This is a genomic window from Quadrisphaera setariae (genome assembly GCF_008041935.1).
In the GTDB taxonomy this organism is placed as follows: Bacteria; Actinomycetota; Actinomycetes; order Actinomycetales; family Quadrisphaeraceae; genus Quadrisphaera; species Quadrisphaera setariae.
This window is the reverse complement of record NZ_VKAC01000007.1, coordinates 1-56939: the sequence shown is the minus strand read 5'-3', so window position 1 is coordinate 56939 and position 56939 is coordinate 1. Positions and strand designations below refer to the sequence as shown.

Sequence of the window (56939 nt, the reverse complement as noted above, 5' to 3'; positions counted from 1 at the left end):
CCAGTGGTGGCGCGGACCACGGGGTGCTCTACCGCGAGATCATGCTCAGCCCGCCCGGTCATCCGGGTGTGCCGTACCGGACGATCCTCGACGGCGTCATCGCGGGGATGCGTGACGCGCGTGCGGACGCCGGCGTCGAGGCGAACCTCGTCGTCGCCATCAACCGCAACGACACCGCGGCCGCCGGCGTCGAGCTGGTCGAGCAGGTCATCGCCGACCGCCGTGACGAGGTGCTCGGCATCGGGCTCGACTACGACGAGACCGTCGGCCCGCCGGAGCGGTTCTGGAAGGCGTTCCGCCTGGCGGGAGAGGCGGGCCTGCGTCGCACCGCGCACTCCGAGAGCGGCCCGCCGCACCACGTGGAGACCATCCTCGACCTGCTCGGCGGGGAGCGGATCGACCACGGCTACCACGTGGTGGACGACCCCGCGATCACCGCGCGCTGCGCCGAGGAGCGGATCCCCTTCACGTGCACACCTGTCAGCTCCGACATCGGCAGGTACTCCGGGTCGGGAGACGGCTCGCACCGCCGCATCCGGGAGATGGTCGACGCGGGGCTGTGCGTGACGATCGACTCCGACGACCCGCCGATGTTCGGCACCGACCCCACCCACGACTACAGCGCCGTGGCCAGCGCCCTCGGGTACGGCCTGGACGAGCTGGCGGGGTTCACCCTCAACGCCGTCGAGGGCTGCTGGCTGGACGAGACCGACAAGGCCGCGCTGCGCGCCCGCGTGGTGGCCGCCGTCGAGGCGCTGCGTGCGCAGGTGCAGGGGGAGCGGGCATGACCAAGCAGCTGGTGCTCGGGGCGTTCGAGGTGGTGGCGCCGACGTTCCTGGCGAACTCGTGGCGCCACCGGCTGGCGCAGCCCGAGGGGTACGCCGGCCTGGCCCACTGGCAGCAGCTGGCCCGCCAGCTCGACGCGGGCGGCTTCGACTTCCTCTTCTTCGCCGAGGCCCTCGCCTACCCGATGACCGCTGACGGCGACGTGCCCGAGGTGGTGGTGCGCGAGGCGGTCCAGTTCCCCGTGCACGACGCACCGCTGCTGCTGTCGGGGCTGGCGGCCACCGTCGACCGGCTCGGCTTCGTGGTGACGTCGTCGACGACGGCGGAGCGCCCGTACCTGCTGGCGCGGCGGTTCTCCACGCTGGACCACCTCACGGGCGGCAGGGTCGGCTGGAACATCGTCACCTCCGACATGCAGGACGCGCTCGTGCGCCTGCTCGGTGAGCCCGCGGTGACAGCCCACGACGTGCGCTACGCCCGCGCCGACGACTTCGTCTCCCTGTGCCTGGCCCTGTGGGAGGAGGGGTGGGACGACGACGCGCAGCCCATGGACCGCCAGACCGGCGTCTTCAACGACCCCGCCAAGGTGCACCGGCTGCAGCACCGCGGCCCGTTCTTCAGCCTCGACGGCTACTACCCGGTCTCGCCGTCGCCACAGCGCACGCCCACCCTGTTCCAGGCGGGAGCCTCCCGGGCGGGCAAGGACTTCGCCGCGACCTACGCCGAGTGCATCTTCACGCAGGAGCGCTCGACGGAGGCGCTGGCGCGGCTCGTCGTCGACCTGCGAGACCGCGCCGAGGCCCGCGGGCGCCCGCGCGACGCGGTCAAGGTGGTCAACGGGCTGTCCGTCATCGTCGGAGCCACCGAGGCGGAGGCGCGTCAGCTGCGCGCCGAGCTCACCGCGGCTCCTTCCCGGGAGGCGATGGCGGCGCTGTTCCTCGGCTGGACCGGGGTCGACCTCACGCGGCTGGACCCGCGCGCCACCCTCGCGGAGGTCTCCACCGAGGTGGGCCAGAGCCTGCTGGCCCAGCACTCCGACCCGGGGACCACGGTCGGCGATGTGCTCGACGGGCTGCGGGAGACCATGGGCGGCTTCAAGGTGACGGGCACTGCGGAGCAGGCGGCGGACGAGATCGAGGCCATCGTCGAGGCGACCGACGTCGACGGCTTCCTCGTGGAGTTCACGTTCGGGGGCACCGAGTCCTACCGGGACTTCATCGCCGACGTCATGCCGCTGCTGCGAGCGCGAGGACTGCTGCCGCAGCAGCCTCGCCGGGGCACGCTGCGCGAGATGCTCACTGGCGCGGCGTCGCCGCACCTCCCGTCGACGCATCCAGGCCGCCGGGGGAGCTCATGATGGCCGCCGAGGACGACGTCGGAGAGTGCTCCGGAAGTCCATGATCACGGCCGGTCCAGTGCGCAGCGCCCATGATCACGGAGGGGGTGTGCGGGCGAGGCGGGCGGCCGCTGCGGCGACGAGCAGGGCGGCGTGGGCCTCGGGAGCGTCCAGGCGGTGGCCCAGCAGCTCCTCGACGCGCGCCAGGCGCTGGTAGACGGCCTGCCGCCCGACCTGCAGCTCCTCCGCGGTCCTTGACGGCGAGCCGCCGAGCCGCAGGTGCGTCTCGACGGTGCGCACCAGGTCGCTCCCGTGCCGGGCGTCCCAGCGGCGCAGGCCCTGCAGCGTGGAGTCGGCGAGGTCGGCCAGCGGGGCGCCGGCGTCGTGGAGGAGCAGCTCCAGCGCCCAGGCGCGCGCCGTGGTCACCGGGCCGGCGGTGCCCGGCGGGGGAGGGGCGCTGCTCAGCAGGGAGGACGCCGCCCGCGCCCGCGAGAGCGTCCACCGCCACCCCGCCGCGCCGCGGTCAGCGGTCACCGCGTCGCCCGCAGCGGCGCGCACGGGCGGTTCTCCGGCCCGGCGCCAGGCGGCGGTCACGGCGTCCGCGACCACGCGCACCGGGTCGGGCCGGTCGAGGGCGAACAGCCCGAGGACCTCCGCCCCGACGCGTCCCCGGAGCACCGTGCCGCCGGTGGTGCGGGCCGCGGCCTGCAGCAGCGACAGGCCGGACCGGCTCTCCGGGGCGTCCACGGCCACGCCGACGACGACGTCTCCCGCACCCGGGTGGAACCCCGCTGCGCCGGCTCGCACGAGGACGTCGGTGTCCGGCGACTCACCCTCCACGAGGTCGGCGAGCAGGCGCGCGGCGAGCTGGTCGGGGCGGCTGGGAGCGCCCCGACCGTGCAGCAGCTCCAGCCCCAGGGCGGGTGCCAGGCGCCGGAGGGCGACGTCGACGTCGTCGTCCGACGCACCGGTCGCTGCTGGAGCAGCGCCCGCCACGACGGCACCCCACCGGCGGCCTCGCACCACCACGTCCACCTGCTGCGCCGTCGGTGCGTCGACCACCTGCCACGCCGTGCGGTCGTCGGTGGTCCCCGCGGCGGAGACCAGCGCTCCTCCCGCCGAGACCAGCACCAGCGGGCGGTCCAGCAGCCGGCCCACCGCGGCGAGCAGGCCCGCGAGCCCGCGCTCCTCGGACTGCGCGTTCTCGACGGCCGCGGTGACCCGCTCGGAGAAGCGCAGCCGGGTGGTGCTGCCGTCGACGATGAGGGTGTTGAGCACCTCGGAGATGCGGATGAAGGGCACGACCTCCCGCAGCACCACCAGCGGCAGCCCGCGCCGGGCGGCCTCGTCGGCCATCTCCACGGGGAGAGCGGGCAGAGAGCGCCCCACCTCGACGGCGAGCGCCGCCAGACCGCGGGCGGCGAGGTCGCGCACGTAGTGCCTGCGGGCGCCCGCGTCGGCCCCGACGACCCCCAGGCCCGTGGTCAGCAGCAGCTCCCCGCCGGTGAGCAGCGGGCCGATCTCGTAGATCTCGCTGGAGTGCACCCACCGCACCGGCACGTCCAGGTCGACCCCGGGGGTGAGCAGCTCGGGCGCAGCAGCGCTGACCACCGGGTGCTCCAGCGCGCCGCGCAGAGTGAGAGCCACGAGACCAGCGTACGCAGCGTCGCAGATCAGCGGCCCCGTAGATGACGCTGCGTCCATGACGCCACGCGCGGGTGCTCTGGTGGGGTGACCGCCATGAGCACCACCGCTGCCCCGTCAGCCCTCACGGGCTCCGCCGGGCTCCCCCTCGACGTCGCCGCCCTCCTCGACGTCGCCGTCGCCCAGGCCCGGAAGGGCGCGGGCGAGGGCGGCGTGCCCATCGGCGCCGCCCTCTTCACCCTCGACGGACAGCTGCTGGGCGCCGGCCACAACCGTCGCGTCCAGGACGACGACCCCTCGGTCCACGCCGAGACCGACGCCTTCCGCAACGCCGGTCGCCGCGCCGGCTACCGCGACACGGTCATGGTCACCACACTCTCCCCGTGCTGGTACTGCAGCGGCCTGGTCCGCCAGTTCGGCATCGGCCACGTGGTGGTGGGAGAGAGCGCCACCTTCACCGGCGGTCACGACTGGCTGGCCGAGCACGGGGTCTCGGTGACCGTGCTCGACGACGAGCGCTGCAAGGAGCTCATGCAGCGCTTCATCTCCGAGCGCCCCGACGTGTGGTTCGAAGACATCGGAGAGGACCTCCCGTGACCGCTGCGCCCGCCACCGACACCTCCACCCGCCCGCCGGCCGCCGCCACCGAGGCGCTGGAGAAGCGCTCCACGGAGACCATCCCGCTCGCGGAGCGGCGCGGACGCCCGCTCAACCTCGCGTGGACGTGGAGCGCCCCCAACCTCGAGTTCGCCACGATCTTCGTGGGCGTCCTGTCGACCCTCGTCTTCGGGCTGACCTTCTGGCAGGCCGCCGCCGCGATCGTCCTGGGCAACGCGCTCGCGGCCCTCTCCCACGGCGTGCTGTCCGCCCGGGGACCGAGGGTCGGCGTGCCCCAGATGGTGCTCGGCCGGATCGCCTTCGGGTACCGCGGCAACATCGTCCCCGCCACCCTCATGTCGGTGATGGCGGGCTTCGGCTGGTTCGCCGTCAACAGCGTCTCGGCCGCGTTCGCGCTGGCGGCGCTGACAGGCCTGGCGCCGGTGGTCTGCCTGGTCGGGGTGGTGCTCGTGCAGATCGGCGTCGCCGCCCTCGGCCACGACCTCGTGCACCTCTTCGAGCGGTACGCCGTCATCGTGCTGGCGGTCGTCTTCGCCGTCGTCGCGGTGATGACGTTCGCCGCGGCCGACTACTCCGCGGCGCCCGCGACGCCGGGCGGGCTGGCCGGCTTCATCCTCGCCACGGCCACGGCGTGGGGCTACAGCGCCGGGTGGAACCCCTACGCCACCGACTACACGCGGTACCTGCCGCTGGGCGCCGGGCGCGCGGCCGGCTGGGCCGCCGCGGTGGGCCTGTTCGTCTCCACGACCGTGCTCATGCTCGCCGGTGCGGCCTCCGTCTCGATCCCCGGCGCGACCAGCGACAACCCCACGGAGGCGTTCACCTCGCACCTGCCCGGCGCGGTCGCCCAGGTCACGCTCCTGGCGATCGCGCTCGGAGCGATCTGCGCGAACATCCTCAACGTCTACTCCGGCTCGATGTCCTTCCTCGCCATGGGGTTCACCTCGCTGGCCGAGCGCCGCGCCGTGGTGCCGCTGGCCTTCGGGGTGGTCGGGTTCTTCCTGGCGTGGGCGGGGCTGGCCGACGCCGGGCACGCCTACGAGTCGTTCCTGCTGGTCATCTCCTACTGGATCGCGCCGTGGCTGGCGGTGGTGCTGGTCGACCAGTGGGTGCGGCGCGGCCAGGACGTCTCTCCCGCCCTCCACGACCGGGGGTGGAAGAACGCCTCGGGCGTGGTGGCGCTGTCCGTCGGCACGGTGGTGTCCGTGCTCCTGTTCGCCAACCAGGAGGCCTACGCCGGTCCGGTCGCCACCGCGCTGCCCCAGCTGGGAGACCTCACGGCGCTGGTCGGCTTCGTCATCGCCGGGGTGCTCTACCTGGTGCTGCCGCGCCGCCCCCTCCGGACGGTGTGACCGGAGGGGCACCTCCCGCGCCCGCGGTGGGCACACCCCCCGCGGGCGCGTCGTGACGGAGGGTGTGCGCCGGAGGAGTTGTGTTCGTTGTGTCCACGCCTCGGGGTGCGATCCGGGATGACGCGGGGATGATCGCCATCGGCAACTGTCGGCGATCTGGGAGACACCCGTGGGAGACACCGCCACTTCTTCGTCGACGACAGCGGGCCTGCAGCTCCTGCAGGACCCCCTGCTCAACCGCGGCACCGCCTTCACCGAGGCCGAGCGAGACGAGCTCGGCCTGCGCGGTCTGCTGCCGCCGCAGGTGGAGACCATCGAGCAGCAGGCGGACCGCGCCTGGCGGTCCGTGGAGGCCGTCGAGGGCACCTCGGCCACCTCCCGCCAGCTGGCGCAGCACATCACCCTGCGCCAGCTGCAGGACACCAACGAGGTCCTCTTCTACGAGGTGCTCTCGCGCCACGTCGAGGAGGCGCTGCCGCTGGTCTACACGCCCACGGTCGGAGCGGCGTGCCAGCGCTTCAGCCAGATCTACCGCCGTCCGCGCGGGCTGTTCGTCTCCTACCCCGACCGCCACCGCCTGCGCGAGGTGCTGCGCAACCGTCCCCGGGCCGAGGTCGACGTCATCGTCGTCACCGACGGCCAGCGCATCCTCGGGCTGGGCGACCAGGGCGTGGGCGGGATGGGCATCCCGATCGGCAAGCTGTCCCTCTACACCGCCATCGGCGGCATCGACCCCGCCCGGACGCTGCCGATCGTCCTCGACGTCGGCTGCGACGACGACGACCTGCGCGACGACCCCTTCTACCTGGGCTGGCGCCACCCCCGCGTCACGGGTGAGGAGTACGAGGAGTTCGTCGACGCCTTCGTCGCCGCGGTGCGCGAGGAGCTGCCCGGCGTCCTGCTGCAGTGGGAGGACTTCGCCAGCAAGAACGCGCTGCCGATCCTCGACCGGTACCGCGACCAGCTGCTCACCTTCAACGACGACATCCAGGGGACCGCCGCGGTGGTCGCCGGAGCCATGACGGGCGCGGCCTCGGTGAGCGGCACCTCGTTGCGGGAGCAGCGCGTCGTCATGGTCGGCGCCGGGTCGGCCGGCATCGGCGTGTGCGACCGCCTGGTGCAGGCGATGGTGGCCGACGGCGCGACCGAGGACGACGCCGTCGCCGCCGTGCACGTCCTCGACGTCGGCGGACTGCTGGTGGAGGGCCAGGCGGGGCTGACGCCGGCGCAGGCCCGCTACGCCAAGAGCGCCGAGCAGCTGGCCGGGTGGGGGGTGGACGTCGAGCGCCGCAGCGAGCTGGACCTGCTCACCGTGGTGCGGAACGTGGAGCCGACGGCCCTCATCGGCCTGTCCTCGGCGCACGGGATCTTCACGCGCGAGGTGATCACGGAGATGGCCTCCCACGTCGAGCGGCCGATCGTCTTCCCGCTGTCCAACCCCACCTCCCACGCCGAGGCCGAGCCGCAGGACCTGTCCGACTGGACCGACGGGCGCGCCCTGGTGGCCACCGGCTCCCCGTTCCCGCCGGTCGAGCAGGACGGCGCCAGGCGGCGCGTGGCCCAGTGCAACAACGTCTACGTCTTCCCGGCGGTGGGTCTGGGCGTGGTCGCTAGCCGCGCCACCCGCGTCACCGACGCGATGCTCCTGCAGGCCGCCCTCGCGCTGGGGGAGCAGTCACCGGTGCGCCACGACCCGGGCGGTGCGCTGCTGCCCGAGGTCGCCGACATGCCGACCGCAGCGGTCGCCATCGCCGAGGCCGTGGCGCGCCAGGCCGTCGCCGACGGCGTCGCCCCGGAGGCCACCGACGAGGAGGTGGCCGCCGCCGTGCGCGCTGCGCGCTGGACCCCCGCCTACCGCTGACCCGACCCTCCTCCGGCTTCCCCGGCAGTCCCGTCCCCACCCCCACCCCCACCCACCGACAGAGAGGCCCCATGTCCCACACCGCAGCCGACCAGCTCGTCGACCTCCTCCTGCACGCCGGGGTGCAGAGGGTCTACGGCATCGTCGGAGACTCCCTCAACGCCTTCTCCGACGCCGTCCGCCGGCGCGGGGGCGCCGCCGAGGGCGGCATCGACTGGGTGCACGTCCACAACGAGGAGGCCGCGGCCTTCGCCGCGTCCGCCGAGGCGCAGCTCACCGGCCGCCTCGCCGTCTGCGCCGGCAGCTGCGGGCCGGGCAACACCCACCTCATCCAGGGCGTCATGGACGCCCACCGCTCGGGGGCCCCGGTGCTGGCCATCGCCTCGCACATCCCCTCCAGCCAGGTGGGCACCGGCTTCTTCCAGGAGACCGACCCCAAGACGCTGTTCGCGCAGGCGGCCCACTACTGCGAGGAGGTCGCCCACCCCGAGCAGCTGGAGCGCCTGGTGCGCCTGGCCGCGCAGAACGCGCTCGGCAGGGGCGGCGCGTCGGTGCTCGTGGTCTCCGGGGACGTCCTGTCCGCCCCGGCGGCGCCGGCGAAGGGGCTGGGCGCGCTGGTCACGGGCCGCCCCTTGGCGGTGCCGCGTCCCGAGGAGGTCGAGGAGCTGGCCGGGCACGTCCAGCGGTCCGACAAGGTGGCGATCTTCGCGGGCATCGGCGCCGCCGAGGCCCGCGACGACGTCATCCGGCTGGCCGGACTGCTGCAGGCCCCGATCGGGCACAGCCTGCGCGGCAAGGACGCGTTCGGCTACGACAACCCCCACGACGTCGGCATGAACGGCCTGCTCGGGTACGGCGGCTGCTACAAGGCCCTGCACGACGCCGACCTCGTGCTGCTGCTGGGCACCGACTTCCCCTACGAGGACTTCCTGCCCGGGGCCCGGACCATCCAGGTCGACCTCGACCCCGCGCGCCTGGGGCGCCGCACGCCCCTGGTGCAGGGTATCGCCGCCGACGTCGGCGCCACGGTGCGGGCGCTGCTCGAGCGCGTTCCGCAGCGTGCGCAGCGGAGCTTCCTCGACGAGGCCCTGCACCGCACCGAGAGCGCTGTCGACGGGCGGCTGGCCGCCTACACCTCCGAGGACCAGCGCGGCGGACCGCTGCACCCCGAGCTGGTGGCCACCGTGCTCGACGAGCTCATGGCCGAGGACGCCGTGGTGACCGCTGACACCGGCATGTGCTGCACGTGGACGGCGCGCTACCTCACCCCCAACGGCTCACGCCGGTTCATCGGCTCGTGGGTGCACGGGTCGATGGCCAACGCGCTGCCGATGGCCATCGGCGCGCAGGTCAGCCACCCGGGGCGCCAGGTCGTCTCCTTCAGCGGTGACGGCGGCCTCGCCATGCTGCTCGGGGAGCTGCTCACGGTGAAGCTGCACCAGCTGCCGGTCAAGACGGTGGTCTTCAACAACTCCAGCCTGGGCATGGTGCGCCTGGAGATGCTCGCCGCCGGGGACCCGCCGTTCGAGACCGACCACGACGCCGTCGACTACGCCGCCATCGCCGCGGGGGCGGGAGTGTTCTCCCGTCGGGTCGAGCGCGCCGAGGACCTGCGCTCCGCCGTCGCGGAGGTGCTGGCCCACCCCGGTCCGGCGCTGCTGGACGTGGTGACCACCGCCGACGCGATGTCGATGCCCTCGCACACGACCGTGGGACAGGCCAAGGGCTTCGCGCTGTCGCTGGGGAAGATGGTGCTCGCCGGCGGCATCAGCGACGCCGTGCGGGTGGCCCGCACCAACGTCCGGCTGGCGCGCCCCTGACCTCCTGGCAGTCCGCCCGCCCCTCCTGCAGCACGCCGAGGAGGGGCGGGCGGTCAGAAGGCGTACCGGACGGTGAGCCAGGGGGTGCGCTCGGCGATGAGGTCCAGCAGGCGCTGCACCCACACCGCCTTCCAGCGCGCCCGGTACCTCACGTTCTCCATGCCGTTGTGGGAGCGCTTCGACTCCTGCACGTCGGGGCGCCACAGGGCCTCCTCGCCCTTCGGGTGCCAGCCGAGGTTCACCTCGTGCAGGCCGGCGTTGTGCGTGAGGAAGATGACCTCCGCCGCGCACTGCGCCTTCGACCGCGGCGACAGCGCGTCGTCGAGCTGGGCCAGCAGCTCCGCCCACTCCTGCAGCCACCCCTCGTGGACGATGACGGGGGAGAGGTTGAGGTGCACCTCGTACCCGGCCTCCACGAAGTCGTCGACGGCGGCGATGCGCTCGCGCACCGGGTCGGTGCGGACGTCGACGAGCTTGGCCATCCGCTCCGGCATCACCGAGAAGCGCACCCTGGTCCGACCGCGCGGGTCGTAGGTGAGCAGGTCGCGGTTGACGTGCTTGGTCGCGAAGCTCGCCTTGGCCGTGGGCATCTGCGCGAACGCGGCCACGAGGTCGCGCACGTTGTCGGACACCACCGCGTCGACCGAGGCGTCGGAGTTCTCCCCGATGTCGTAGACCCAGGCGACCGGGTCGCACTGGTCCGGTCCCGGCTTCGCGCCCTGCCGGGCGACGTGGCGCTGCAGGTAGCCGACCACGTCGTCGCTGTTGGCGTAGACGGTGATGGGGTTGGCGTACCCCTTGTGCCGGGGCACGTAGCAGTAGGCGCACGCCATGGCGCAGCCGTTGGACAGCGACGGCGCGATCCAGTTGGCCGACCTGTCGTTCTTGCGCGCGGTCATGCTCTTGCGCACTCCGAGGGCGAGCACCTCGGTCTTGGTGCGGACCCACCGCTCCACGCTGGCGTCGTCGCCGTGGACGGCGGGGACCCGCAGCGCGGAGGCGACCTCCACCACCTCCGCCTCGGGCCAGCGCGCCACCACCTGCTGCCCGCGGGGCAGCTCCAGCGCGGCCGGCTCGGCGTAGACCGTGCGGACGTCGAGGAGGCGCCGCGGCCGGGCGACCGGCGCCGGCCCGGTCGGCGTCGCGGGCCGTGCGGACGTCGTCACAGCAGCGTGAGCGCGGCGACGAGCAGCAGCGTCACCACGAGGCTGATGACCAGCGACCCCAGGCAGCCCGCCCGGTTGCTGAAGAAGAGGAACACCGCTCCAGCATCGGCGCCACCTCCGACACCCGCCCGGCGACGGCCTTCCCGGTGTCGGACCCGCGTGCCACGGTGCCTGCATGACCGTGCCGTCCCGCATCTCCATCGTCACGCTGGGCGTGGCCGACCTCGCCCGCGCCACCGCCTTCTACGAGGCGCTCGGGTGGAGGCGCCGCCCCGAGTCGCAGCCGACCATCAGCTTCTTCGACAACGCCGGCTCGATGCTCGCGCTCTTCGAGCAGGGCGCGCTCGCGGAGGACGCCCGCCTGCGGCCGCCGTCGGAGCCCGCGCAGCCCGGGGCCTTCCGAGGCGCCACGTACGCCATCAACTGCGACTCCGACGACGACGTCCTCGCCGTCCTCGCCGCTGCGGAGGCCGCCGGCGCGACCACCAGCAAGCCGGCCGAGCGCAGTCCGTTCTTCGACGGCCTCGACGGGTACTTCCTCGACCCGGACGGCCACGCGTGGGAGGTCGCGCACAACCCCGACCTGCACGGCCTCCCTCGCTGAGGGACCCGGCGAGGGGTCATCTCGAGGGTGGCGTCGGCGTCGTCGTCCAGCCAGAGCCGCGCTGCTGAGCCCGCCTCGCGCGTGAGGTGGGAAGGGGTACCGCTGGTACGAGAAGAGCCCCAACCGGGGGGAACGGCTGAGGCTCTCGTCGACGACGGTAGGGCTCGAGGCTGTGCTCCTCCTGGGTGGACCGTGCGGCTGGGCTGGGCGGTGCTGGCGGGGGCTTCATCCCACCCCCAGGTGCGCGCGGAACTGCTCCAGGCGCGCCACTGCGCGGTCGTCCACGCCCGGGAGGGAGATCGTGGAGCCGTCCGGTGTGCGGACCGTCGGCCAGCTGGCCCACGCGGCGCGCGGGTAGACCTCCATCACCTGGTCCCAGGGCAGGTAGCGGTCCCAGTCGAGCCCGTGGACGAGCAGGCCGTCGCCGCTCACCGCCGTCGACGCCACCTGATGAGCCTGCCGCCGCCGTCGGCGGTTCAGGGTGCTGATGGACCCCACGCCGAGGTAGGCCAGCGCGAGGGCCCAGTTCCTGGCGACGAGGAACGCCCCGACGCACACGACCCAGAGGCCGACGTGCAGCCAGGAGGCGCGCACGGGCGACAGGCGCGGCGGGGCGGCGTGCACGCGCAGGACGTCGTCCCACGCCCCAGCGCTGCCGTCAGCCTCCACTGCAGCAGCCCTCAGTGCTCGCGGGCGGTCTTGAGGGCGCGGGTCAGTCCCTCCACGTCGGCGACGTCGTACAGCCCGAAGGCGGGCTGGCCCTGCCAGCCGAAGAAGTCCATGCCCGTGTTCGCGTACAGAGCGGCGGGGGACCAGGCGCCGCCCCCGCCGACGGTCACGGTGACGTGGCGCCGGTCCCGCCCGCAGCGGACCGACACCGAGGCCTGCTGCAGGTCGGCGTCGGAGACCTCGGTGGCCCCGGTCAGCGCGAGCGCACGCTGGTCGGTGACGGCGTAGCGCGTGCGCCGCTTGGTCCACCGCTTGACGAAGAACCTGCCCACGAGCATGTAGAGCCCGATCAGGGCGAACACGCCGCCGAAGGCGACCAGACCCATCGGAGCGCCACTGCTGACCACGCCGTGGATCCAGAACGCGATGAAGCCGAACCAGAAGAGGCTGAACGGCACGAGGAAGGCGTCGGCCCGGGTGAACAGCACCGACGGGTCGGGCTCGCCCGTCCACAGCAGGGTCTCGCCGCGGTGCAGCTGCTCGGCCAGCGGTCCCTCGGTCGCAGGACCTTGCTCACGTCCTGGATCCACGGATGGTGACCCTAGGCACATCCTGATCACCGGCAACCCGAGCGACCGCCTACCGTGCGGACCGTGCTGCCCGCCGGTCTGTCCATGCTCTGGGAACCGGTCGACGCGCCGACCGCGCTGCGGGAGCGGTTCGGCTTCGCCGGCTTCGCCGACCTCACCCGCTGGACGACGACGACGCTCGCGGCCACGTGGGGCCTGACCGTGACCGCCGTCCCGCGGGTGGTCATCAGCGACCGCAACGCCATCGCCTGGGCCGCCAGCAGCTCCGGTGACCTCGTGGTCAAGTGGTCGTCCGCGCGCTCGACCTTCGACAGGCTCCAGGCCCTCGCGCGGGTGCTCCGCCTGCTCGCCGCACGCGGCGTCCCCGTGGCGGAGCCGGTGCCCGCGCTGGACGGACGGGCCCGCGTCGTCGTCCCTGGACCGCTCGGAGCGCTGTCGGTGGCCGTGCTGCCGCACGTGGAAGGTGACTGGCTCGACGTCACCGAGCTCGACGCCGTCCGCGCAGCGGGCGCCGCCCTGGCGCACCTGCACTCCGCGCTCGCGGACGCTCCGGCCGAGGTGGTGGCTGACCTCCCGTCGGTCCCGGGCCGGTGAGCGGCGGGTCCGCTGGGCCAGCACGTCGGCTCCTGGCTCGCCCACCGCGACCGGGGCCTGGTGCCGGAGGCGTCGCGCCGGTTGGCTGCGCTGGTCACTGAGCTGCCCGAGCTCGACGACGCCCCGCAGCTGGTGCACGGGGACTTCCGCGCCGCCAACGTCCTGGTGCGGGGGAGCGAGGTGGTCGCCGTCCTCGACCTCGACGAGGCCTCCGTGAGGCACCGCGTCGACGACCTCGCCCAGGCGTGCACCTACCTCGGCACCCGCTTCACCGGGTGGGCGCCGACGCCGCCGGTGGCGCAGCGGGCGCTCGTCGAGGGCTACTCCGCGGTGCGGCCCCTCGACGGCCTGGAGCGCCGCTGGTTCGAGGCGCTGCTCCTGGGGCACGGGATCACGGCCGTCTCCGAGCCGGGCGACCCCGCCGGGTGGGCCGCAGCCGTCACCGCCGGGTGATCAGCGGCGCTCCCGCCTCGACGTTGCGCGGTCGGCGGAGGGGGCTGGCCCACGCGGCCGTCACCTCTGGGCTGGGCCTGGTGTTCCTCGTGGTGGGTGTCGCCGGTCTCGTCGGCGCGCTGGTGAGCTGGTCGTGCTGTGGACGTCCGGGGTGGTGTCCGCTGCGGAAGGAGACGGTCGGGGAGCCTCGGAGGATGCGTCCCGTGGCGGTGAACGAGGCACTACCGAGTGTGAGGTCGTCGCAGAGACGGGAACCTCGACTTCCGTGGACCATGCCCCTGTGCAGGGGTGTTGCACGCCCGTTCGACTGTCGGCGCTCACTCCTAGCGTCCTTCCCGTGACCTGGACGGCCGCCGAGACGCCCCACGAGGGCGACCCCGGCGCCGTGGCGGGCGGTGGGGCCCCCAGCTCGGAGTGGGTCGTGCCGCCGCTGCCCCCGGGGGCCCTCGGCGCCGACCCCGCGGCCCGTCAGGACGGCGCCGGGCCGGTCCCCGGTCCCGCGCCCCTGCCGCTGACGTGTCCGCTGGCCGAGGCGCTGGCGGCCACCCGTGCCGGAGCACCACGGCATCCTGCTGTGCGGCCGCCACCACATCCTGGTCACCCTGGGCGTGTGGGAGGTGCGGATGATCCACGGAGCGCCGCAGGTGCGGCCTCCCGCCAGCAGCGACCCGCTGCAGCGGTGGCTGCTCAGTCCCCGCCGGGCCGTGGAACACACCACCGCGCGGCGTGCTGAGCAGCTGCTGCTCATGACCACCACGCCCACCGACCGAGCGCACCCCCACCACCTGAGCCGTCAGCGCCGGCAGCACGGGTGGAGCGGCCACGCGCCACCGCCTGGTCACGCTCAGCCACCAGAGCGTGACGAGGGTCCACCCCCCCCGGCATCCCCTCGGCACGCAGCACCTGCGACTGCTGACCGAGCCGGCCCAGCAGACCCAGGTCGTCGCGTCGCTCTCCGCCCGCCTCACCCCGCGGGCTGCGCCACCGTGCCCCCGAACCGCGCCTCGGACAGCCAGCAGCGCTGGCCCCGCACCACCACGGCGCCGTCCCCGGTGCACGGGTCCCACCCGTCCGGACCCACGTGGCCGGGCACCCACCCGCCCAGGGGCGAGCCGCTGTCGCCGCCGAGGGCCGCCGGCAGGCCGTGGGCCTCGCAGGTGGCGGACCCGGTGCACGCCGCGCACAGGGCGTGCGGGTAGCGAGAGGCCTGCACGGCCGGCCTCCCGCACGTCGGGAAGGTGCCGAGGTAGCCGCCGGGCAGGAAGGCGGTGGTCGCCACCCGCGGGTCGCCGTCGTCCACGGGCTGAGCGTGCGACGGACGGGCGCGCAGCGCCAGAGGACCTGCCGGGGCGGCCGGCCCGACTCCTCGAGAGGGACGGGCTTGAGGAGCGGCCTCCGGCGGTCGATGAGGACAGGAAGACCACCCAGTGCGGAGTCCAGCAGGAGGCCCCCTTGTCCCGCGTCGTCGTCCCCGCCCTCGTCGGCTCCCTCGCCTGCCTCGGGACCGCAGGGACGGTCGCCCTCGACCTCCCGACGACGGTCGGGCTGGCCACGGCCGTGGCGGGAGCTGCGGCGACGGCGGTGCTCGGGGCCCGCGCCCACCGCGCGGAGCAGCGCCAGGCGGCCACCGTCCGCGAGGGTCTGGCAGCCCTCCACCGCGGAGACCTGAGCCGCTCCAGCGCCGACGACGTGGTGGGTTCTGCGCTCGCGTCCCTCGTCGAGCGGCTCCGGCCCGTCGCCGGGTCGGTCGAGCTGCTCGGCATCGCCGGCCAGGAGATGGGTCTGACGGGACGCACCATCTCCGACGGCGCCCGTGACACGGCCGCCTCGGCGGTGGACCTCGCGACGGCGAGCGACGACGTCTCCGAGAAGGTCGCCGCGCTCGCCGCGGCCGGCGAGCAGATGCAGGCGGCCATCTCCGAGATCGCGCGCAGCGCCTCCCTCGCCGTCGGCTCGGCGGCTGAGGGGGTGGACGCCGTGGTGGTCGCCGAGGAGACGATGGGAGCGCTGGAGCGGTCCAGCGACCGCGTCGGCCACGTCGCGCGGGCCATCACCGACATCGCCGAGCAGACCAACCTGCTGGCCCTCAACGCCACCGACGAGGTCGCCGAGACCGTCGCGCAGATCCAGGGCGACACCGCCTCCGCCATCGCAGCCATCCGCACCGTGCGGGGCCTCATCGACGCCATCAGCGAGTTCCAGCACTCGATCGCGGCGGCCGTGGAGGAGCAGACGCTCTCCACCCAGTCCATGACCGCCACCACCACCGACCTGGCGCGCCAGGCCTCGACCATCGCCTCCTCCACCGCGACGGTGGCCGAGCTCGCCAGCCGCACCTCGAGGGCGGCCCTGCGCAGTCACCGCGTGGTCGACGAGCTCACCCGGATCACCACCGGCCTGCGCAGCAGCACCGGACAGGTGCACCTGCCCGCCCCGGAGGAGGTGCCGGGCGGCTTCGAGATCGCCTGGGACCGCGCCGCCAACCGCCTGCAGTTCACCGAGTGGGGCGACTGGGACCTCGAGGTGGCGAAGGCCTTCTCCCGCGACCTCACCGCGGCGATCGGCGAGCACCGCCCCGGACGGACGGTGCTGTGCGACATGTCCCGCATGGGGCCGACCACCCCTGACGTGCAGGAGCTCATCGAGGGGACGATGGGCGTCGCCGCCCGAGCGCAGATGGCGTTCGCCGTCATCGTGCTGCAGGACCCGCTGGTGGCGATGCAGATGCAGCGCTCCTCGGAGGCCCAGGGCGCCCCCATCGCGTACGCCAGCTCCCGCTCCGAGGCCGAGGCGCTCCTCGCGGCGCGCTGAGAGCTTCCTGCGCCCTGCAGGGGAGGGCTTCCCTCGGGTGGGACGCCGTTGTGACAGTGCACGGGTGACTGGCGCTGACCGTCGACGTCCCCCCGCCGCACTGGCCGCGCCGCCGTTCGCGCTGACGGCGGTGACCGAAGAGGACTGGCCCGTCGAGGTGGCGCTGTCCGCGACGCCGGACGTCGCGGCGTGGACCTACTACCCCGCCGGGCTGGACGAGGCGGCCGCGCGCGCCCGGCTGCTCCGCCAGCAGGCGCGGGCCGCCGAGGGGCTCGTGCAGCGCTACGTGGTGCGCGACGGGGCCGGGACGGCGCTGGGCACCTGCGGGATCACCGGGCTGCCCGCCGACGAGCCCGAGGTCTTCTACGCGCTGCTGCCCGCCGCGCGAGGGCGCGGAGCAGTCACCGCGGCGGTGCTCGCCCTGGTCGCGTGGGCGGAGGGCGCCGGGTACGGGTCGGTGGCGCTGATGACGGTCGAGGGCAACGCCGCCAGCGAGCGGGTGGCGCAGCGCGCCGGGTTCACCGAGCGCGGGACGAGCACGGGGGAGCAGCGCGGCCGGCAGGTGGTGCTGCGGCGCTGGGCGCGGCCCACCTCGCCGGCTTCTTGAGCGTCGCCGGTCAGGACGGTGGGGTGCGGTCCAGGGTCGTGCTCACGCTGTACCGGTCAGCGCGGAACCACGACGTGGTGCGCTCGACCACCACGTCGCCGGCCCTCGTCGTCCTCGTGAAGACCAGCAGCGGCGAACCGGCGGAGGTGTGCAGCAGCTCGGCCTGCGCGCGCGTGGTGACCTCCGCCGTGAGCAGCTGGTCGCCCGTGGTCGGTGACAGGCCGTACTCGCTGCCGAGGACGGTGTAGAGCGAGCCCGCCAGGTCGTGCTCGAGGAACCCGGGCAGCAGGTGCGCGGGGAACCAGCTCTCCTCCAGCGCCAGGGGGGAGCCGTCGGCGAGGCGCAGGCGCTCCACGCGCCAGGCGCCGGGGCGGCCGGCCGGGCGAGCGGACAGCCGCAGCGCGGTGGCCACCTCCTCCGGCGGGTCCGCGGCGTCCGCGCGCAGCACGCGCGTCGACGGGACGAGGCCGCGCCGGCGCACGTCCTCGGTGAACGACGCCAGGTGCAGCTGGGTCTGCAGCTGGCCGGCCGCCACGTACGTGCCCTTGCCGTGCACGCGGTAGAGGACGCCTTCGTGCACGAGGTGCCCGATGGCCTCGCGCACGGTCTGCCGGCTGACGCGGTGGCGCTCCACCAGCTCGCGCTCGGACGGCACCGGCTGGTCGGGCCGCAGGTCCTCGCGGGCCGTGCGGCGCAGGATGGCGATGAGCTGGTCGCGCTTGGGCACCGGCCCGTCGACGACGACGGCAGCGGTGGCTCGGGTGCTGGCGTCTGCCTCCACCGGTCCTCCTCGAGGTGCTGTGACTGACTGGTCCGCACTGGTACGGTCCAGTTGACCCGACCCTGACGCCGACACGTCCCCGCGTCAAGCGCACCCCGGAGGATCCCCGTGACGCTCTCATCCCCGTCCGAGAACCGCGCCGGCCAGCGCGGAGATGGGGCCCAGCGCGGGCGCCTGGTCCTCGCGGAGATCGCCGAGCAGCCCGCCGTCGCCGAGCGCCTCGTCAGCGCGGCCCAGCAGCCCGCCAGCGCCGGCGGCGAGCTCCAGCGCGTCGCCGCCGCCGTCCGCGCGGCCGCCCCCCGGATGGTGCTGCTCACCGCCCGCGGGACCAGCGACCACGCCGCGCTGTACGCCAAGTACCTCGTGGAGGTGCAGCTCGGTCTGCCCGCGGGGCTGACCTCCACCTCCACGCTCACCGTCTACGGCGCCCAGCCGGACCTGCGCGGCGTGCTGTGGATCTCCGTCAGCCAGTCGGGCGGGTCCCCCGACCTCGTGGAGTCGACGGCCGCCGCTCGCCGCGCCGGCGCTCTGACGCTGGCGGTCACCAACAACGCCGCCTCCCCGCTGGCCCAGGCCGCGGAGCTCCACCTCGACGTGCTCGCCGGCCCGGAGCTGGCCGTGGCCGCCACCAAGAGCTACACCGCGCAGCTGCTCACCCTCTGGCTGCTCGTGCAGGCGTGGCGGGGTGCGTCCCTGGAGCCCGCGGCGGCGCTGCCGTCGCTGCTGGCCACCGCGGTGGCCGAGGACGACGTCGACGCCGTGGCCGCCCGCTACCGCTTCGTGGACCGGCTCGTGCTCACGGGCCGCGGCTTCAGCTACCCCACCGCCCGCGAGGCGGCGCTGAAGCTCATGGAGACCTCCTACCTGTCGGCGATGGCCTTCTCCGCCGCGGACCTCATGCACGGGCCCCTGGCCATGGTCGACGCCGACCGCCCCGTCGTCGTCGTCGTCCCCGAGGGGCCGGGCGGTCAGGCGCTCGTCCCGGTGCTCGACGCCCTGCACGAGCGCGGCGCCGACGTGTGCGCCGTCGCGCCCAGCGGGCTGGCGCCGCACGCCACCGTGAGGCTCGCCCTGCCCTCGGGCATGCCCGAGGACCTCGCGCCGGTGGTGCAGATCGTGCCGCTGCAGCGGCTCGCTGCGCACATGGCGCTGGCCCGCGGCCTCGACCCCGACTCCCCGCGCGGCCTGCGCAAGGTCACCGAGACGCGCTGACCCTCCCGGACGAGCGATGATGACGGCGACGGCCCCGGCGTCCGTGCTGCTGCGCGGCGAGGTCCACACCGGCCGGCGCGTCTTCACCGACGGTTGGGTGCACCTCGCCGGAGGTCGGGTCACGGCCGTCGGTGCGGGCTCCCAGCCCGCGCCACCCGCTGAGCGCGAGGTGCGGGGGCACCGGGTGGTGCCGGGGTTCGTCGACGTGCACTGCCACGGCGGGGGAGGGGCCGCCTTCGGCGCGGACGGTGGTGACCCCGAGCGCGAGGTGGAGGCGGCGCGGACGGTCGCGCGCACCCACCGCGAGCACGGCACCACCACGCTCGTCGCCTCCCTCGTCACGCGGCCGGTGGCCGAGCTGGTGGCGGTGGCGACGGCGCTCCAGCCGCTCGTGCGCTCCGGAGAGCTGGCCGGCGTGCACCTCGAGGGACCGTGGCTCGACCCGGCCCACCGGGGCGCTCACGCGCCGTCGCTGCTGCGGGTCCCGACCGAGGACGACGTCGACGCGCTGCTCGCCACCGACGTCGTCGTGATGGCCACGGTGGCTCCCGAGCTGCCCGGGGGCCTGGCGCTCGTGAGCCGGCTCGCCGGTGCCGGCGTGCTGGCGGCCGTCGGGCACACCGGCGCCGACGCGGGGGTGGCGCGCGCCGCCGTCGACGCGGGCGCGCGCGTGGCCACCCACCTCTTCAACGCGATGCCGCCCGTCCACCACCGCGACCCGGGCCCCGTGGTCGCACTGCTGGAGGACGAGCGCGTGGTGGTGGAGCTCATCGCCGACGGCGTGCACCTGCACCCCCTCGTGCTCGCCCACGCCGCGCGGGCCGCCGGTCGCGGGCGGTGGGTGCTCGTCACCGACGCCATGGCAGCCGCCGGCAGCGGCGACGGCCGCTACGACCTGGGTGGCCTGGCGGTGTCCGTGGTGGACGGGGTCGCGCGGCTGGCTCCTGAGGAGGGTGAGGCCGGGGGACCGGGGGCGATCGCCGGCAGCACGCTCACGCTCGACGCCGCGCTGCGGTGTGCGGTGGGTGCCGGGCTGCCGTTCGCCGACGCGCTCGCGGCGGTGACGTCCACGCCGGCCTCGCTGCTGGGTCGGGACGACCGCGGTCACCTCGAGCCCGGCGCCACCGGTGGTGCCGTGCTGCTGGACGCCGACCTGCACGTGGAGTCGGTCCACCTCTGAACCCCGCACCCGCCGTGATCATGGGCGCCGCGTCCATGATCACGGGGTGGTCCGTGGGCAACATCCATGATCACGGATGGGCTCGGGGTCGCGAGCAGCCAGTCACCTGTCGTTAGATGTCTGACATCAGATGACAAGGGAGTTGATCTGGATGGCCGCCGCAGCCACCCCCACCTCGCCCGAACAGCTCACGGGCGACCTGCCGCCGCACGCCGTCGAGGCCGCCGACGTCGCCACGCGCGTCGCCGCCGCGGGCCGCGTGCTCGTCGTCCTCGACGACGACCCGACGGGCACCCAGTCCGTCCACGGCGTGCCTGTCCTCACCAGCTGGACCGAGGACGACCTCGCCTGGGGCCTGCAGCAGGGGGCGCCCTGCGTCTACGTCCTCACCAACACCCGCGCCCTGGGCCCCGACGACGCCGCCCGCACCAACCGCGAGGTCGTCGGCGCCGGGGTGGCTGCGGCCCGCCGCCTCGGGGTGGACGTCAGCTTCGTCTCCCGCGGCGACAGCACGCTGCGCGGCCACTTCCCCCTCGAGACCGACGTCATCACCGCGACCCTGCGCGAGCTCGGGGAGCCCGTGCCCGACGCGGTGCTCGTCGTCCCCGCCTTCCCCGACGCCGGCCGCATCACCGTCGACGCCGTCCACTACTGGTGCACCGGTGGCGCTGACGGCACCGGGGGCACCTGCACCCCGGTGGGGGAGACGGAGTTCGCCCGCGACGCCACCTTCGGCTACACCGCCTCCGACCTGCGCGACTGGGTGGCGGAGAAGAGCGCCGCGACCAGCAGCGCCACGCCCGTCACAGCCGCCGACGTGCTCGCCCTGACCCTGGCCGAGCTGCGCCGGGGACCCGAGGCCGCTGCCGACGTGCTGCGCGGGGCCCGCGACGGGCGCGTCGTGGTGGTCGACGCCGCCGACGAGCACGACCTGCGCGTGCTCGCCCTCGCCGAGGAGCTGCTGGCAGGAGAAGGGCGACGCTTCCTCCACCGCGTGGGGCCACCGTTCGTGCGGGCCCGCGTGGGCATGGAGCCCCGCGAGCCCCTGGCGCGCGAGGAGGTCCCGGTCGGGGACGCCCGCGGCGGGCTCGTCGTCGTCGGGTCCCACGTGGGGCTGACCACCCGCCAGCTCGAGCAGCTGCGCGGCGGGCACCCCCTGGCCGACCAGGTCGAGCTCGACGTGGCCTCCGTGCTCGACGGCTCCCGGCGAGAGGGGCACCTCGCCGCCGTGGTCGACAGGCTCGTCGCCGCCCTCGCCGACGGCGACGCCGTGGTGAGCACCTCCCGCGTGCTCACCACCGGAGGCGACGCCGCCGCCAGCCTCGACATCGCGATCGCCGTCTCGCGCGCCGTCGTCGAGGTGGTGCAGCGGGTGGTCGCCCGCACCGCACCGCGCTTCGTCGTGGCCAAGGGCGGCATCACCTCCAGCGACGTCGCCCGGTACGGGCTCGGCATCCGCCGCGCCGTGGTCCGCGGGCCGCTGCTGCCCGGTCTGGTGTCGCTGTGGGAGCCCGTCGAGGGCCCCGCCGCGGGCGTCCCGTACGTGGTGTTCGCGGGCAACGTCGGCGACGACGCTTCCCTGCTGGCCGTGGTCCGCACCCTCTCGGCCGCTCCCTGACGCACCTCACCTGTCTGCACCCCCTGACCCGGAGGACTCGACGATGAGCACCAGCACCCCCACCACCGCCGTCATCGGCCTGGGCGCCATGGGCCTGCCCATGGCCACCCGCCTGGCCAGCGCCCTGCCCGTGCGCGGCTACGACATCTCCGCCGCCCGCCTCGAGCTGGCCGCGCGGGCCGGCGTCACGACCGCCGGCTCCGCCGCCGACGCCGTCCGCGGCGCCCAGGTGGTGCTCGTGGCGGTCCGCAACGCCGCGCAGCTCGACGCCCTCCTCTTCGGTGGAGCCGACGACGACGGCGGCATCGCCGACCACCTCGACGCCGGCTCCGCCGTCGTCCTCACCAGCACGGTCGGCACCGACGGCATCGCGGAGCTCGCCGCTCGCCTGGCCGAGCGCGACGTCGACCTCGTCGACGCGCCCCTGTCCGGCGGTCCCGCCCGCGCGGGCGCCGGCGACCTGCTCGTCGTCGTCGGCGCCACCGAGCGCGCCCGGGCGACCGCGGCGCCCGTGCTCGACCTGCTCGCGTCCACGCTCACCGTGGTCGGTGACGCCCCCGGCGACGGCCAGGCCCTGAAGACCGTGAACCAGCTGCTGTGCGGCGTGCACATCGCCGCGGCGGCGGAGGCGCTCGCGCTGGCCGACGCCCTCGGGCTCGACCGGGAGCGCACCCTCGAGGCGCTGAACGCCGGCGCGGCCGGCTCGTTCATGCTCGGCAACCGCGGGCCGCGCATGCTGCAGGCCCACGACGACGGCGGCGCCGAGGTGCTCAGCCGCCTGGACATCTTCGTCAAGGACCTCGGCATCGTCGGGGACGCCGCCCGCCGCGCCCACCTGGCTGCGCCCGTGGCCGCCGCCGCCGAGCAGCTGTTCCTCCTCGGGGAGGCCGCCGGCCTGGGGGAGTCCGACGACTCCGCCGTCATCCGCGTGCTCACCCCGCAGCGCCGCTCCTGACCCGGAGCCTCTGACCCGCCGGCACCTGAGCCGGCACCCGCCCCTGCGCCACCCCGCCCGCAGGCGATGACGCCTGCCCGCCCCCAGGAGACCTCCGTGCTGCTCGCCGCAGACCCCGTCGCGCCCGAGGTGGCGCTGTCCACGCCGCTGCTGCTCGGCATCGCCGCCGCCGGCATCGCCGCGCTGCTCGTCCTCATCATCAGGTTCAAGGTCCCCGCGTTCCTCGCGCTGCTCGTGGTGAGCGTGCTCGTGGCGATCTCGGCACGGCTGCCGCTGGCGGACGTCTTCACGGTGGTGGCCACCGGTGTCGGCGCCACCATGGGCAAGGTCGCGCTGCTCATCGCCCTCGGCGCAGTGCTCGGCCGCCTCATCGAGACCTCCGGCGGCGTGCAGAGCCTCGCCGACAGGCTCACCTCCGCCCTCGGGCCGCAGCGCACGGCCATCGCGCTGACAGCGGTGGCGTTCCTCGTGGCGGTGCCGGTGTTCTTCGAGGTCGCCGTGATCGTGCTGGTCCCGGTGGTCTACGCCTTCGCCAAGGTGCTCGGCTTCCAGCCGATCCGCTTCGGGCTGCCGATGGCGGGCATCGCGCTCTCGGTGCACGTCGTCGTGCCGCCGCACCCGGGCATCGTCGCGGGCGCCGGCGTCTTCGGCGCCGACATCGGCCTCGTGCTGCTCATCAGCCTCCTCGCCTGCCTGCCGCTGGCGGTCATCGCGCACCTCCTGGGCCGCCGCATGACCCGCCACCCCCTGGCGGTGAGCGAGGCCGTGGCGCGCCAGGTGGAGGAGTTCGGCCGCGACGGCCTCGACGGGGGCTCCGCCGGTGCGCCGGGCGGCTCGGGCGGGGGTGGCGCGGGGACGACGACGGCGGTCGCCGAGCGCGTCCAGGCGCCGCCGAGCGCGGGCCTCATCGCCTTCCTCGTGGCGGCGCCCATCGCGCAGATCCTGCTGGGCACCGCCCTCACGCTCACCCTCGGCGAGGACCACCCCCTCTACGGGGCCGCCGCCTTCGTCGGCACGCCCGTCTTCGCGCTGCTCGTCGCCGTCGGCATCGCCTACTTCGCCATCCCGGTGCGCCGGCGATGGTCGCTGGAGCGCACCGGTGACGTGATGGAGGGAGCGCTGCCGCCGATCGCGGCGATCCTCCTCGTCGTGGCGGCCGGAGGCGTGTTCGGCGAGGTGCTGCGCGCCACCGGCATCGGCGCGGCGCTCTCCGGGGTGCTCGACACCCTCGGCCTGCCGGTCATCGTGCTGGCCTTCGTCATCACCCTCGCGCTGCGCGCCGCGCAGGGCTCCGCGACCGTCGCCATCGTCACCACCACGGGGCTCCTGGTCGAGTCCGTCACCGCCGGCGGGTACTCGCCGCTGCAGGTCGCGCTGCTCACCGTGGCCGTCGGGTTCGGCTCGCTGGGCCTGAGCCACGTCACCGACGCCGGCTTCTGGACGGTGACCCGGTACTTCGGCCTGTCCGTGGCCGACGGGCTGCGCACCTGGACCGTGCTCACCACCGTGCTGGGGCTGGCCGGCTTCGCGCTGGTCTGGGCCGGGTGGGAGCTCACGGGCGCCTGACGCCGCTCGGTCCTCTCCTGGTCGCCGTCGGCGCCCGGCCGCTGCGGCGGCGGGGCGCTGGCGGCGACCGTCGTCGTCGTTAGTGTGGCGACGTCCGCCCATCACGCTCGGAGGTCCCGGTTGGCGCGCGAGTCCCTGGTCGACGTCGTGGTCGCCGCCCTCCTCGAGCGCATCGCCGACGGGCGCACGCCCCCCGGTGAGCTTCTCCCGCCCGAGGCGGAGCTCGCCGAGGAGAACGAGGTCAGCCGCCTCACCCTCCGCGAGGCGCTCAAGGTGCTGCAGACGCAGGGCGTGGTGGAGGTGGAGCGGGGCCGCGGCACCCGCGTGCTCCCGGCGGCGCAGTGGACGTCCATCCGCGCCGTCGCCCACGTGCACGACCGCAGCGGCGGTGCCGACGCCCCGCTGCACCTGCTGCAGCTGCGCCGCATGGTCGAGACGGGGGCGGCCGAGCTCGCCGCGGCCCACCGCACCGAGGCCGACCTCGCCGACCTCGCGCGGCACCTCGACGCCATGCGGGCCGCGCACGAGCGCGGCGACGTCGCGGCGTTCGTCGCCGCCGACATCGCCTTCCACGACGTCGTGCTCCACGCCTCGGGCAACCCGTTCGTCGCCGTGCTGCTCGGCCCGCTCTCAGCGGTGCTGCGCGCCCGGCGCCACGAGACGTCGCGGCACGAGCCGGTGCAGGCCCACGCCATCGCCGAGCACGCGGGGGTGCTGGACGCGCTGCGCAGCGGCGACCCGGCGGCGTCGAGGGCGGCGATGGAGTCGCACATGGACCAGACGCTGAGGGACCTGCAGCACTACGTGCTCAGCTGAGGCCTGACCGGCGCACCTCGCCCTGGCACTGCGCAGGCGTGGGCGTGACGCCCATGTTCACGGTGGGGTGTGTCTGCAACTCCCATGATCACGGGCGGAGGAGGGGGAGGGTCACGAGCGCGTCGGTGAGCCAGGGCGCCACGAGCACCACCGGGGGGAGCACGAGCACCCCGGCGGCCAGCGCCAGCACGCCGGCCGAGCGCCACCGCCTCGGCAGCGGCCGCTGCAGCCGGTCGAGGCGCTGAGCGCGCTGCGCGGCGACGGCGCGGTCGTCGGCGGTCCGCTCGGCCTCGGTGCCGGCGGCGGCCAGCGCCCCGACACCCGGGTCGACCGCGGTCCCCAGCAGCTCCAGCGCCGAGCGCAGGGGGGCGTCGCCGCAGCGGCGACGGGCGGCGTCGTCGGCGGCGGCCTCCAGCAGCAGCTCCACCGCGCCGAGCGCGCGCTCGTTGCGCAGGGGCCGCGGCACCGCGCGGTGGAACGCCGCGAACGACTCCAGCACCACGTCGTGGCGGGCGTCGAGGTGGGCCTGCTCGTGCGCGAGCACCGCCCGCAGCTGCGCGGTGTCGAGCAGCCGCAGCGCGCCGTCGCTCACCACCACGCGGGGGCTGCGACCGGGCAGCCCGTACGCCAGCGGCAGGGGGGCGCCCAGCACGCGCAGCTGGCCGCGCACGGCCGCCGCGCGCTGGCCGTCGTCATCGGGGTCGTCACCGGCGAGGTCGCCGGCCAGGGCGGCGCTGCGCTCGGCGTCGTCGAGGAGGTCCAGCAGCTCGCGGTGCCGCGCGCGCCGCGCCGCGGAGCGCCGCATGACCCCCACCAGGCTCACCACCAGCCGCGCGACGATGAGCAGCGCCACCGCCAGCGCGCCGAACAGCCCCCACGCCGCGGCGGTGGGGCCGGCGCTGAGCGCCCCGCTGATCTCCTCCGGGGCGATGAGGACGACGGCGACCGCGCTCAGCACCGACGCCGCCACCACCGCCTGCCACAGCACCACCGAGGCCGTGGGGGTGGCCGCCGTCCACCGGGCCCTCGCCAGCGGCGCCGGCACCACGAGGGACAGCACCAGGCCGAGCAGGCCCAGTGCGAAGGCGGTCATGGCCCCGAGCCTGCCAGGGGCGCGGTCAGGTGGCGGGCGCGCCCGGCGCGGCGGTCACCGGGCGGCGTCGTCGCAGGGTGGCAGGGGTGCGGCCGGAAGGCCGTCAGCCGGCGGCGTCGAGGGCGGCGCGCAGCGCGGCGACCCCCTGCGGGCCGACGCGCCCCACGAAGTGCACCAGCGCAGCGTCGCGCGCGGAGGGGTCGGGGGCGGAGCCGAGCGCCTCGAGCATGAGGGCGGCGGTCAGCTCCTCGCGGCTCTGGGCGGGGGAGTAGCGGAAGGCGCGGCCGTCGCGCTCCTGGCGCACCACGCCCTTCTTGGCGAGCCTGTCGAGCACCGTCATGACGGTCGTGTAGGCGAGGTCGTCACCGCTGGTGCGCAGCTCCTCGTGCACCTGCCGGACCGTCAGCGGCTCGGTCGACGCCCACAGCCGGGCCATGACGTCGCGCTCGAGCGCGCCGCCCACGGGGCCACCGACCTTGCCGGCTCCCGCCGTCCCTGCTGCTGCCACGCCGCCGATGGTAACCGCATCCTGTGACGAGTACGACACGCGACGTACTACAGATCTGAGTACTACGAGTCGTAGTATTGATCCGTGGACGTCGTGGACATCACCCGCCTCCAGTTCGCCGTCGTGACGATCTACCACTACCTGTTCGTACCGCTGTCGATCAGCCTGGCGAGCCTCACCGCCGGGCTGCAGACCGCCTCGGTGCTCACCAGGGACCCCGAGCGCGCCCAGCGCCTTCGCCGCTCCACCCTGCTGGTGGGCAAGCTGCTGCTCGTCACCTTCGCCGTGGGCGTGGTGACCGGCCTGGTGCAGGAGTTCCAGTTCGGCATGGGCTGGAGCGCCTTCGCCCGGTTCTACGGCGACGTCTTCGGCCCCACCCTCGCCATCGAGGGCATGCTCGCCTTCTTCCTGGAGGCGACCTTCCTGGGCCTGTGGTTCTTCGGGTGGGACCGCCTGCCCCGCCTCGTGCACCTGGCGACCATCTGGGTGGTCGCGATCGGCACGCTCATCAGCGCCTACGTCATCCTCGGCGCCAACTCCTTCATGCAGCACCCGGTGGCCTACCAGCTCGACCCGTCCACGGGCCGCGCCCACCTGTCGAGCTTCACCGAGCTCATGACCAACCCGGTGCTCTTCGCGACCTTCCCCCACACCATCGCCGGCGCGGCGATGCTCGGCGGCGCGCTGCTGCTGTCCGTCGGCTCGTGGCGCCGCTGGATCGGTCCCGCCCCCGCCGGTGCGGCCGGGTCTCCCGAGGCCCGTGCCGTCGACCCCGACCAGCGCGCCTTCGCCGGCATCGCCCGCCTCGGCGCCTGGACCACCGTGGCGGGCGGCCTGGCCACCGCCCTCACCGGCGACACCCTCGGCAAGGTCATGACGTCGGTGCAGCCCATGAAGATGGCCGCCGCCGAGGCGCTGTACACGACGACGACGGGCGCACCCTTCAGCCTGCTCACCATCGGCAACCTCGACGGCTCCCGCCCGATCTTCAGCCTCGACCTGCCGTACCTGCTGTCGTTCCTGGCCACCGGTGAGTTCCACTCCACCGTCCAGGGCATCGACGACCTGCAGGCCCAGTACTCCCAGCAGTTCGGCCCCGGCGACTACGCGCCGGTCATCCCGCTGGCCTACTGGTCCTTCAGGGCGATGATCACCATCGGGCTGCTCGCCGCGCTCGTCGCCGGCGTCTACCTGTGGCTGACCCGCAAGGGCCTCGACCCCCGCGAGCCCAGGGCCAGCGCCCTGCCGTTCATGAGCCAGCGCCTCTTCCCGCGCCCGCTCGTGCAGCTGTCGCTGCGCATGCTGCCCACGCTGCCGCTGCTGCCCGCCGCCGCCGGCACCGCCGGCTGGGTGTTCACCGAGACCGCTCGCCAGCCCTGGCTCGCGTTCGGGCTGACCCTCACCAAGGACGGGGTCTCCCCGGGCCTCACCGCCGGCGAGGCGTGGCTGAGCCTCGCGGCGTTCACCGCGGTCTACGGCGTGCTCGCCGTCGTGTGGCTGCGGCTGGTGAAGCACCTGGTCGCCCAGGACCTCACCGACCCGCCCGTGCGCCCGGCCCCGCCGGCTTCCACGGGCGACGACGACGAGGGCGCGTCCGAGGCCTCCCCGGCTGCGCCGCGCGCCGCCGTGCCCAGCTACTGACCCGCTGACCCGCTGACTGGAGAGCAGAGACCGTGGACCTCGTCACCGTCTGGTTCGCCGTCGTCGTCCTGTGCTGGGTGCTGTTCTTCACCCTCGAGGGCTTCGACTTCGGCGTCGGCGTGCTCGCGCCCCTCGTGGGCCGCGACGAGCACGAGCGCGGCGCAGCCCTGAAGACCATCGGCCCGTTCTGGGACGGCAACGAGGTCTGGCTGGTCGCGGCGATCGGCGTCACCTACGCCGCCTTCCCCGCCTGGTACAGCGCGCTGCTGAGCGGCACCTACCTGCCGATGGTCGGCGTGCTGCTGCTCCTGGCCGGGCGCGGCGTGGCGCTGGAGTTCCGCGGCAAGCACGCCGACCCGCGCTGGCGGCGCCGCTGCGAGGTGGTCCTGGCGCTGTGCTCCGCCGGCGTCGTCGCGCTGTGGGGTGCGCTGCTGTCGGTGTTCGTGCGGGGCCTGGCCCTCGGCGCCGACGGCGAGGTGGTCGCCCAGCCCGGCCTGGCCGCTGGCCTGTCGCGGACCGTGGCCCCCCTGCTCACCGCCCAGGCCGCCCTGGGGGCGGTGGCCGCTCTCGCGTTCTCGCTGCTGCTGGGCGCCTGCTTCCTCGCTCTGCGGACCACCGGCCCGGTGCGGGTGCGCGCCCACCGCGTCGCCGCCCTCGCCGCGACGGTCGTGGCAGCGCTGGGGGCCGTCGTGGCCGTCGCCGGCCTGGCCGGCACGGAGCCGCTCGACGTCGGGCTCGTGGTGACCGGCGCGCTCGTGGCGGCCACCGCCGTCGCGGTGGCGGCGGCGGTGCGGCTGCGCCGCGAGGGCGTGGCGTTCACCCTGGCGTCGCTGCTCGTGGCCGGTGTCGTGGCCGCGGTCATGCTCGCCAACGGCGACGTGGTGCTGCCGAGCACGCTCGACCCCGCGTGGGCGCTGACCAGGGAGTCCGCGGCGGCCACGCCCGCCGCGCTGGGTCTCGTCACGGCCTTCGGCGCGGTGGTCGTGCCGGGTGTGGTGGTCTACCAGGTGTGGTCGTACTGGGTGTTCCGCCGTCGCGTCTCCAGCGAGCGCGTCGCCACCGCCTGATCCCCGTCCCTCCCAGCCGCCGTGATCATGGGCGCTAGCCACCCTGCGCGCGCCAGCCGCGGTCCCGTCGACCCGCGACTGCTGCGCCACGCACGCGCCGCCCGCCGCCCCGTGGCAGGTCTCGTGGTGGTCGGGGCGGCCCAGGTGCTCGTGACGCTGCTCGTGGCGGCGGCGGCCACCGGCGTCGTCGTCTCCCTCGTGGTGGCGGCGCGCGGCGGAGCCGTGACGTCACCTGCCGGGTACGGCCTGCCCGGTTGGGCGGGCGGCGGCGGTGGCCTGTCGCTGTCGCTGGCGGTGCTCGGGGCGGCCTTCGCCGCCCGGTCGCTGCTCGCGCGGGCCGAGTCGGTGCTGTCCGCCCGTGCCGGGTCGCTGGCCGTGGAGGAGCTGCGCACGCGGGTGCTCGAGGCCGCGCTGCAGCGCGGTCCCGCCTGGGTCGCCTCCCACGGGGCGGGCCGGCTGCGCGCACTGGTGGCGGCGACCACCGGTCCCGGCGCGAGCTCCGGCGGGGGAGCGTCCGGCCTGGACGCCCTGCGCCCGTGGTTCTCCGGGTACCTGCCCTCGCTCGTGGTCGGCGTGCTCATGCCGCCCGTGGTGGTGCTGGTGCTGCTGGCGGTCGACTGGCGCTCGGCCCTCATCGTGCTGGTCACGCTGCCGCTCGTGCCGCTCTTCGCCATCCTCATCGGCTGGGCCACGCAGCGCCGCGCCGCCGAGCGCGTCGAGGAGGGGGCGCGGCTGGCGGGGCACTTCCTCGACGTGGTGCGCGGTCTGGCGCTGCTGCGGGTGCACGGTCGGGCGCAGCGCCAGGTCGGCGAGGTGGCCGCCACCACCGAGCGCCACCGCGAGGCGACCCTGCGGGTGCTGCGCGTGGCGTTCCTGTCCTCCACCGCCCTCGACCTCGTCGGCACGCTGTCGGTGGGGCTGGTCGCTGTGGAGACCGGCCTGCGGGTGGCCGACGGGTCGATGCCGCTGGCCCCCGCGCTGCTGGTGATCCTCCTCGCGCCGGAGGCGTACCGGCCGCTGCGCGAGGTGGGCGCCCGCTTCCACGCCTCCGCCGACGCCGCCGCCGTGGTGGCCGAGGTCGACGCCGTCCTCACGTCCCCCCTTCCCACCCCCGATCGTGATCATGTGCTTCCCGTCGGTGGAGCCAGCGAGCAGGCACCCTCGGTGAGCGGCTCTGGGCTGCGCGTGCGGCACGCCGGGCGGTCCGTCGACGCCCTGGTCCTCGACGCGGTCGCCGTGCGCGGCGGCGAGCTCGTCGCGCTGCAGGGACCGTCCGGGGCGGGCAAGACGACGCTGCTGCGGGCGCTGGCCGGGGTGCAGCCGCTGACCTCCGGGTCGGTCGACCTGTCCGGCCAGGCGCTGCTGCTCACGCAGGACCCGCTGCTGCCCCACGCCCGCACCGTCCGCGACGCACTCCTCCTCGACGAGGAGCTGGCCGGGGTCCTGGAGGACGACGACGGGGTCGGCGCCTCGGGCGCCCCGCCTGACGCCGAGCTGCTGGCCTCCCTCGAGCTGGTCGGCCTGCGCGCCGAGGTGGAGGCGCTGCCCGCCGGTCTGGCCACTCCGATCGGTGAGCGCGCCGCGGGCCTGTCCACCGGGCAGCGCCAGCGCCTGGCGCTGACCCGGGTGCTGCGCGCTGCGGGGCGTCGCCCCGTGGTGCTGCTCCTCGACGAGCCGACCGCCCACCTCGACACCGCCTCCGAGGCCCGCGTGGTCTCCGCGCTGCGGGCCGCCGCCGACGCCGGCAGCGCCGTGCTCGTGGCCGCGCACCGTCCGGCGCTGCTGGCCGCCGTCGACAGGACGGTCGCCGTGACGCCGCCCCTCGCGGCAGCCACCCCCTCCGTGACCATGGTCCCCCGCAAGCGGGAGGTGCCCCCGTTCCGCAACAGTGCCTCAGGACGTGTTCCGGCGGCCCAGGAGCACGAGGGGGTTGTGCGCGACGCCGATGACCACGAGGGGCCGGGGGAGCAGCGGGGCGGCTGGTGGGCGCGGCTCGCGCGCGCGGCGGGGCGTCGGCCCGGCGCCGCCGTCGCGCTCGGCGCCGCCTCCTGGCTCGCGGGGGCCGCGCTGACCGCCGCCGCCACCTGGCTGCTCGTGCGTGCCTCCACCCTGCCGCCCGTGCTGACGCTGTCGGCCGCCGTCGTCACGGTCCGCGGCAGTGCCGTCGCTCGACCGCTGCTGCGCTACCTGGAACGACTCGCCTCCCACGAGGTCGCCTTCCGCCGCCTCGCTGGCTGGCGCTCCCAGGTGCTCGCCGACCTCGTCCCGCGCGTGCCCGGCCCGGGGGTGCTGCGCCGCGGCGACCTGCTCACCCGCCTCGTCGGGGACGTCGACGCCCGCCTCGACGGGCTCCTGCGCGGGCGGCTCCCCGCGGCCGCGGCGCTGGCGGCCGTCGTCGTCGTCCTCGGGGTGCTGGCCGTGCTGGACCCGCTGGCGGCGCTCGGCGCCGCCGTCGGGTTCGCCGTCGCAGCCGTCGCCGCACCGGCCGTGGCCGCGCGCGCCGCGCGCCGCACCGACGCCGCACTCGCCGCGGAGCGGTCAGCCCTCGCCGACGCCGCGGTGGAGACCGTCGACGCCGTCGACGAGCTCTCCGCCCGCGCCGCCACGGCCGGAGCCACCACCGCGCTGGCCGTGCCGCGCTCCCGCGGCCGCGAGCTGGCCGTCGCAGAGGTCCGCGCCGCGGGCTCGTCCGGCACCGCCACCGCCGTCGCGCACCTGGGCACGGGCCTCGCGGTGGTCGGTGCGGCGCTCGGCGCCTGGGCCGCGGTCGCCTCCGGCGGCCTGGGTGCAGAGGGAGCCGCTGTCGTCGTCCTCGTGGTGCTGGCGCTGGGGGAGCCCGTGCTCGGGCTCGTGGACGCCGCCGTCGCGCGCGAGCGCTCCCGGGCGGCCGAGCACCGGCTGGCAGCGGTGGCCGAGCAGCGGCCGTCGGTGGACGAGCGGCCCGGCCGCAGCGCCGCCGTGCCGGCGCGAGCGGCGCTGGAGGTCCGCGGCCTGGTGGCCGGGTGGGACCCGGACCGCCCGCCCGCGCTCGACGGGCTCGACCTGCGGCTCGCGCCGGGGGAGCGGGTCGCGGTGCTCGGGCCGTCCGGCTCGGGCAAGTCGACGCTGGGCGCCGTGGTCGCGCGCCTGCTCGACCCGCGCGCCGGCGCGGTGACCCTGGGGGGCGTGGACGTCCGCGACCTCGACCCCGCCGCCGTCCGCCGCCGCGTCGGACTGCTCAGCGAGGCCACCGAGCACCTCTTCGCCACCACGCTGCGCGCGAACCTGGCGCTGGCGGCGCCTGACGCCACCGACGAGGAGCTGGTGGGCGCACTCGTCCGCGTCCGCCTCGGCGAGTGGTTCACCCGGCTGCCCGACGGCCTGGACACCTGGCTCGGCGACGGCGGCTCCACCGTCAGCGGCGGCGAGCGGCGCCGGCTCGCGGCGGCCCGGGCGCTGCTGCCCCGGCCCGGCGTGCTCGTGCTCGACGAGCCCACCGAGGGCCTCGACGAGCCCACCGCCCAGGCGCTGATCGCCGACCTGCTCTCAGACGAGGACGACGACGGCGGACAGCGGCCCAGCGTGCTGCTGCTCACGCACCGGCGTGAGGGCGTGGACCGCTGCGACGCCGTGCTCGACCTCTCCGCCACCCTCTCGTCCCGCCCGTGATCATGGGAGTTGCGTGCATCGCGTGCACAGCTCCCATGATCACGAAGGGCTAGCTGAGGTGGTGCGGCTGCACCGGGTCCTTGTGGTGGTCACCCGCCGGCGCGCCGGTCGTGCCAGCCGCCGAGCCACCGGTCGTGGTCGCTGACCGGCGCAGCGTGATGACGACGCCCTTCGACGTCGGCGTCCCGCTGTGCTCGGCCTGGGAGTCCAGCGGCACGAGCGCGTTGGTCTCGGGGTAGTACGCCGCCGCGCACCCGCGCGGGGTCTCGTAGACGACCACGCGGAAGCTCGGGGCCACCCGCTCGACGTCGTCCTCCCAGACGCCCACGAGGTCCACGTGGTCGCCGTCGGCGAGGCCGCGGTCGCGGGCGTCGTCGGCGTTGAGGAACACCACGCGGCGGCCCTGGTGGATGCCGCGGTAGCGGTCGTCCAGGCCGTAGATCGTGGTGTTGTACTGGTCGTGGCTGCGCATCGTCTGAAGCACCAGCTGGTCGTCGGCCACGGTGAGCACCGACAGCGGCACCGCGGTGAACACCGCGCGCCCGCCCGGCAGGTCGAAGGTGCGGGAGTCGCGCGGCGGGTGCGGCAGCTGGAAGCCGCCGGGGGCGCGGACCTTCGCGTCGTAGTCGTCGCAGCCCGGCACCACCTTCGCGATGCGCTGGCGGACGGTGGAGTAGTCCTCGGCGAAGCCGGCCCAGTCGATGGCGCCGGTGGCGTCCGTGCGGCCGCGCAGGGTGGCGGCGGCGACGCCCGCGATGATCGAGACCTCCGAGAGCACCCCGGGCGCCGGCGGCGCGAGGCGCCCGCGGCTGGCGTGCACCATCGACATCGAGTCCTCGACGGTGACGAACTGCTCGCGGGGCTTGCCGACAGCAGAGCCCGGCCTCGTCGATCGGGCGATGTCGCGCTCGGTGCGGCCCAGCGTCGGCAGGACGATCGCCGTCTCACCCGCGACGGCGTGCGAGCGGTTCAGCTTGGTGGAGACCTGCACCGTCATCGCGCAGTTCTCCAGGGCCTGCTCGGTGGCGGCGGTGTCGGGGGAGGCCTGCAGGAAGTTGCCGCCCATCCCCATGAAGAAGCGGACGTGACCGTCGCGCATGCCGCGGATCGTGTCGACGACGTCGTGGCCGTGCTCGCGCGGCGGTTCGAACCCGAACTCGTCGCGCAGCCGGTCCAGGAAGTGCTGCGGGGGACGCTCCCAGATGCCCATGGTCCGGTCGCCCTGCACGTTGGAGTGCCCGCGCACCGGGCACAGGCCCGACCCCTGCACGCCGATGGCGCCGGTGGCCAGGTGCAGGTTGGTGATCTCCTTGATGGTGCCGACCGCGTTCTTGTGCTGGGTGATGCCCATGGCCCAGCAGGTGATGAAGCGCGGGGAGGCGACGACGAGCGCGGTGGCCTCGTCGAGCTGGGCCGGGGTGAGGCCGGTGGCGGCGAGCACCTCGTCGCGGTCGACCCTGCGCACGTGCTCCTCCCAGGCCTCGAAGCCGGTGGTGCGGTCCTCGATGAACGCCCGGTCCAGGCGGCCGGCCTCGACGACGGCGCGGCCGAACCACTGGAACAGGGCGAGGTCGCCGTTGGCGCGGATCGGCAGGTGCAGGTCGGACAGGCGCTCGCCGATGAGCATGCCCCTGGGCGTCTGCGGGTTCTTGAACCCCATCAGCCCGGCCTCGGGCAGCGGGTTCACCGAGATGATCTTCGCGCCGCCCTTCTTCGCCGTCTCCAGCGCCGAGAGCATGCGGGGGTGGTTGGTGCCCGGGTTCTGCCCGGCCACGATGATCAGGTCGGTGTCGTAGAAGTCCTCGAGGTGGACGCTGCCCTTGCCGATGCCGATCGTCTGGGCGAGGGCCACCGACGTCGACTCGTGGCACATGTTGGAGCAGTCGGGCAGGTTGTTGGTGCCGTAGGCGCGCACGAACAGCTGGTAGGCGAACGCCGCCTCGTTGGACGTGCGCCCCGAGGTGTAGAAGGCGGCCGCGTCAGGCGTCGGCAGGGAGCGGAGCTGCTCGCCGATGAGCGCGAACGCCTCGTCGTAGCTGATGGGCTCGTAGTGGTCGGACCCGGGACGCCGCACGACCGGCTCGGTGAGGCGACCCTGCTGGCCCAGCCAGTAGTCGGTGCGGCCGGCGAGGTCGCTCAGGGGGTGGCGGGCCCAGAAGTCGCGGGTGACGCGGCGGCGCGTGGCCTCCTCGGCCACCGCCTTGGCGCCGTTCTCGCAGAACTCGGCCGTGTGGCGGTGCTTCGGGTCGGGGTCCGGCCAGGCGCACCCCTGGCAGTCGAAGCCGTCGACCTGGTTCAGCTTGAGCAGGGTCTGCGCGGTGCGCAGCGGGCCCATCTGCTCCACGCCGTGGCGCAGCGCGACGGCGACGGCGGTCGCGCCGGCGGCGCGGTCGTGGGGGTGACCGACCCGCAGGTGGGCGTCGTCGACGTCGTCCACCGGTGCGTCCGTGCGCACGGGGAGCTTGACCGGCCAGGGGAGCTTCGTCGCCACCCCCGCAGACTAGATCAGGACGGCAACCCCGCGCGAGGACTGATACATCAGTCTCTCGGCAGTGGGTGGGCAGGTGTCGAGCGTCAGCGCACCACCGGCACGTCGACGCGACGCCCCCGCCACAGGCCCGCGGGCACCGACGCCACCGCGGCGCCGACCGCGCCGTAGAACAGCCAGATCGCCGGCCGGCGCTGGGAGGCCAGCTGCTGGTCCGCCGTCCGCTCCACCTGCTCCCGCCCCACGGTCACGGTGCACGTCTGGCCGGGAGCCATGGGCTTGTTCAGGCAGCGCGGCTCCACGGCGTTCCACGCCCACAGGCCCACCGCCGCCAGCACCACGGCGAGCGCCAGCAGCCGGATGACGGGCCGCCGGCTGGCCAGGCGGGTCCGGCGCACCGGCCCCGCCTCGACCGACGGGTACCGCCGACGACGGCGCTCCTTGGCGATGCCCCGCTCGTACTCGACCAGCGCCTCCGCGACGAGGGCCGGGTTCGCCGTTCCCCCCGGGGGTGTCAGCCGCTCGACGACGGTCTGGCGGCCCTGCGCCGCCCTCGCCTCGAACTCCCGCCACTGCGCCCGGCCGGTCGGCGACTCCGCCCGGCGGGCCAGCACGAACCCGGCGCCCAGCCCCGCCACCAGCAGCACCGCACCGACCGGCACCAGGATGAAGGGCTGCCGCTGCTGGGCCGCCTGGCGCTCGCCGTAGGACTGCAGGTCGTAGGAGCTGGAGCTGTAGAAGGAGCACCGGTCGCCCGGGAGCATGACGTCGTCGCCGCAGCGCACGGGGCCGGCAGCCAGCACCGACCCCCACACCACCAGCGCCGCACCGATCACCACGAGCACCCAGACGGGCCGCCGGCTCGCCCTGCGCTGGACCTGCTGCTCCACGTCTGCCTCCGTGCTGGGGGTGGGGGTCGGCCCGCGACCCTAGCGCCGGTCGCGGGCCCCCCGCCCCGTCGTCGTCCCCGGTCCCCCTTCCGCACTTGCCGCGGAAAGTGCGCCACTCGCGGAGTCGGACGTGCACTTGCCGCGGAAAGTGCATCAGAGAGAGCGGGGTGGGGAGCCGTCAGGCGGGGGACAGCACCGCGGTCCGTGCGGAGAGCGACGACCCGCCGAAGCCCTCCCCGGCAGGCGCCACGGCCACGCCGAGCGTCGAGTCCGACTGCCCGTAGTAGGCGAACCACGAGCCCTGGAACTGCACCAGGCCCTCCACGAACGTCACGTTGGAGACCAGCCCGTGCTGCTCCTCGGCGGTCCGCGGCTCCAGCCACGGCTGGTCGAGCTTCGCCACCAGGCGCGTCGGGTCGGCCGGGTCGAAGAGGGCCTGCCCGCACACGTAGCGCACGCCGCCCTCGGGCAGCTTCACGGCGGCGTTGTAGACCAGGCAGATGAGGCCGTTGTCGAGGAGCACCGGCGGCGGGCCGACCTCCACGAGGAACTCCGACCACGTGCCCGGCTCCGGCTCCAGCACGGGCCGGTCGGACACGAGCCGCCAGTGGACGAGGTCGTCGGACTCCGCGAGGTAGATCGAGCCCTCGCCCACGTACATGAGCCAGCGCCCGTCAACCTGCACCGGCAGGATCCCGCCGGCCTTGGTCCACGGGCCGGTGGGTCCGCCCTCGTGCCCGGCGAAGCTGTTGAGCTCCGGCAGCACCACGCCGTGGCGCTCCCAGGTGCGCAGGTCGGTCGAGGTGGCCAGGCACAGCAGGGCGCGCTCGCCGTCGTAGGCGCTGTAGGTGAGGTAGTACGTGCCGTCCACCTCGGTGACGCGCGGGTCCTCCACGCCGTGCACCTCGTGGGGCTCGGCGGGGGAGAACACCGGGTCGGGGTCGCATGTGAAGTGGACGCCGTCGCGGCTGCGGGCCAGACCGACGTGGCTGACGACGTCGTCGGCGTGGGCGCGGTACAGCAGCACCACCTCCTGGCCGTCGGCGCCCTCGAACCCGTCGACGACGAGCGCCGCCGGGTTGTACACGCTGCCCGACTCCCACGTGGTCCCGCGCGGGGACAGGATCGGGTTGCTGGCGTGGGGGGTGAACGGGCCCAGGGGGAAGGTCGCGGTCATCGGAGTCGGGTCCTCTCGGTCAGGTGGGTCGGGTCGGTCAGCGGGTCAGGGAGGTGCTGACGGTGGTCGAGCGCTTCCCGTCGGGGGTGGACAGGGTGAGGGACGGCGTCTGGGGCACCACGAGGACGGCGTCCAGCGAGGCCGGCCCGGCGTCGGCGGCTCCGCTGGAGGTCACCACCAGGGCGTCGGCGCCCTCCGGCAGGGGCACGCCCAGCGGCAGCGCCCGCAGCGACCCCGGTCCTGCGGAGACGCCCTGCTCGACACCGCGGAGGTCGACGTCGCCCAGCGCGGTCGTCCTCCCGGTCTCCATGTCGAGGGCGGCCACGGTGAGCCTCGGCGCCGGAGCGCCCCTCTGCGCGGCCAGGTCCACGACGACGGACGCCCACCGCGGCCCGGGGCCGCCAGCCGCGGGCAGCGCGAGCTGCGTCGCGGCGCCGGTGGGCAGCGAGCGGTACGCGCCACCGGACCACTGCGCCTCGCCGGTCCACGCCTTCCCCTCGGGGAGCGTGACGACGCTGCCGGTCGGTGCCGTGCCGGACGCTGCGCCGGACTCGCCCTCCACCAGCTGCAGCCCGTCGCGCTTCGTCACGCGCGTCTGCTGCGTGGCGATCGCCTTCGCGGCCGGGTGCTCGTCGAGCGCGAGCGCGGCGAGGAAGCCGTGGATCGTCGACTCCGCCCCGGAGTTCCTGTTCACGGAGCGGTCCGCGTTGATGCCGTCGTTGGTGACGCCCGTCTTCGGGTCGTAGACGGGAACGCCCGCGGGGTTGGCGCCGAAGAACCACGCGCCGGCCGCGCCGGCCACCTGCGTGCCGAGCTTCCGGTCACCCGTCTCGTCGGCGACGGCGAGCACCGATGCCAGCCGCGCGTCAGCGCCGTAGGCGATCTGCGACCTGTCGACCGGTGCGGGAGCGAGGGAGTTGTCGGGCCCACCGGAGGCGAGCAGCAGCGGCGTGAACACGGTCGTGTCGTCGATGGCGGGGGAGAGCAGCGACGGGTCGCCGAGCACGTCGGAGGCCTCGGCCAGCGCCGCCGGCATCTGCGCGCCCCACGCGTGCCACTGCGACCGCGACTGCGTCCACGGCAGCACCGCCCCGAACGGGTGGGTCGGCGCCGCCGTGCCGCGCCCGCGGGTCGTGACGTCGGTGGTGGGTGGCGTGCCCATGGCCGCGACGCCCTCGGCGTACTTCCGCAGCGCCGTCCTGGCCTTCTCGACGACGGCGGGGTCGGCGGCCCTGCCACCAGCGCCCACGAACGACGCCAGGCCGAGCACGGCCTCGCTCGTCGCGTCGGCGCCGCCGGTGATGAGCCAGCCGGGCACGCGGTCGCCGTCGGCGACCTGCCACTGCCCGTACCTCCCCAGGCTCTGGCGCTGCAGCGCGTCGACCGACAGGGACATCCGCTGCGCCAGGAACGCCGCGAACTCCCGGTCGCCGGGGGCGTCCGAGGCGGCGAACGCCGCGTACCCCTCGCCGAGCGCCCACACGGTGCGTGCCAGCCAGTACGACTCCGCGGAGTCGCTCGGGTCGGGCAGCTCCACCGGCTCGGCGCTGCGGTTGAGCAGGCCGTCCGGCTGCATCCACAGCACCACGTTCCCGGCGTCCGGACCGTCGGCCACCTGCAGGTAGGTCGTGCCGCGCAGCAGCTCGTAGGCCTGCTCGCGGCTGGCCGCGTCCCCGGTGGCCCGCCAGTGGCGGGTGAAGGCGACGGCGGCGCGGGTGACGTCGTCGGCGTTGAACGCGCCCTGCGTCCAGTGGCCGGTGGCGGCGTCGTAGGTCCCGCCGCCGATGAGGTCCCAGCCGTCCTTGCTGGTCACACCGGGCCGCGCCGGGCCCCCCGGCGGCTGCGAGGGCTCGGCGTACGTCCACAGCACACCGACCTGCGGCTCCTCGGCCAGCCGGTACGTCGTGTGACCGGTCTGTGCCGGTGGCGCCACGCGCGTGGTGAGCGTGGTCAGGTGACCGGTGTTCGCCAGTCGCTGCCCCTGCGGCGCCTTGCGGTCCGCCTGGCCCTGCTGGCCGGCGGCCGGCGGCTGGGCCGGCGCTGCCGCTGCCGGCGCGGCGAGGCAGGTGCCGCCGAGCAGCAGCGCGGTGGCCACCGCGGCGGCGCGCGTCGTCGTCGTGATGGTCATCCCTTGACCCCCGCGGAGAGGTTGGTGGCGGTGAAGTGCCGCTGGAACACGAGGAACAGGCCCACCGCGGGGGCGGCCAGCACCACCGACCCGGCGAGCACCGCGCCGTAGGGGTTGGAGGTGGTCGCGGCGACGTTGGCCGTGTAGTTGGCCAGTGCGACGGCGAGCGGCTGCATGGAGGCCTCCTTGGTGACGAGGAACGGCCAGAGGAACTCGTTCCACGGGCCGATGAAGGTCAGCAGCACCACCGTCAGCAGGGCCGGGCGCACCAGCGGCAGCGCCACCGACCACAGGACTCGCAGCTCCGAGGCGCCGTCGATGCGGGCCGCGGAGAACAGGTCGGGCGGGAGCTGCAGGAAGAACTGCCGGAAGACGAACACCGCGGTGGTGTTGACCAGGAACGGCAGCACCATGCCGAGGTAGGAGTCGGCGAGCCCGTAGGTGCGCACGGTCAGCACGTACAGCGGGATGGTGAGCAGCTGGAACGGGATGACCTGCACCAGCAGCACCATCGCGAACAGCGTGCCGCGGCCGCGGAAGTGCAGGACGGCGAGGGCGTACCCCGCCAGCACCCCGAACACCAGCGTGCCGACGATCGCGCCGCCGGTGATGACGCCGGAGTTGAGCAGCGTGCGCCACAGGTCGATGGAGCCGTCGATGTTGGCGTAGTTGGCTCCTGTGAGGCCCCCGGACGGGACGAGCCCGCTGATGGAGGTGTCCGGCTCCGCCTGCAGCGAGCCGATCACCATGAGGTAGAAGGGCAGCAGGAACGCCAGCGCCCCGAGCGTCAGGACGGCGGGCACCACCCACCGCGACGCCCCGCCCCTCTTCGTCGGCTGCTGGTCCGGTCGCTGCTCGCGGACGGCGGTGGTGGTGGTGCTCACGACTCGCTCCTCAGCAGTCGGCGGTTCAGGAGGACCAGCAGCCCGACCAGCACCACGAGCACGATGCCGAGGGCGGACGCGGTGTCGGGGTTCCCCTGCTCGATGCCCAGCTGGTACATGAGCAGCACGGGCGACGTCGACGCGCCGTCGGGGCCGCCACCGCCGGTGAGCAGGTAGGGCTCGGTGAAGAGGTTGGCGCCGGTGATGGTGGCGAGGATGACCACGAGGGCCGTCGTGGTCCGCACGCCCGGCACGGTGACCGTGAAGAACTGCCGGACGCGGCCGGCGCCGTCCATGGAGGCGGCCTCGTAGAGGTCCTTGCTGACGTTCTGCAGCGCCGCGAGGTAGAGCAGCACGAAGAACCCCAGCTGCTTCCACGCCACGAACCCGGCGATGCTCGGCATGGCGAGGCTGCTGTTCACCAGCCACGACGGGTCCGGCGCGAGCGGACCGAGCAGCGAGTTGACCACCCCGTCACCGCCCAGCAGGAACAGCCAGACGCCCACGAGGGCCACGCTCGCCGTCACGTACGGCACGTAGAACGCCACGCGGAAGAACGTCCGCCCGCGGGCCGCGCGGTTCAGCGCCACCGCGAGCACCAGCGCCAGCGCCACGGTCAGCGGCACGTTGATGACGAGGAACACCGCGATGTTGAGGAACGCCTGGTGCACCTGCGGGTCGGTGAGCACCTGCCGGTAGTTCTCGAACCCGACGAACGGGTGGTCCACCTCCACACCGGGCGCGGAGAAGAACCAGTCGTGGACGCTCATCCACGCGGCGAGCACCACCGGGTAGGCGAACACCGCCGCGAGGAACACCGCGTACGGCAGGGCCAGCAGCACCCCGATGGGGTGGCGCCCGAAGGCCCGCTGCAGGCCGGTGAGGCCGCGACGCGGCGGTCGGCCGTCGGAGGCGCTGGTCGTCGTCGACCCCCTCCCGCTGGCTGACGACGACGACGCGGAGCCCGGGCGGGCCGGCGTGAGGGCGCTCATCACGGCACCTCCAGGAGGTGCTGGACCTCGCCGTTCGCGTCGCGCAGGGCGGAGTCGACGGGCTCCTTGCCGAAGATCACCGAGCCCGTCCACGCGTTGCGGACGTCCTGCCAGATCTCCACGGAGTTCTTCACGTTGGGCACCTCCACGGTGCGGGCGGCCTGCTGGGCGAAGGGCGCGTACGGGGCGCCGTCCGGGCTGGCGAACCAGTCGGCGTAGGTCCGCGCGACGTCGGCGCGCATCGGCATCTGCCCGGTCTCCGTCAGCAGGGCGCGGTCGGCGTCGGCGCTGGTGGTGAACTGCAGGAAGTCCCACGCCGTCGCCTGGTCCTGGCATGCGACGGGCAGCGAGACGTTCTTGGCGTCGGAGAACGTGTGGACCTGGTCGGCAGGCTCGCCGTTCGGCGTGGGGACGGGCACGACGCCCCAGTCGACGTCCTTGCCGTACACCGACACCGCCCACGGGCCGACCATCGCCATGGCGGCCTTGCCGTCGGCGAAGGCGTCTCCGGTGTACGCCTCCTTGGGGGAGAGGTCCTTCGCGTACATCTGCCGCCAGAAGCCCGCGGCGTCGAGGGCGGCCTGGGAGTCGACCTGGGCCTCGCCGTCCACCACCAGCTGCTGGCCGCCGCTGGCGGCGGCGTACAGCGGGTACATGTCGAACCACGACTGGAAGAACTGGCTGGCCGGCGAGGGCCAGATCGCCGACGGCGCCGCACCCGAGCTGACGATCTTCTCCGAGGCGGCGAGGACGTCGTCGTAGGTGGACAGCTGCGGGTCCTCGGGGTCGAGCCCGGCCTTGGCGAACAGCGTCTTGTTGTAGATGACCATGACCGGGTTGGACTTCCACGGCAGCTGGTAGAAGTGCCCGTCCGGGGAGCGGTACTGCTCAGCGGCCTGCCCCGTGCGCTGGGTGATGTAGTCCTCGCCGCCGGGCATCGTGTCGAGCGGCACGAGCCCGCCCTGCTTGACGAACTGCGGCACCGCCGCCGGCGAGGTGTTGTAGATGAGGCAGGGCGTGGTGCCCGCCGCGATCGCCGCGCCGATGACCTCCTCGGAGGACTTCCCCGCGGGGATCTGCTGGGCGGTCACCCGCTGGTCGGGATGGGCGGCGTTCCAGGCCTTGACCTGCTCCTCGCCCCAGGCGACCTCCTGCTCGTTGTTGGACAGCCAGATGGTGATGGGGCCGCGGCCCTGCGGGTTCCCGGGGCCCTGCCCACCACCGCAGGCGGCGGTCGTCGCGGTCAGCAGCACTGCCGCGGCCACCGCTCCCCATCGAGCGCTGGTCCTCATGCGTCCTCCTCGTCGCTGCTCGTCGAAGCTCTCGTCGTGGTGGTGGCTGGATCGTGGTGGTCAGGTGGGTGGAGCGCCCGTCGAGCCGCGGACCACCAGCCGGGCGGCCGGCAGGTCCGGCGAGCCGGGGCGGTCCCCGGCGGCGCGTCGGCCGTCGTCGTCCTCGAGCAGGTCGAGGAGGGCGTCGGCGGCGGCGCGGCCCCACGCGGCGGCGTCGCTGCGCACGGTGGTCAGCGGGGGCGAGAGGTGAGCGGCCAGCGGGGCGTCGTCGAAGCCCGTGACCGACACCTCCTGCGGCACGCGCACTCCGGCCGCCGCGAGCACGCCGAGCGCCGCGGTGGCCATGAGGTCGTTGGCGACGACGAGCGCCGTCGGAGCACCGGCCGCGCCGAGCGCTGCGCGGGCGGCCAGCCAGCGGTGGGCGGCAGCCGCGCCGCTGGCGGCGGAGAAGTCGCCGTCGAGCACGGTCGGGGTGTCGAGCGCGTCGCCGTGCGCGGCGACCGCGTCGCGGAACGCCTCGAGGCGGTCCACGCCGTGCACCAGCTGCTGGGAGCCGGTCACGTGCGCGAGGCGCCGGTGGCCGAGCGCGACGAGGTGGTCGACCGCGGAGCGGACCCCGGCCCTGTCGTCGAGGGCGACCTGGGGGAGGGGGGCACTGCTCGTGGTGGAGCGCTGGTGGCCGACCGCGAGGGCCGTCAGGCCGAGGTCGGCGAGCAGGGCGGGACGCTCGTCGTCGACGCGGAGGTCGGTGAGCAGCGCGCCGTCCACGCGGCCCGCGGCCAGGCGGCGGTAGGCCTCGCGCTCCTCGGCCGGCGTGGTGACGACGTGCAGCACGAGCGCCTGCCCGCGCGGGGACAGGGCTGCCTCGACACCGGCGATGAAGGGCGCGAAGAACGGGTCGGCGCCGAGGTGCTCCGGCTCGCGGGCCAGCACGAGCCCGAGCGCGTCGGCGCGGTCGGTGGACAGGCTGCGGGCGCGGGCGCTGGGCACCCAGTCGAGCCGCTGGGCCACCTCGAGCACCTTCTCGCGGGTGCCGGCCGCGACGCGACCGCGACCGGTGAGCGCCATCGAGACGGTGCCCTTGGAGACGCCCGCCTCGCGCGCCACGTCGGCGATCGTCGCCCGCGCACCCCTGTGTGCCATGCAGGTAGTCAAACCGGTTCAACTCGGACGTGTCAAACCGGTTCAACCGCCAGCGCTGCTTCCGTCCCTCCTGCACTCGCCGCGGAGAGCGCGCCACCGAGCGCACCCTTGGCGCACTCGCCGCGGAAGGTGCGGAGGAGGAGCGGCGGGTCAGCGCGTGGACGAGCGACCGGTGAGCGCGGGCAGGCGTGCGTCGAGGAGCTTGATCACCACGGCGAGCACCACGGCGCCGGCGAAGACCTGGAGCCCTCCCAGCAGCGCACCCCAGAACCCCAGCAGCGTGGCGTCGAGGAAGCCGTAGGGGTACCAGCCGGTCACCGCACCGCGGACGTAGGTGTAGGCCAGCCACGCCACCGGCCACACGAACGCCAGGGCCACCAGCCGCCACGTCAGCCGCGGGCGGGGCCCGAACACCAGCCACACCAGCGGGAAGGCCACCGGCACGACGTCGTGGAAGATCGTGTTGGACACCACCGACCAGCCCGTGGGGTGCTCCGTGGCCGCGAGCAGCACCGCGTACACCACTCCGGTGGCCGCGATGCTCAGCAGCGCGTCCAGGTGCAGCACGCGGAACAGCGCGCCAGTCGGCTCGGGGCGCAGCGCGAACGTCCCGGACACGGCCAGTACCAGGATGTTGCTGAGGATGGTGAAGTAGGAGAAGAGGTTGGCCAGCCTGTCGGCGAGTCCCAGCTCCACCACCGCGCCCCCGCTGGCGCTCGGGCCGCCAGCCACGGTCACTGACACGTCCACCACCAGCCCGACCACCACGAGCACCGCGATGACGCCGTGGCAGGCGCGGAACACCGGCGGCCTCAGCGGTCGGTGAGGAGCTTCAGGACGGCGAAGGCGCCGACCCCGATGAGCACCGGCCACAGCCACGGCGCCCGCCGCCGCCCGCCGGCGTCATGCCCGAACTCACCGCGCCTGCTGCGGACCACCAGGTTCACCACCAGCACGGCGAGCACCGCGGCTGGCACGGCGGCCAGGATCCAGACGGGGAAGCCCTCGGGCACGGGGAACACCCGACCATCGTCGCGGACCCCGGTCTGGCGGTCGACCCGGCACGCGAGGAGTCCGCGCCGTCGTCAGCCCTCGGCTCGCGGCCCTGGGGCGGCGGGCGGCGTCGGGCCACCACCGAGGGAGCGGTCCGCGTCGGCAGCACCGTGCCGCACGCCGAGCCGGACCACCCAGTAGAGGACGACGACGCCGACCACCGCCACGAGCACGGGCAGGACCATGCCGACGAGGAGCAGCGCGGGGTCGTCGAACAGAGCGCGCACCGCGTCACACCCCGTCCGTCGGAGGAACCGGTCGTCCGGCTGCCCCCGGGCCCGGCGGGGCCTGGCGACGGCGCGCGTCGACCAGGCCGTGCCGCACGCCCATCCGCACCGCCCAGTACAGCGCGACGACGACCAGCGCCCACAGGAGCAGCGGCACGAGCGTGAGCACGACCGACTCGAAGGGGTTGATGGCGATCACGCGATCACGCTAGGGCCGTCCGACCACCAGAGGAACCTCCCGCGCCGACGGGATCAGCGGACGCTGCGGTGGCCCCGGCTGCGGTAGACGCGGCCACCACCCCAGACCTCGGTGGTGCGCACCGCAGCCTCGTACTGCGCCCGGTCGAACACGAGGTCGCGCAGGCCGGTGAAGAGCACGTCGGGGTCGGCGAAGCGGAAGCGGGACCACACCACGGCCTCGTCGTCGACGTCCACCACCGCGCTGAACGGCCCGCAGCTGCAGATGCCGCAGCCGCAGCCGAGGAGGGCGGTGTCGTCGTCGAAGCTGCTCAGCACCGGCTCGCCGAGGTAGTGGCGGCTCGGCCAGCGGACCTCCTCCTCCACGAGCCCGTACCACCCACCGGGCATGGGCGTGGGGCCCGAGCGCTCCCGGCGTCCACCGGCGGCCAGCTCCAGGAGAAGCGGCAGCGGCTTCCCGTTGACGTGAGGGAGCACCGTGGTGAACCGCCCCGCACCGAGCTCTTCCTCCACGTCGTGGAACTCGACGACGTCCACCGCCACCTCCTGCTGCACCGCGACCGAGACCGCTCGCGCACCGGGCGAGCCGGCGATCATGCAGCCGCGCGGCCGTCGAGCGCAAGCAGGAGGCACCTGCAGGTCGGCGAAGCTGGTGCGCCGAGGGGGTGGATCGGCCCCCGCGGGGTAGGTGGCGGTCATGGCTCATGACGAGGACCCCGCAGCGCAGACGAAGAAGGTCTCCAAGCTCATCGCCGACGAGCGGCAGGCGATGTTCACCACCACCGCTCCCGACGGCACGCTCATCAGCCGCCCGATGGCCGTGCAGGAGGCGGAGTTCGGCGGTGACCTGTGGTTCTTCGCCGAGGCCAGTTCCCGCAAGGTGGCGCACCTGGCCCACGACCCGCAGGTCAACGTCACCTTCGCCAGCTCCGACAGCTGGGTGTCGCTGACCGGTCGAGGCTCGGTGGTCCGCGACCCCGCCAAGAAGCGCGAGCTGTGGAACGCGGTGGTGGAGGCGTGGTTCCCGGACGGGAAGGACGACGACGGGATCGTCCTCCTCCACGTCGACGGCGACTCCGCCGAGTACTGGGACAGCCCCGGCGGCCGCGTGGCGACGGCGCTGAGCTTCGCGAAGGCCAAGCTCACCGGCAAGCAGTACTCCGGCGGCGACAACGCGAAGGTCGACCTCCCCTGATCGAACGGCGCGGGCAGGATGGTGGCGTGACGCCACCGACGACGCAGCCGCCTGCCCGCGCCGTGCTCTTCGACGCCGACGGCGTGCTGGTCGACTCCCACGCCGGCTACCGCCGCGTCTGGGACCGCTGGTCCGCGGTGCACGGACTCGACCCGGACGCCGTCCACGCGGCGACGCACGGGCGCCGGGTGCTGGACACCCTGGACGAGGTCGCCCCCCACCTCGACGCCGCCAGCGAGGTCGCCCGGCTCACGCAGCTCGTGGACTCCGACCCCGACGCGTTCTCCCTCTACCCCGCTGTGCCCGCGCTGCTGGCGCAGCTGCACCCGCAGCGGTGGGCGGTCGTGACCTCCGGCGACGACTTCCGCGTCCGCGACCGCCTCCGCGCGGGTGGCGCTCCCGTTCCCGACGTCGTCATCGGCGGCGCCGCTGTCACCCGCGGCAAGCCCGACCCCGAGGGGTACCTCCTCGCCGCCCGGCTGCTGGGCGTGTCGCCAGCCGACTGCATGGTCGTCGAGGACGCCCCCGCCGGCGTCTCCGCGGGACGCGCTGCGGGCATGCGCGTCATCGCACTGACCACCTCGAACCCCGCCTCGGCCTTTCCCGACGCCGGCGACGCCGCGGACCTCCTCGTCGTCCCCACCCTCGCGGACGCGGCCCCGCACCTGCTCTCGTGGGCGGCTCAGGCGCAGCCGTCCACCTGGTAGCGGCACAGCCGCTCCCACGCCTGCTGCGCGTACCCCGCCACCAGCGTGCGCGCCGAGCTCATCGACGACTCCCCACCAGTGGCCCCCACCAGCGTCACCGCCGTCCCGCGGCGCGTGACCGCCACGGCGTCACCGATGCCGTCGGCGGCCGGGTCCGTGCGGGTGACGCCGTAGTAGTCGGTGACGACGCTCGTGCCCGTCGCCCCGACGTCGAGCCCGGCGACGAGGTACCGGGTGTCGCCGCCGTCGCTGCCGGGGGCGTTCGCCGCGCACGCCCCCGCCGCCGCAGCGACCCGCGACGCCTCGGTCTGCGCGGCCTGCGCGTCGGAGAACACCGCCACCTGGTGCACCCCGACCGGCACCTCGAACTGCCCGTCACCCTGCCGCACCGACAGCATCGCCGCCGCCGCCGACGGGCTGCCCAGGTCGCACCCGGTGGACAGCACCCACGGCTCCACGCCCGCGGTCACCGCGCGCGGACCGCCCTCGGGCTGCAGCGCGCCGGCGGGCAGCAGCACGTCCTCGGGCAGGTCGGTCGGCACGGGTGTCGCGGGCGCGCTGCTGGTCGACGTCCGCGGCGCGGGCGGCCCGCTCGCCGGCCGCTCGGAGGCGGTCGGCGAGGGCTCGCCGTCTGCTGCGCCGGCGCTGCACCCCACCACGCCCAGCAGGACGACGACGGCGGCAGCGGCCGAGACCCGGGAGCGCAGCGACGTCGTCGTCCTCATCCACTGATGGTGGCCGAGGCGCGGCGCGAGGTCCACGCCCCGCGGGGCGCGCCCACGGACGCCTGGGATCAGCCGCGCTCGGCGAGGGCGGCGAGCCGGTCGACCGAGGCGCGCAGCTGCTCCGGTCCGGTGGCGCGGGCGCGGGGGAGGCGCCTGTCGTCGGTGAGCTGGGACCAGTCGTAGGTGTGCGTGACGCGGGTCAGCGACGGTCCGAGCGGCTCCAGCTCCCAGCGCCACAGGTGCCCGGCCGGGGGCTCACCCTCGCTGGCCGGCCGCCACGCGAGGCGCCGTCCCTCGGAGAACTCCACCACGTGGTTCTCGCGGACGCTGCCCTGGGTGATCGTGGTCCGGAAGACCTGGCCGACCGCTGTGACGCGCTGGTCGGGCTCGGCCTCGGCCAGGTTGTCGTTGCCGTCCCAACGGGGCTGCTGCGCCGGGTCGGCGATGAGGTCGAAGAGGGTCGCGGTGTCCGCGGCGACGTCGCGGCTGGCGCTGACCACGCGGTGCTCACCGCGGCCGGGCCCGTCAGGAGTGGTGCTGCTCACGCGGGCATCGAACCACTCCGCGGTGCGAGGTCACAGGGCCCGTGGAAGCGTGACGGTGTGAGCTCTCCGGTGCAGGAAGACGCGCAGGACTACGACGTCGTCGTCGTCGGGGCGGGCCCCGCCGGCACCGCCGCGGCGCTCCACGCCCGCCGGCTGGGGGCGAGCGTCGCGGTGGTCGAGGCCGCCCGCGTCGGGGGCACCTGCGTCAACACCGGCTGCGTGCCCACCCGGGTGCTCGCCAAGGCCGCCCGGCTGGTGCGCGACGCCCGCGGCGCCGGCGCGCACGGCATCGAGGTGGAGGGCGTCAGCGTCGACTGGGAGCGCGTGGTGTCCCGCGTGCACGCCCGCGTGGACGCGGTGCGCGCGGTGAAGCGCGAGGGCGAGCGGTTCGACGAGGCCGGTGTCGACCTCTTCACCGAGGGGCGCGCCCGCTTCGCGGACCCGCACGTCGTCGTCCTCGACAGCGGCCGGCGGCTGCGCGCGAGCACCACGATCCTCGCGGTGGGCGGGCACTCGCGGCGGCTGCCGGTGCCCGGGGCGGAGCTGGCGCTCGTCCCCGAGGAGGTGCTGCACCAGCCGGCGCTGCCGCGGCGCGTCGCCGTCATCGGGGCGGGGAACACCGGCGCGCAGCTGGTCACGGTGTTCTCGGCGTTCGGCGCGCAGGTGACGCTGCTCGACCTCGCGCCGCGCATCCTGGCCTTCGCCGACCACGACGTCTCGGCGCACATCGCCGCCGCGTTCACCGCGCAGGGCGTGCGCGTGCTGACGGGCATCGCGGGCGTGGAGCGGCTCGAGCGCTCGGCGTCCGGCGCCGTGGTGCTGCACTGGCTCGACGACGCCGGCGCCGCCACCAGCGACGAGTTCGACGCCGTTGTCATGGCCACCGGCTGGCCGGCGGCGGTGGAGGACCTCGGCCTGGAGGCCGCGGGCGTGGAGCACGAGCGCAACCGCATCCCGGCCGACGAGCACTACCGCACCAACGTGCCGCACATCCTCACGGTCGGTGACGCCATCGGGCGCGACATGCTCGTGCAGGCCGCGCAGTTCGAGGGGGAGACCGCCGCTGCCAACGCCGTGCTCGGCGCGCAGGCCCGCCGGCCCCACGAGCTGCTGCCCTCGGGCGGGTTCACCGACCCCGACTACGCCGGCGTCGGGCTCACCGAGGAGCAGGCCCGGAGGCGCGCACCCGGCTGCCGCGTCGCCACCGTCGGCTACGACGCGCTCGACCGCGCCGTCATCGACGACCGCAGCGGCGGCTTCCTCAAGCTGGTGGTCGACTCCGGCCGCACGAGCATCCTCGGCGCGCACGCGGTGGGGGAGAACGCCGTCGAGGTCATCCAAGCGGTGACGACGGCGATGGCCGCCGGCGTGGAGCTCGCCACGCTCGCGCAGGTCCGGTTCGCCTACCCGACGTACAGCGCGGTCATCGGGCTGGCGGCCCGCCTGGCGCTGTCGCAGGAGTCCGACGCCTCCTCCCTGCACTGACTTGCGACGGAGCGGCCGTGAGGGGTCGCAACCCCGACACGTCGTGACACCGTTCCGACGATCCGTGGCATCAAGAGCCGAGGGGCAGCTCCCGGAGCGCGCGCCACGACGCCGGCGCCGTCGTTCCGGCGATGAGGTGTGCCGAGCGCACCCTCGTGCGCACCGGGAGGAGTGGCTGGACATCGCCCTCTGCCACGCGCAGGGCGCCGGGCCCGCCCGTGCGCGCCTCGCCGACGGTGAGGTGCGGGGCCGAGCCGTCGAACTCACCGCCGTAGGGGCGATGGTCGGGGAAGGCGGCGACGACCGCCCGGGTGAGCGCGACGAACGGCTCCGCGGGGTCGGGGGCGAGCCACAGCACCGCGTCGCCGAACCACGCCGTGCCGGCGAACACCGCGTCGAAGGCGGGCACAGAGGCGATGGCCAGGACGAGCGCGGCGATGACGTCGTCGTCCAGGTCGGCCGGAGGGACGAAGGGGAAGAGCACCGTCACGTGCGCGGGGACGCCCCAGGCCGCGGAGCTGTCGAGGCGCTCCCGGTGCTGGCGCACCACGCCCTCCGCCTCCGGGACCAGGACGACGACGCCGGTCAGCGTCGGAGCGGGGGCCGCTGGTGAGGGAGTCAGCGCCATCCCCGCACGCTAGCGATCACCGGCTGGTCGCTGCGCTTGCAACGGAGGGTGACGGGCTGCAAGCGTCTGGCAAGCACCCGCTGTGACTCTGCGTGCATGACGACGACGATGACGACCAGCAAGCACCTTTCGCGACGAGGAGCGCTCGCGGCCGCGGGCGCGATGGCGGGCGCGGCGATGGGGCTGGCGACGGCGGCCCCGGCGAGCGCCGCCCCGAGCGACCGGACGCTGGTGGACGCGTGGCACCGCGACTTCCTCCAGCGCGGAGCGACCGACGCGGACGTCGACAGGTACACCTCGTTCATCGCCTACTACGGCGCGATCGCCGCCGCGGACGACCTCACCAAGACCCGCGAGCACGCGGAGCACCAGGTGGGGCAGCTCTACGGGAAGCACCTGCAGCGCCAGCCCGACCCGGGCGCGGCCCACTGGATCGACGGGGTGGCCGAGGGCCGCTTCCCGCTGGAGTGGGTGAACCAGAACATCCTGGCGAGCCCCGAGTACGCGGCCCTGTGGGCGAAGGTCTACAGGTCGTCGAAGCCGTCGTACACCGCCGGCGCGTGGATCAACACCCTCCTGAACCGGAGGGCGTCCGCTGACGAGACGGCCTCCTGGGGCAGGCGCATCCAGAAGTCCGGCCGGCTCGGCGCGCTGCGCGACCTCTACTACACCGACGAGGCCGTCTACCAGCGCATCAACGGCCACTACCTGGAGCTGCTGGGACGTCCCGTGGACGGCGGCGGCTACTCCTACTGGTACGGCCTCGAGACCAAGGACGACCGCGGCGTGCAGGTGCGGATCGCCGCGTCGCCGGAGTACCGCGAGCGCAGCGGCGACCGCTGACGCCCCATCGATGCAGAAGACGCCCCTTCGGCGGAACCTGGCACGGACGAGGGGGCGGGCGCCGGGACGTGGCGCGGAGGTCCGTGATCGTCTCGGAGGGGGCCGGGGAGAGGGGAGGGGGTCAGCGGCGGGTGAGGTCGAGGACGGCGGCGAGCACGCGCTCGCGGTCGTCGACGAGCGGGGCGTCGCCGTACAGGGGCGCCATGCAGATGCCGTCGGCGGCGGCGATCGCCAGCGTCGCCACGAGCGGGTCGAGCCCGTCGGCGAGGAGGCGGTCCCGCCAGCGCTCGGCGTCGGCCTGCATCATCGCGGCCACCGCCGGGTCGGTCTGCAGGTGCACGAGCAGCGTGGTGGCGCGGCGGGTGCGCTCGGCGTCGGCGGCCGACGCGAGGGTGGCCCGGGCGTAGGCACGCGTCAGGCGCCCGGGCGCGTCGTCGTCCTCCTGGGCCAGGGCGGTCTCGACCTCGTGCTCGAACTCGTCGAGGAGCTGCTGCGCGACGGCGTGCATCAGCGACTCCTTGCTGCGGAAGTGGTACAGCAGTCCGCCCTTGGTGACCTGGGCGCGCGTGGCGATCTCCTCCAGGCCGGCGCTGCCACCGCGCTCGGCGACCACCTCGGCGGCGGCGCGCAGCACCTGGTGCCGCGTCTCGGCGGCGGTCCTGCCGGTGGTGCGCCCCATGTGCGTGCGTCGTCCTCTCGTCGCGTCGGGTTGACATCGTGCCACCCTCCACGGTTACTGTACTGACCGGTCAGTGCAGTAACTACTCGGAGGATGACGATGGCCACGCCGGCCCTCGACGCGCAGCAGACGTCACACGAGCCCACCCAGCAGCGAGCCGCCGGCTGGCGCGAGTGGGGCGGGCTCGGCGTGCTCGTGCTCGCCGTCGTCCTGCTCGCCGTGGACGCCACCGTGCTGGCGCTCGCGGTGCCCGCGCTCACCGCCGACCTCGGCGCCACCTCCAACCAGGTGCTCTGGATCGGCGACATCTACTCGCTCGCCCTCGCCGGCCTGCTGGTGACCATGGGCAACGTGGCCGACCGGATCGGTCGCAAGCGCCTGCTGCTCCTCGGCACCGCCGCGTTCGGCCTGGCCTCCCTCGGCGCGGCCCTGTCGCCGTCGGCCGAGGTGCTCATCGCCGCCCGGCTGCTGCTGGGCGTGGCCGGCGCCACGCTCATGCCCTCCACGCTGTCGCTGATCCGCGGCATCTTCAGCGTGCCGCGCCAGCGCACCCTCGCGATCGCGATCTGGTCCGCCGGCGCCTCCGGCGGCGCCGCGCTCGGCCCCCTCGTGGGCGGCGCGCTGCTGGAGCACTTCTGGTGGGGCTCGGTGTTCCTCATCAACCTGCCCGTGGTCGCGGTCCTGCTGCTGGCCGGCGCCTGGCTGCTGCCGGAGTCGAAGAACCCGAGCCCGGGGCCGATCGACCTGCGCTCGGTGGTGCTGTCGCTGGTCGGCCTGGTCGCCGCGGTGTACGCCGTGAAGCACCTGGCCCACGAGGGCCCCGACGCCGTCGTCGTCCTGTCCGGAGCGGTGGGCGTGCTCGGCCTGGTGGGGTTCGTCCGCCGCCAGCGCCGCCTGGAGCACCCGCTCATCGACGTGGAGCTGTTCCGCAGCAAGGCGTTCTCCGGCGCGGTGGCGGTGAACTTCGCCTCCGTGTTCCCGCTCATGGGCCTGCTGTTCTTCTTCTCGCAGTACCTGCAGCTGGCGCGCGGCTCCAGCCCGCTGCAGGCGGGTCTGCAGGAGGCGCCGCTCATGCTCTCCGCCATCGGGGCCATCGCCGTCATCGGGCTGCTGCTGCCCAGGCTCGGGGCCGGGCGCACCGCCGCCGCGGGGCTGCTCGCGGCGTCGGTCGGGCTGGTGCTGCTCGCCGTGGCCGAGGGCGCCTCGAGCTACCTGTGGCTCGCGCTCACGCTCGTGCCGATCGGCCTGGGCGTGGGGCTCAGCCAGACCGTGGCGGTCGACGCCGTGGTCAGCGCCGTGCCCTCCGAGCGCGCCGGCGCGGCCTCCTCGATCTCCGAGACCGCGTACGAGCTGGCCGCGGCCCTGGGCATCGCCCTGCTCGGCTCGCTGCTCGGCGTGGTCTACCGCGCGGGCCTGGACCTGCCCGTCGGCACCGACCCGGCCGTCGCGGCCGCCGCGGGGGACTCCCTGGCCGGGGCGCGCGCGGCGGCCGGGGCCGAGGGCCCGGCGTTCGAGGCGGCGCGTGAGGCGTTCGTCCACGCCATGCAGGTGACCTCGCTGACCGCGGCCGTGATCACCGCGGTGGCGGCGGTGCTGGCGTGGCGGATGATCCCGGCCCGCCTCAGCGGGGCGGCCCACTGATGCGGCGCCCCAGGGCGTAGCCGAGCAGACCGGTGGTGGCGGCCAGCGCCAGGGCCGCCACCACCGCAGCCGCTACCTGCGGCGGCGTCAGCAGAGTGGGAGCTCCCGCCACGTAGGCGAAGTCCACTGGCTGCAGCGGGCTGGAGGCGAACCACCCGAAGCTGCTCTCCGACATGCCGGTGCTCGTGAACACCACGACGGCGCCCACCAGCACCACGAGGGCGACGACGACGGCGACGGTCAGGGCCCGGCTGCTGCGCACGAGGGCGATCATGCTCCTCGCACGGCGGAGGCGGCGCTCGTCGTCGTCCTCCTCCGGGTGCGTCTGCACCTGGCGTGCGAGCGAGGATGGCCGCGTGGACGGCGCGGAGCAGCACGACGGGCGTGACGAGGCCTGGATCGCCCGTCGTCGGGAGGCCGCGGCCGCCCAGGCCGACCGGCTCGCGCGCGCCGAAGCCGCTGAGACCGCGGTCGCGCGGGAGCAGGTCCGCGACTTCGTCGAGCGCGCCCGCGCCGCGGGGCTGCCCAGCGAGGAGCTGCGGGTGGTCGACGCGGGCGGCGGGCGCTACCGCACCGGCGTGCAGGGGTGGGTGCTGCGCCGCGACGGGCGCGCCGGGGTGGGGGAGGACGGGGCGTTCTACCTCCTCGCGGTGCCGCTCACGGGTGCCGAACGCCTGGTGGCGCGGTTGCGCGGCGTCCGCGTGGCTCCCAGCGACCCGCCTCTGGTGTGGGGCCGCGGAGGGCGCGACGGAGACTCGATCGCGCTGGCCGAGCTGCTCGAGCGGCGACTCTCGGGAGGGTGACGCAGCGTGGCCCTCGACCACTCCCACGGGTGTCCCGGTGGCCTCTCAGGCTCCTCGCAGCACCGCGTGTTGTGCCGTTCTGCCCCAACTGATCACACCGTGCGATCTATGGTCGACCGGTGACCCGCTCCGACCGCCCCCTCCGCACGCCGCGCGTCCCGCGCCTCCGCCGTGCCAGCGGCGAGGTCGTGCCGGACGCCGCGCCGCCCCAGACGCCCCAGCCGCCGAGGCTGGCGCCCGCGCCCGGTCGCGCCAAGACCCCCGCAGCCCGCGGCGCCCACGCCCTCGAGGTGGTGCAGCAGCCGATGCCCGGCCACCTCTACCTCGACCCCGACGTGCCCGCCGACGAGGTCATCGACCTCACCTGCGGTCCGTGGACCGGGCGCGCCAGCCACGTCTGGACCGGCGTCGGGTGGGCGCGGCTGGTGCCGGGTCCCATCGCCGTCGTCCCCACGAGCCGTCCCAAGGTCGGCTGACCCAGCACCTCCCCGGTCGGGAAGGATGGGCGGTGTGACCCGCCCCCTCCTGCACCTGACGCCCACCACCGGGTGGATGAACGACCCCAACGGCCTGGCGCAGTTCGGCGGCGTGCACCACGTCTTCTTCCAGCACAACCCCGACGCCCCGACCTTCGGCACGATGCGCTGGGGCCACGCCACCAGCCCCGACCTCGTCCGCTGGACGGAGCACCCCACGGCGCTGACCCCGCAGGCCGACGGGCCGGACGCCGGCGGCTGCTGGTCGGGCTGCGCGGTGGACCTGCCGGGCGGTCGACAGGCCGTCCTCTACACCGGCGTGCAGCCCCCCGAGGCCGGCGGGCCGCAGCGCGCGGTGGCCCTGCGGGCCGTCGCCGACGACGCCTCCCTGGTCACCTGGCAGCCCGACGAGGAGCCGGTCATCGCCGACTGGCCCGAGCTCGACCCGGCGCTGACGGACTTCCGCGACCACGCCGTGCTGCGCACCCGCGACCCCGCCGGACGGCTCCACTGGCGCCAGGTGGTCGCCGCAGGCACCGCCGGGCACGACGGCGCGGGGAAGCTCCTCTCCTACGCCACGACCGACCCCGAGCTCCGCTCCTGGGAGTACGAGGGCGTCTTCCTCGACGCCGCCGCCGCCGGCCTGGACGCCCACGTCTTCGAGTGCCCCGACGTCTTCGCCCCCGGTGGGGACGGCCCCGGTGAGCTGCATGGGGAGGAGGTCGTGGTGGTGCTGTCCTGGTACTCCAAGGACCCGGACGCCGAGCTCCACCACTCCTCGGGAGCCGTCTGGCTCACCGGCAGGCTCGAGCAGGCCCCCGAGGGCGGCCCGGTCCGCTTCGCCCCCGAGCGCCGCGGCGTGCTGGACCTGGGGTCGCGCTTCTACGCGCCGCAGTCGTACACCACCGCCGACACCGGCCGCCGGATCGCCTTCGGCTGGCTGCGCACCCAGGACGACCCGGCCAGCGCCGGCCGCACCAGCGTCGGCGCGCAGTCGCTGCCGCGGCGCTGGCGCGTGGTCGGCGGTCGGCTGCAGCAGACGCCGGTGGCGGAGGTCAGCGACCTCGCGGGCGACGTCGTCGTCGAGGTCGACGAGCTCAGCGGGACGGTCGCGCTGCCCGCGGCGGCGCAGGCGGTGGTCGTCAGCCTGCAGGTGGTGGAGCCCGACGGCTCCGACGGGGCAGCAGCGCTGGCCGCGAGCAGCCTCGTGCTCGTGGCGCCCGACGGCCACCGCACGCTGGTGGACCTGTCGGCGTTCGGACGCTCCACCACCGAGCACCTCGTGGACGGCCTGTGGCTCCCCGAGGCGCCGCGGGTGCGCTGGGCCGACGTGTACGTCGACACGGGCATCGTCGAGGTGTTCAGCAGCGACGGCCGCGCCGCGGCCAGCAGCGACCTGGCCGCGGCGTCCGTCGCCGCCGTCGAGGTGACCGGACCCGTGCGCGCGTCGGTGCGGGTGCTCACCCTCTGACAGACCCTCCGTGATCATGGACGTTGCGCACGAGAACGCCCGTGATCACGGACCTCGTGCACGGAGTGACCCGCGAACGCGTTGATCGGTCGGGCGTCGAGCGGGCAGCCTGGGGGGTGTCCCTATGTCGTTGTCAAGCCGCCAGGGTTACCTCGCCGCTCGTGCTGAAGGGCCGCGGGCGGTAGGGCTGGCGGTCGCGCAGCATCGCGAACATGACGTCGATGCGACGGCGGGACAGGCAGATCAGGGCGGCGTTGTGGCGGCGTCCCTCGG

The 56939-nt window shown here is 74.9% G+C and carries 52 protein-coding genes and 2 pseudogenes (1 of these 54 running past the window's edge); 27 read left to right on the top strand and 27 right to left on the bottom strand.

The genetic code is table 11. The annotated features are described in order from the left end of the window. Positions 1–788: the 3' portion of an adenosine deaminase gene (gene add / locus FMM08_RS12620; protein ID WP_255472348.1), read on the top strand. Its footprint begins 295 nt before the window's first position; only the last 788 of its 1083 coding nucleotides appear in the window; its start codon lies beyond the left edge, outside the window; the stop codon is at positions 786–788. Beyond that, positions 785–2143, top strand: coding sequence for an NtaA/DmoA family FMN-dependent monooxygenase (locus tag FMM08_RS12615; protein ID WP_147926734.1), 1359 nt, complete (start codon positions 785–787; stop codon positions 2141–2143). The genes add and FMM08_RS12615 overlap by 4 nt, the downstream gene beginning before the upstream one ends. Positions 2144–2218: 75 nt before the next feature. Here the strand turns inward: FMM08_RS12615 and FMM08_RS12610 are convergent, their stop codons facing one another. After that, positions 2219–3769 carry a helix-turn-helix domain-containing protein gene (locus FMM08_RS12610; RefSeq protein WP_187279735.1) on the bottom strand — a complete coding sequence of 517 codons (1551 nt, stop codon included), beginning with the start codon at positions 3767–3769 and terminating at the stop codon, positions 2219–2221. A gap of 93 nt (positions 3770–3862) precedes the next feature. Between FMM08_RS12610 and FMM08_RS12605 the strand changes: the two genes are divergently transcribed. The 4 genes from FMM08_RS12605 (at position 3863) to FMM08_RS12590 (ending at position 9417) form a co-directional block, all read left to right on the top strand. Beyond that, positions 3863–4363, top strand: coding sequence for a nucleoside deaminase (locus tag FMM08_RS12605; RefSeq protein ID WP_147926732.1), 501 nt, complete (start codon positions 3863–3865; stop codon positions 4361–4363). Then, positions 4360–5736, top strand: a complete 1377-nt coding sequence (locus tag FMM08_RS12600) for a purine-cytosine permease family protein (RefSeq protein WP_147926731.1) — start codon at positions 4360–4362, stop codon at positions 5734–5736. The genes FMM08_RS12605 and FMM08_RS12600 overlap by 4 nt, the downstream gene beginning before the upstream one ends. Before the next feature lie 169 nt (positions 5737–5905). Continuing rightward, positions 5906–7597 (top strand): NAD-dependent malic enzyme, encoded by a 1692-nt coding sequence (locus FMM08_RS12595; protein WP_147926730.1) that lies wholly within the window; start codon positions 5906–5908, stop codon positions 7595–7597. 71 nt (positions 7598–7668) lie between these two features. Then, positions 7669–9417, top strand: a complete 1749-nt coding sequence (locus FMM08_RS12590; protein WP_147926729.1) for a thiamine pyrophosphate-dependent enzyme — start codon at positions 7669–7671, stop codon at positions 9415–9417. Between the two features lie 53 nt (positions 9418–9470). Here the strand turns inward: FMM08_RS12590 and FMM08_RS12585 are convergent, their stop codons facing one another. Continuing rightward, a complete protein-coding gene (locus tag FMM08_RS12585; protein WP_147926728.1) occupies positions 9471–10583 on the bottom strand; it encodes a spore photoproduct lyase family protein in 1113 nt (370 codons plus the stop codon). Positions 10584–10758: 175 nt separating this feature from the next. Here FMM08_RS12585 and FMM08_RS12580 point away from each other — a divergent pair, with 175 nt between their 5' ends. Further along, positions 10759–11187 carry a VOC family protein gene (locus tag FMM08_RS12580; RefSeq protein ID WP_222710724.1) on the top strand — a complete coding sequence of 143 codons (429 nt, stop codon included), beginning with the start codon at positions 10759–10761 and terminating at the stop codon, positions 11185–11187. Between the two features lie 225 nt (positions 11188–11412). Here the strand turns inward: FMM08_RS12580 and FMM08_RS23040 are convergent, their stop codons facing one another. Together FMM08_RS23040 and FMM08_RS12570 are read right to left on the bottom strand one after the other, a co-directional pair. Next, a complete protein-coding gene (locus tag FMM08_RS23040; protein WP_187279734.1) occupies positions 11413–11856 on the bottom strand; it encodes a hypothetical protein in 444 nt (147 codons plus the stop codon). A gap of 11 nt (positions 11857–11867) precedes the next feature. Continuing rightward, positions 11868–12446: a hypothetical protein gene (locus FMM08_RS12570; RefSeq protein ID WP_147926727.1), complete on the bottom strand. Its 579-nt coding sequence runs from the start codon at positions 12444–12446 to the stop codon at positions 11868–11870. Positions 12447–12530: 84 nt separating this feature from the next. Here FMM08_RS12570 and FMM08_RS23680 point away from each other — a divergent pair. Further along, positions 12531–13493 (top strand): annotated as a pseudogene (locus tag FMM08_RS23680) (phosphotransferase enzyme family protein). Between the two features lie 964 nt (positions 13494–14457). On the opposite strand, the gene FMM08_RS12560 reads toward FMM08_RS23680, so the two are convergent. Beyond that, positions 14458–14793, bottom strand: a complete 336-nt coding sequence (locus FMM08_RS12560; RefSeq protein WP_147926726.1) for a hypothetical protein — start codon at positions 14791–14793, stop codon at positions 14458–14460. Positions 14794–14945: 152 nt separating this feature from the next. Between FMM08_RS12560 and FMM08_RS12555 the strand changes: the two genes are divergently transcribed. Then, entirely contained in the window at positions 14946–16304 is a 1359-nt protein-coding gene (locus FMM08_RS12555; RefSeq protein WP_147926725.1) for a methyl-accepting chemotaxis protein, read from the top strand. 64 nt (positions 16305–16368) lie between these two features. Then, positions 16369–16911 carry a GNAT family N-acetyltransferase gene (locus FMM08_RS12550; protein WP_187279733.1) on the top strand — a complete coding sequence of 181 codons (543 nt, stop codon included), beginning with the start codon at positions 16369–16371 and terminating at the stop codon, positions 16909–16911. 10 nt (positions 16912–16921) lie between these two features. On the opposite strand, the gene FMM08_RS12545 is transcribed toward FMM08_RS12550, so the two are convergent. Further along, entirely contained in the window at positions 16922–17692 is a 771-nt protein-coding gene (locus FMM08_RS12545; RefSeq protein WP_147926723.1) for a GntR family transcriptional regulator, read from the bottom strand. Positions 17693–17800: 108 nt separating this feature from the next. Between FMM08_RS12545 and FMM08_RS12540 the strand changes: the two genes are divergently transcribed. The 6 genes from FMM08_RS12540 to FMM08_RS12515 all read left to right on the top strand — a co-directional run bounded on the left by FMM08_RS12540 (position 17801) and on the right by FMM08_RS12515 (position 25039). Further along, positions 17801–18904, top strand: coding sequence for an SIS domain-containing protein (locus FMM08_RS12540; protein WP_147926722.1), 1104 nt, complete (start codon positions 17801–17803; stop codon positions 18902–18904). 16 nt (positions 18905–18920) lie between these two features. Beyond that, positions 18921–20084, top strand: coding sequence for an N-acetylglucosamine-6-phosphate deacetylase (locus tag FMM08_RS12535; protein WP_439653562.1), 1164 nt, complete (start codon positions 18921–18923; stop codon positions 20082–20084). A gap of 151 nt (positions 20085–20235) precedes the next feature. Then, positions 20236–21702 carry a four-carbon acid sugar kinase family protein gene (locus FMM08_RS12530; protein ID WP_147926720.1) on the top strand — a complete coding sequence of 489 codons (1467 nt, stop codon included), beginning with the start codon at positions 20236–20238 and terminating at the stop codon, positions 21700–21702. A gap of 43 nt (positions 21703–21745) precedes the next feature. Beyond that, complete coding sequence (locus tag FMM08_RS12525) at positions 21746–22657, top strand: NAD(P)-dependent oxidoreductase (protein WP_147926719.1); 912 nt, start codon at positions 21746–21748, stop codon at positions 22655–22657. A gap of 66 nt (positions 22658–22723) precedes the next feature. Continuing rightward, complete coding sequence (locus FMM08_RS12520; RefSeq protein ID WP_147926718.1) at positions 22724–24223, top strand: GntP family transporter; 1500 nt, start codon at positions 22724–22726, stop codon at positions 24221–24223. A 120-nt stretch (positions 24224–24343) separates the two neighbouring features. Continuing rightward, positions 24344–25039 carry a FadR/GntR family transcriptional regulator gene (locus tag FMM08_RS12515; RefSeq protein WP_147926717.1) on the top strand — a complete coding sequence of 232 codons (696 nt, stop codon included), beginning with the start codon at positions 24344–24346 and terminating at the stop codon, positions 25037–25039. 88 nt (positions 25040–25127) lie between these two features. On the opposite strand, the gene FMM08_RS12510 is transcribed toward FMM08_RS12515, so the two are convergent. Next, positions 25128–26132, bottom strand: coding sequence for a M48 family metalloprotease (locus FMM08_RS12510; protein ID WP_147926716.1), 1005 nt, complete (start codon positions 26130–26132; stop codon positions 25128–25130). 103 nt (positions 26133–26235) lie between these two features. Then, positions 26236–26568 carry a BlaI/MecI/CopY family transcriptional regulator gene (locus tag FMM08_RS12505; RefSeq protein WP_147926938.1) on the bottom strand — a complete coding sequence of 111 codons (333 nt, stop codon included), beginning with the start codon at positions 26566–26568 and terminating at the stop codon, positions 26236–26238. A 156-nt stretch (positions 26569–26724) separates the two neighbouring features. Here FMM08_RS12505 and FMM08_RS12500 point away from each other — a divergent pair, with 156 nt between their 5' ends. From FMM08_RS12500 to cydC, 3 genes are read left to right on the top strand one after another with little or no spacing between them, the layout of a single operon-like run. After that, on the top strand, positions 26725–28281 hold the full coding sequence (locus FMM08_RS12500; RefSeq protein WP_147926715.1) for a cytochrome ubiquinol oxidase subunit I: 1557 nt from the start codon (positions 26725–26727) through the stop codon (positions 28279–28281). A gap of 32 nt (positions 28282–28313) precedes the next feature. Then, positions 28314–29348, top strand: a complete 1035-nt coding sequence (cydB, locus tag FMM08_RS12495; protein ID WP_147926714.1) for a cytochrome d ubiquinol oxidase subunit II — start codon at positions 28314–28316, stop codon at positions 29346–29348. Between the two features lie 27 nt (positions 29349–29375). Further along, positions 29376–32996 carry a thiol reductant ABC exporter subunit CydC gene (gene cydC / locus FMM08_RS12490; RefSeq protein WP_147926713.1) on the top strand — a complete coding sequence of 1207 codons (3621 nt, stop codon included), beginning with the start codon at positions 29376–29378 and terminating at the stop codon, positions 32994–32996. Between the two features lie 49 nt (positions 32997–33045). Here the strand turns inward: cydC and FMM08_RS12485 are convergent, their stop codons facing one another. The 13 genes from FMM08_RS12485 to FMM08_RS12425 all read right to left on the bottom strand — a co-directional run bounded on the left by FMM08_RS12485 (position 33046) and on the right by FMM08_RS12425 (position 46167). Further along, positions 33046–35487, bottom strand: a complete 2442-nt coding sequence (locus FMM08_RS12485; protein ID WP_222710720.1) for an FdhF/YdeP family oxidoreductase — start codon at positions 35485–35487, stop codon at positions 33046–33048. Between the two features lie 83 nt (positions 35488–35570). Then, positions 35571–36374 carry a hypothetical protein gene (locus FMM08_RS23035; protein WP_187279732.1) on the bottom strand — a complete coding sequence of 268 codons (804 nt, stop codon included), beginning with the start codon at positions 36372–36374 and terminating at the stop codon, positions 35571–35573. 178 nt (positions 36375–36552) lie between these two features. Then, positions 36553–37551 carry a glycoside hydrolase family 130 protein gene (locus FMM08_RS12475; protein ID WP_147926711.1) on the bottom strand — a complete coding sequence of 333 codons (999 nt, stop codon included), beginning with the start codon at positions 37549–37551 and terminating at the stop codon, positions 36553–36555. A gap of 37 nt (positions 37552–37588) precedes the next feature. Then, positions 37589–39679, bottom strand: a complete 2091-nt coding sequence (locus tag FMM08_RS12470; protein WP_147926710.1) for a hypothetical protein — start codon at positions 39677–39679, stop codon at positions 37589–37591. Continuing rightward, a complete protein-coding gene (locus tag FMM08_RS12465; protein WP_222710719.1) occupies positions 39676–40563 on the bottom strand; it encodes a carbohydrate ABC transporter permease in 888 nt (295 codons plus the stop codon). Before FMM08_RS12465 ends, FMM08_RS12470 begins: the two co-directional genes overlap by 4 nt. Further along, complete coding sequence (locus FMM08_RS12460) at positions 40560–41555, bottom strand: carbohydrate ABC transporter permease (RefSeq protein WP_147926709.1); 996 nt, start codon at positions 41553–41555, stop codon at positions 40560–40562. The genes FMM08_RS12465 and FMM08_RS12460 overlap by 4 nt, the downstream gene beginning before the upstream one ends. Next, a complete protein-coding gene (locus tag FMM08_RS12455) occupies positions 41555–42847 on the bottom strand; it encodes an extracellular solute-binding protein (protein ID WP_147926708.1) in 1293 nt (430 codons plus the stop codon). The genes FMM08_RS12460 and FMM08_RS12455 overlap by 1 nt, the downstream gene beginning before the upstream one ends. 60 nt (positions 42848–42907) lie before the next feature. Further along, positions 42908–43990 (bottom strand): LacI family DNA-binding transcriptional regulator, encoded by a 1083-nt coding sequence (locus FMM08_RS12450; RefSeq protein WP_147926707.1) that lies wholly within the window; start codon positions 43988–43990, stop codon positions 42908–42910. Between the two features lie 150 nt (positions 43991–44140). After that, positions 44141–44794 carry a Pr6Pr family membrane protein gene (locus FMM08_RS12445; protein WP_147926706.1) on the bottom strand — a complete coding sequence of 218 codons (654 nt, stop codon included), beginning with the start codon at positions 44792–44794 and terminating at the stop codon, positions 44141–44143. A gap of 8 nt (positions 44795–44802) precedes the next feature. Continuing rightward, on the bottom strand, positions 44803–45012 hold the full coding sequence (locus FMM08_RS12440; RefSeq protein WP_147926705.1) for a hypothetical protein: 210 nt from the start codon (positions 45010–45012) through the stop codon (positions 44803–44805). Between the two features lie 63 nt (positions 45013–45075). Further along, positions 45076–45270, bottom strand: a complete 195-nt coding sequence (locus tag FMM08_RS12435; protein WP_147926704.1) for a hypothetical protein — start codon at positions 45268–45270, stop codon at positions 45076–45078. Between the two features lie 4 nt (positions 45271–45274). Beyond that, complete coding sequence (locus tag FMM08_RS12430; protein ID WP_147926703.1) at positions 45275–45469, bottom strand: hypothetical protein; 195 nt, start codon at positions 45467–45469, stop codon at positions 45275–45277. 53 nt (positions 45470–45522) lie between these two features. Next, complete coding sequence (locus FMM08_RS12425) at positions 45523–46167, bottom strand: hypothetical protein (protein WP_222710718.1); 645 nt, start codon at positions 46165–46167, stop codon at positions 45523–45525. Between FMM08_RS12425 and FMM08_RS12420 the strand changes: the two genes are divergently transcribed. Next, on the top strand, positions 46166–46663 hold the full coding sequence (locus FMM08_RS12420) for a pyridoxamine 5'-phosphate oxidase family protein (RefSeq protein WP_147926701.1): 498 nt from the start codon (positions 46166–46168) through the stop codon (positions 46661–46663). The genes FMM08_RS12425 and FMM08_RS12420 overlap by 2 nt on opposite strands. Before the next feature lie 26 nt (positions 46664–46689). After that, positions 46690–47370, top strand: a complete 681-nt coding sequence (locus tag FMM08_RS12415; RefSeq protein WP_147926700.1) for an HAD-IA family hydrolase — start codon at positions 46690–46692, stop codon at positions 47368–47370. Here the strand turns inward: FMM08_RS12415 and FMM08_RS12410 are convergent. Continuing rightward, a complete protein-coding gene (locus FMM08_RS12410) occupies positions 47346–48095 on the bottom strand; it encodes a hypothetical protein (RefSeq protein ID WP_147926699.1) in 750 nt (249 codons plus the stop codon). The genes FMM08_RS12415 and FMM08_RS12410 overlap by 25 nt on opposite strands. Positions 48096–48163: 68 nt before the next feature. After that, the gene (locus FMM08_RS12405) at positions 48164–48640 is read right to left on the bottom strand and encodes an SRPBCC family protein (RefSeq protein ID WP_147926698.1); all 477 of its coding nucleotides are present in this window, start codon (positions 48638–48640) and stop codon (positions 48164–48166) included. A gap of 57 nt (positions 48641–48697) precedes the next feature. Here FMM08_RS12405 and FMM08_RS12400 point away from each other — a divergent pair, with 57 nt between their 5' ends. Further along, the gene (locus tag FMM08_RS12400) at positions 48698–50125 is read left to right on the top strand and encodes a dihydrolipoyl dehydrogenase family protein (RefSeq protein WP_147926697.1); all 1428 of its coding nucleotides are present in this window, start codon (positions 48698–48700) and stop codon (positions 50123–50125) included. A 70-nt stretch (positions 50126–50195) separates the two neighbouring features. Here FMM08_RS12400 and FMM08_RS12395 read toward each other — a convergent pair whose 3' ends face one another. Further along, positions 50196–50753, bottom strand: a complete 558-nt coding sequence (locus tag FMM08_RS12395; protein WP_147926696.1) for a 2'-5' RNA ligase family protein — start codon at positions 50751–50753, stop codon at positions 50196–50198. Positions 50754–50849: 96 nt separating this feature from the next. Here FMM08_RS12395 and FMM08_RS12390 point away from each other — a divergent pair, with 96 nt between their 5' ends. Beyond that, positions 50850–51596, top strand: a complete 747-nt coding sequence (locus tag FMM08_RS12390) for a hypothetical protein (protein ID WP_147926695.1) — start codon at positions 50850–50852, stop codon at positions 51594–51596. A 121-nt stretch (positions 51597–51717) separates the two neighbouring features. On the opposite strand, the gene FMM08_RS12385 is transcribed toward FMM08_RS12390, so the two are convergent. Further along, positions 51718–52275 (bottom strand): TetR/AcrR family transcriptional regulator, encoded by a 558-nt coding sequence (locus FMM08_RS12385; RefSeq protein ID WP_147926694.1) that lies wholly within the window; start codon positions 52273–52275, stop codon positions 51718–51720. Positions 52276–52374: 99 nt separating this feature from the next. On the opposite strand from FMM08_RS12385, the gene FMM08_RS12380 reads away from it, so the two are divergent. Next, positions 52375–53916, top strand: coding sequence for an MFS transporter (locus FMM08_RS12380; RefSeq protein WP_147926693.1), 1542 nt, complete (start codon positions 52375–52377; stop codon positions 53914–53916). Here FMM08_RS12380 and FMM08_RS12375 read toward each other — a convergent pair. Beyond that, positions 53897–54247 (bottom strand): hypothetical protein, encoded by a 351-nt coding sequence (locus FMM08_RS12375; RefSeq protein WP_147926692.1) that lies wholly within the window; start codon positions 54245–54247, stop codon positions 53897–53899. The genes FMM08_RS12380 and FMM08_RS12375 overlap by 20 nt on opposite strands. 25 nt (positions 54248–54272) lie before the next feature. On the opposite strand from FMM08_RS12375, the gene FMM08_RS12370 reads away from it, so the two are divergent. From FMM08_RS12370 to FMM08_RS12360, 3 genes are all read left to right on the top strand, one after another. After that, positions 54273–54719: a hypothetical protein gene (locus FMM08_RS12370; RefSeq protein WP_222710716.1), complete on the top strand. Its 447-nt coding sequence runs from the start codon at positions 54273–54275 to the stop codon at positions 54717–54719. A 119-nt stretch (positions 54720–54838) separates the two neighbouring features. Then, positions 54839–55195, top strand: a complete 357-nt coding sequence (locus FMM08_RS12365) for a hypothetical protein (protein WP_147926691.1) — start codon at positions 54839–54841, stop codon at positions 55193–55195. 34 nt (positions 55196–55229) lie between these two features. Next, complete coding sequence (locus FMM08_RS12360; RefSeq protein ID WP_187279731.1) at positions 55230–56666, top strand: glycoside hydrolase family 32 protein; 1437 nt, start codon at positions 55230–55232, stop codon at positions 56664–56666. A 133-nt stretch (positions 56667–56799) separates the two neighbouring features. On the opposite strand, the pseudogene FMM08_RS24120 reads toward FMM08_RS12360, so the two are convergent. Continuing rightward, positions 56800–56939 (bottom strand): annotated as a pseudogene (locus tag FMM08_RS24120) (IS110 family transposase); the annotation flags it as partial.

Coding starts and splice junctions, on each gene's coding strand:
- FMM08_RS12450 (WP_147926707.1), bottom strand. CDS start 43,990: ATGGCACACAGGGGTGCGCGGGCGACGATCGCCGACGTGGCGCGCGAG.
- FMM08_RS12410 (WP_147926699.1), bottom strand. CDS start 48,095: ATGAGGACGACGACGTCGCTGCGCTCCCGGGTCTCGGCCGCTGCCGCC.
- FMM08_RS12395 (WP_147926696.1), bottom strand. CDS start 50,753: ATGGCGCTGACTCCCTCACCAGCGGCCCCCGCTCCGACGCTGACCGGC.
- FMM08_RS12420 (WP_147926701.1), top strand. CDS start 46,166: ATGGCTCATGACGAGGACCCCGCAGCGCAGACGAAGAAGGTCTCCAAG.
- FMM08_RS12615 (WP_147926734.1), top strand. CDS start 785: ATGACCAAGCAGCTGGTGCTCGGGGCGTTCGAGGTGGTGGCGCCGACG.
- FMM08_RS12590 (WP_147926729.1), top strand. CDS start 7,669: ATGTCCCACACCGCAGCCGACCAGCTCGTCGACCTCCTCCTGCACGCC.
- FMM08_RS12425 (WP_222710718.1), bottom strand. CDS start 46,167: ATGACCGCCACCTACCCCGCGGGGGCCGATCCACCCCCTCGGCGCACC.
- FMM08_RS12525 (WP_147926719.1), top strand. CDS start 21,746: ATGAGCACCAGCACCCCCACCACCGCCGTCATCGGCCTGGGCGCCATG.
- FMM08_RS12390 (WP_147926695.1), top strand. CDS start 50,850: ATGACGACGACGATGACGACCAGCAAGCACCTTTCGCGACGAGGAGCG.
- FMM08_RS12535 (WP_439653562.1), top strand. CDS start 18,921: ATGATGACGGCGACGGCCCCGGCGTCCGTGCTGCTGCGCGGCGAGGTC.
- FMM08_RS12475 (WP_147926711.1), bottom strand. CDS start 37,551: ATGACCGCGACCTTCCCCCTGGGCCCGTTCACCCCCCACGCCAGCAAC.
- FMM08_RS12510 (WP_147926716.1), bottom strand. CDS start 26,132: ATGACCGCCTTCGCACTGGGCCTGCTCGGCCTGGTGCTGTCCCTCGTG.
- FMM08_RS12380 (WP_147926693.1), top strand. CDS start 52,375: ATGGCCACGCCGGCCCTCGACGCGCAGCAGACGTCACACGAGCCCACC.
- FMM08_RS12520 (WP_147926718.1), top strand. CDS start 22,724: ATGACGCCTGCCCGCCCCCAGGAGACCTCCGTGCTGCTCGCCGCAGAC.
- cydC (WP_147926713.1), top strand. CDS start 29,376: ATGGGCGCTAGCCACCCTGCGCGCGCCAGCCGCGGTCCCGTCGACCCG.
- FMM08_RS12605 (WP_147926732.1), top strand. CDS start 3,863: ATGAGCACCACCGCTGCCCCGTCAGCCCTCACGGGCTCCGCCGGGCTC.
- FMM08_RS12385 (WP_147926694.1), bottom strand. CDS start 52,275: ATGGGGCGCACCACCGGCAGGACCGCCGCCGAGACGCGGCACCAGGTG.
- FMM08_RS12455 (WP_147926708.1), bottom strand. CDS start 42,847: ATGAGGACCAGCGCTCGATGGGGAGCGGTGGCCGCGGCAGTGCTGCTG.
- FMM08_RS12580 (WP_222710724.1), top strand. CDS start 10,759: ATGACCGTGCCGTCCCGCATCTCCATCGTCACGCTGGGCGTGGCCGAC.
- FMM08_RS12470 (WP_147926710.1), bottom strand. CDS start 39,679: ATGACCATCACGACGACGACGCGCGCCGCCGCGGTGGCCACCGCGCTG.
- FMM08_RS12530 (WP_147926720.1), top strand. CDS start 20,236: ATGGCCGCCGCAGCCACCCCCACCTCGCCCGAACAGCTCACGGGCGAC.
- FMM08_RS12460 (WP_147926709.1), bottom strand. CDS start 41,555: ATGAGCGCCCTCACGCCGGCCCGCCCGGGCTCCGCGTCGTCGTCGTCA.
- FMM08_RS12505 (WP_147926938.1), bottom strand. CDS start 26,568: ATGGCCCGGCTGTGGGCGTCGACCGAGCCGCTGACGGTCCGGCAGGTG.